At 37.2% G+C, this 42667-nt stretch carries 53 protein-coding genes and 2 pseudogenes (1 of these 55 running past the window's edge); 46 read left to right on the top strand and 9 right to left on the bottom strand.

The features are described 5' to 3' along the window. The 7 genes from RBB48_RS22060 to RBB48_RS22090 all read left to right on the top strand — a co-directional run. Positions 1–2141, top strand: the 3' portion of a protein-coding gene (locus tag RBB48_RS22060; RefSeq protein WP_371878387.1) for a bifunctional 3'-5' exonuclease/DNA polymerase. 286 nt of this gene lie to the left of the window's left edge; only the last 2141 of its 2427 coding nucleotides appear in the window; its start codon lies beyond the left edge, outside the window; the stop codon is at positions 2139–2141. A gap of 3 nt (positions 2142–2144) precedes the next feature. Then, positions 2145–2420: a hypothetical protein gene (locus RBB48_RS22065; RefSeq protein ID WP_306008079.1), complete on the top strand. Its 276-nt coding sequence runs from the start codon at positions 2145–2147 to the stop codon at positions 2418–2420. Continuing rightward, positions 2380–2640: a hypothetical protein gene (locus tag RBB48_RS22070; protein ID WP_277616915.1), complete on the top strand. Its 261-nt coding sequence runs from the start codon at positions 2380–2382 to the stop codon at positions 2638–2640. The genes RBB48_RS22065 and RBB48_RS22070 overlap by 41 nt, the downstream gene beginning before the upstream one ends. Before the next feature lie 25 nt (positions 2641–2665). After that, entirely contained in the window at positions 2666–3031 is a 366-nt protein-coding gene (locus RBB48_RS22075; protein WP_306008080.1) for a hypothetical protein, read from the top strand. Between the two features lie 97 nt (positions 3032–3128). Further along, positions 3129–3503 (top strand): hypothetical protein, encoded by a 375-nt coding sequence (locus RBB48_RS22080; protein WP_306008081.1) that lies wholly within the window; start codon positions 3129–3131, stop codon positions 3501–3503. Between the two features lie 4 nt (positions 3504–3507). Continuing rightward, positions 3508–4047, top strand: coding sequence for a dUTP diphosphatase (locus tag RBB48_RS22085; RefSeq protein WP_306008082.1), 540 nt, complete (start codon positions 3508–3510; stop codon positions 4045–4047). A 14-nt stretch (positions 4048–4061) separates the two neighbouring features. Further along, positions 4062–4838, top strand: coding sequence for a hypothetical protein (locus RBB48_RS22090; RefSeq protein WP_306008083.1), 777 nt, complete (start codon positions 4062–4064; stop codon positions 4836–4838). A 652-nt stretch (positions 4839–5490) separates the two neighbouring features. Here the strand turns inward: RBB48_RS22090 and RBB48_RS22095 are convergent. Continuing rightward, positions 5491–5823, bottom strand: coding sequence for a phosphoglycolate phosphatase (locus RBB48_RS22095; RefSeq protein ID WP_306008084.1), 333 nt, complete (start codon positions 5821–5823; stop codon positions 5491–5493). Positions 5824–6281: 458 nt separating this feature from the next. Between RBB48_RS22095 and RBB48_RS22100 the strand changes: the two genes are divergently transcribed. Further along, complete coding sequence (locus tag RBB48_RS22100; RefSeq protein WP_306008085.1) at positions 6282–6494, top strand: hypothetical protein; 213 nt, start codon at positions 6282–6284, stop codon at positions 6492–6494. 473 nt (positions 6495–6967) lie between these two features. Next, the gene (locus RBB48_RS22105) at positions 6968–7231 is read left to right on the top strand and encodes a hypothetical protein (RefSeq protein ID WP_306008086.1); all 264 of its coding nucleotides are present in this window, start codon (positions 6968–6970) and stop codon (positions 7229–7231) included. A 95-nt stretch (positions 7232–7326) separates the two neighbouring features. Here RBB48_RS22105 and RBB48_RS22110 read toward each other — a convergent pair whose 3' ends face one another. After that, positions 7327–7542 (bottom strand): spore germination protein, encoded by a 216-nt coding sequence (locus RBB48_RS22110; RefSeq protein WP_306008087.1) that lies wholly within the window; start codon positions 7540–7542, stop codon positions 7327–7329. A gap of 144 nt (positions 7543–7686) precedes the next feature. Between RBB48_RS22110 and RBB48_RS22115 the strand changes: the two genes are divergently transcribed. From RBB48_RS22115 to RBB48_RS22130, 4 genes and pseudogenes are all read left to right on the top strand, one after another. Then, positions 7687–8004: a transglycosylase gene (locus RBB48_RS22115; RefSeq protein WP_306008088.1), complete on the top strand. Its 318-nt coding sequence runs from the start codon at positions 7687–7689 to the stop codon at positions 8002–8004. Positions 8005–8020: 16 nt separating this feature from the next. After that, positions 8021–8446 (top strand): annotated as a pseudogene (locus tag RBB48_RS22120) (hypothetical protein); the annotation flags it as partial. A gap of 38 nt (positions 8447–8484) precedes the next feature. Further along, positions 8485–8766 carry an AbrB/MazE/SpoVT family DNA-binding domain-containing protein gene (locus RBB48_RS22125; RefSeq protein WP_306008089.1) on the top strand — a complete coding sequence of 94 codons (282 nt, stop codon included), beginning with the start codon at positions 8485–8487 and terminating at the stop codon, positions 8764–8766. Between the two features lies 1 nt (position 8767). Next, positions 8768–8965 carry a hypothetical protein gene (locus tag RBB48_RS22130; RefSeq protein ID WP_001294615.1) on the top strand — a complete coding sequence of 66 codons (198 nt, stop codon included), beginning with the start codon at positions 8768–8770 and terminating at the stop codon, positions 8963–8965. Positions 8966–9160: 195 nt separating this feature from the next. On the opposite strand, the gene RBB48_RS22135 is transcribed toward RBB48_RS22130, so the two are convergent. Continuing rightward, on the bottom strand, positions 9161–10363 hold the full coding sequence (locus RBB48_RS22135; RefSeq protein ID WP_306008090.1) for a protein kinase family protein: 1203 nt from the start codon (positions 10361–10363) through the stop codon (positions 9161–9163). A 275-nt stretch (positions 10364–10638) separates the two neighbouring features. Between RBB48_RS22135 and RBB48_RS22140 the strand changes: the two genes are divergently transcribed. The 4 genes from RBB48_RS22140 to RBB48_RS22155 all read left to right on the top strand — a co-directional run bounded on the left by RBB48_RS22140 (position 10639) and on the right by RBB48_RS22155 (position 13453). Then, on the top strand, positions 10639–10971 hold the full coding sequence (locus RBB48_RS22140; RefSeq protein WP_306008091.1) for a hypothetical protein: 333 nt from the start codon (positions 10639–10641) through the stop codon (positions 10969–10971). A 112-nt stretch (positions 10972–11083) separates the two neighbouring features. Beyond that, a complete protein-coding gene (locus RBB48_RS22145) occupies positions 11084–11578 on the top strand; it encodes a hypothetical protein (protein ID WP_306008092.1) in 495 nt (164 codons plus the stop codon). A gap of 524 nt (positions 11579–12102) precedes the next feature. Then, complete coding sequence (locus RBB48_RS22150) at positions 12103–12483, top strand: hypothetical protein (RefSeq protein ID WP_306008093.1); 381 nt, start codon at positions 12103–12105, stop codon at positions 12481–12483. Positions 12484–12889: 406 nt separating this feature from the next. Further along, on the top strand, positions 12890–13453 hold the full coding sequence (locus RBB48_RS22155; RefSeq protein WP_306008094.1) for a recombinase family protein: 564 nt from the start codon (positions 12890–12892) through the stop codon (positions 13451–13453). 194 nt (positions 13454–13647) lie between these two features. Here the strand turns inward: RBB48_RS22155 and RBB48_RS22160 are convergent, their stop codons facing one another. Then, entirely contained in the window at positions 13648–14091 is a 444-nt protein-coding gene (locus RBB48_RS22160) for a hypothetical protein (protein WP_306008095.1), read from the bottom strand. After that, positions 14092–14736, bottom strand: coding sequence for a S1 family peptidase (locus RBB48_RS22165; protein ID WP_306008096.1), 645 nt, complete (start codon positions 14734–14736; stop codon positions 14092–14094). A gap of 146 nt (positions 14737–14882) precedes the next feature. Between RBB48_RS22165 and RBB48_RS22170 the strand changes: the two genes are divergently transcribed. The 22 genes from RBB48_RS22170 (at position 14883) to RBB48_RS22275 (ending at position 35817) form a co-directional block, all read left to right on the top strand. After that, positions 14883–15311 carry a phBC6A51 family helix-turn-helix protein gene (locus RBB48_RS22170; RefSeq protein ID WP_001086032.1) on the top strand — a complete coding sequence of 143 codons (429 nt, stop codon included), beginning with the start codon at positions 14883–14885 and terminating at the stop codon, positions 15309–15311. A 16-nt stretch (positions 15312–15327) separates the two neighbouring features. After that, positions 15328–17043 (top strand): phage terminase large subunit, encoded by a 1716-nt coding sequence (gene terL / locus RBB48_RS22175; protein WP_306008097.1) that lies wholly within the window; start codon positions 15328–15330, stop codon positions 17041–17043. Between the two features lie 16 nt (positions 17044–17059). Then, on the top strand, positions 17060–18577 hold the full coding sequence (locus RBB48_RS22180) for a phage portal protein (RefSeq protein ID WP_306008098.1): 1518 nt from the start codon (positions 17060–17062) through the stop codon (positions 18575–18577). 73 nt (positions 18578–18650) lie between these two features. Continuing rightward, entirely contained in the window at positions 18651–19421 is a 771-nt protein-coding gene (locus RBB48_RS22185) for a phage scaffolding protein (RefSeq protein ID WP_306008099.1), read from the top strand. A 60-nt stretch (positions 19422–19481) separates the two neighbouring features. Further along, positions 19482–20606: an SU10 major capsid protein gene (locus RBB48_RS22190; RefSeq protein WP_306008100.1), complete on the top strand. Its 1125-nt coding sequence runs from the start codon at positions 19482–19484 to the stop codon at positions 20604–20606. 49 nt (positions 20607–20655) lie between these two features. Further along, complete coding sequence (locus RBB48_RS22195) at positions 20656–20871, top strand: head fiber protein (protein ID WP_306008101.1); 216 nt, start codon at positions 20656–20658, stop codon at positions 20869–20871. A gap of 28 nt (positions 20872–20899) precedes the next feature. Beyond that, a complete protein-coding gene (locus tag RBB48_RS22200; RefSeq protein WP_371878388.1) occupies positions 20900–21241 on the top strand; it encodes a hypothetical protein in 342 nt (113 codons plus the stop codon). Between the two features lie 4 nt (positions 21242–21245). Then, positions 21246–22052, top strand: a complete 807-nt coding sequence (locus tag RBB48_RS22205; protein ID WP_306008103.1) for a hypothetical protein — start codon at positions 21246–21248, stop codon at positions 22050–22052. A gap of 3 nt (positions 22053–22055) precedes the next feature. Next, positions 22056–22430 carry a hypothetical protein gene (locus tag RBB48_RS22210; RefSeq protein WP_306008104.1) on the top strand — a complete coding sequence of 125 codons (375 nt, stop codon included), beginning with the start codon at positions 22056–22058 and terminating at the stop codon, positions 22428–22430. After that, the gene (locus tag RBB48_RS22215; RefSeq protein ID WP_306008105.1) at positions 22430–22789 is read left to right on the top strand and encodes a hypothetical protein; all 360 of its coding nucleotides are present in this window, start codon (positions 22430–22432) and stop codon (positions 22787–22789) included. The genes RBB48_RS22210 and RBB48_RS22215 overlap by 1 nt, the downstream gene beginning before the upstream one ends. A gap of 2 nt (positions 22790–22791) precedes the next feature. Further along, positions 22792–23199 carry a hypothetical protein gene (locus RBB48_RS22220; RefSeq protein WP_306008106.1) on the top strand — a complete coding sequence of 136 codons (408 nt, stop codon included), beginning with the start codon at positions 22792–22794 and terminating at the stop codon, positions 23197–23199. A 13-nt stretch (positions 23200–23212) separates the two neighbouring features. Further along, positions 23213–23719, top strand: a complete 507-nt coding sequence (locus tag RBB48_RS22225) for a phage major tail protein, TP901-1 family (RefSeq protein WP_306008107.1) — start codon at positions 23213–23215, stop codon at positions 23717–23719. A gap of 21 nt (positions 23720–23740) precedes the next feature. Then, positions 23741–24061 carry a hypothetical protein gene (locus RBB48_RS22230; protein WP_371878389.1) on the top strand — a complete coding sequence of 107 codons (321 nt, stop codon included), beginning with the start codon at positions 23741–23743 and terminating at the stop codon, positions 24059–24061. Next, a complete protein-coding gene (locus RBB48_RS22235) occupies positions 24062–24277 on the top strand; it encodes a hypothetical protein (RefSeq protein WP_306008108.1) in 216 nt (71 codons plus the stop codon). 68 nt (positions 24278–24345) lie between these two features. Next, complete coding sequence (locus RBB48_RS22240) at positions 24346–24723, top strand: tail assembly chaperone (RefSeq protein ID WP_029438287.1); 378 nt, start codon at positions 24346–24348, stop codon at positions 24721–24723. Between the two features lie 89 nt (positions 24724–24812). Beyond that, entirely contained in the window at positions 24813–25067 is a 255-nt protein-coding gene (locus tag RBB48_RS22245; protein ID WP_306008109.1) for a hypothetical protein, read from the top strand. Positions 25068–25103: 36 nt separating this feature from the next. Then, positions 25104–28892: a phage tail tape measure protein gene (locus tag RBB48_RS22250; RefSeq protein WP_371878390.1), complete on the top strand. Its 3789-nt coding sequence runs from the start codon at positions 25104–25106 to the stop codon at positions 28890–28892. Between the two features lie 14 nt (positions 28893–28906). After that, on the top strand, positions 28907–30409 hold the full coding sequence (locus tag RBB48_RS22255; RefSeq protein WP_306008111.1) for a distal tail protein Dit: 1503 nt from the start codon (positions 28907–28909) through the stop codon (positions 30407–30409). Continuing rightward, on the top strand, positions 30406–34479 hold the full coding sequence (locus RBB48_RS22260; RefSeq protein WP_306008112.1) for a phage tail spike protein: 4074 nt from the start codon (positions 30406–30408) through the stop codon (positions 34477–34479). The genes RBB48_RS22255 and RBB48_RS22260 overlap by 4 nt, the downstream gene beginning before the upstream one ends. Positions 34480–34509: 30 nt before the next feature. Then, complete coding sequence (locus RBB48_RS22265) at positions 34510–34803, top strand: hypothetical protein (RefSeq protein ID WP_306008113.1); 294 nt, start codon at positions 34510–34512, stop codon at positions 34801–34803. Positions 34804–34817: 14 nt separating this feature from the next. Continuing rightward, complete coding sequence (locus RBB48_RS22270) at positions 34818–35048, top strand: phage holin (protein WP_306008114.1); 231 nt, start codon at positions 34818–34820, stop codon at positions 35046–35048. Between the two features lie 16 nt (positions 35049–35064). After that, on the top strand, positions 35065–35817 hold the full coding sequence (locus RBB48_RS22275; RefSeq protein ID WP_306008115.1) for an N-acetylmuramoyl-L-alanine amidase: 753 nt from the start codon (positions 35065–35067) through the stop codon (positions 35815–35817). A gap of 42 nt (positions 35818–35859) precedes the next feature. Here RBB48_RS22275 and RBB48_RS22280 read toward each other — a convergent pair whose 3' ends face one another. From RBB48_RS22280 to RBB48_RS22290, 3 genes are all read right to left on the bottom strand, one after another. Further along, a complete protein-coding gene (locus tag RBB48_RS22280) occupies positions 35860–36984 on the bottom strand; it encodes a toll/interleukin-1 receptor domain-containing protein (RefSeq protein WP_306008116.1) in 1125 nt (374 codons plus the stop codon). A gap of 44 nt (positions 36985–37028) precedes the next feature. After that, on the bottom strand, positions 37029–37364 hold the full coding sequence (locus RBB48_RS22285; RefSeq protein WP_306008117.1) for a hypothetical protein: 336 nt from the start codon (positions 37362–37364) through the stop codon (positions 37029–37031). 76 nt (positions 37365–37440) lie between these two features. Continuing rightward, a complete protein-coding gene (locus tag RBB48_RS22290) occupies positions 37441–37680 on the bottom strand; it encodes a helix-turn-helix domain-containing protein (RefSeq protein ID WP_098401799.1) in 240 nt (79 codons plus the stop codon). A 199-nt stretch (positions 37681–37879) separates the two neighbouring features. Here RBB48_RS22290 and RBB48_RS22295 point away from each other — a divergent pair. Next, positions 37880–37984, top strand: a pseudogene (locus tag RBB48_RS22295) (DUF3961 domain-containing protein); the annotation flags it as partial. Between the two features lie 644 nt (positions 37985–38628). On the opposite strand, the gene RBB48_RS22300 reads toward RBB48_RS22295, so the two are convergent. Further along, the gene (locus RBB48_RS22300) at positions 38629–38829 is read right to left on the bottom strand and encodes a helix-turn-helix transcriptional regulator (RefSeq protein WP_223697648.1); all 201 of its coding nucleotides are present in this window, start codon (positions 38827–38829) and stop codon (positions 38629–38631) included. Between the two features lie 196 nt (positions 38830–39025). Between RBB48_RS22300 and RBB48_RS22305 the strand changes: the two genes are divergently transcribed. The 6 genes from RBB48_RS22305 (at position 39026) to RBB48_RS22330 (ending at position 42513) form a co-directional block, all read left to right on the top strand. Then, positions 39026–39292, top strand: coding sequence for a hypothetical protein (locus tag RBB48_RS22305; RefSeq protein WP_306008118.1), 267 nt, complete (start codon positions 39026–39028; stop codon positions 39290–39292). Beyond that, a complete protein-coding gene (locus RBB48_RS22310) occupies positions 39292–39594 on the top strand; it encodes a hypothetical protein (RefSeq protein WP_306008119.1) in 303 nt (100 codons plus the stop codon). Before RBB48_RS22305 ends, RBB48_RS22310 begins: the two co-directional genes overlap by 1 nt. After that, the gene (locus RBB48_RS22315; protein WP_306008120.1) at positions 39591–39773 is read left to right on the top strand and encodes a hypothetical protein; all 183 of its coding nucleotides are present in this window, start codon (positions 39591–39593) and stop codon (positions 39771–39773) included. The genes RBB48_RS22310 and RBB48_RS22315 overlap by 4 nt, the downstream gene beginning before the upstream one ends. Before the next feature lie 115 nt (positions 39774–39888). Then, positions 39889–41073, top strand: a complete 1185-nt coding sequence (locus RBB48_RS22320; RefSeq protein WP_306008121.1) for an FtsK/SpoIIIE domain-containing protein — start codon at positions 39889–39891, stop codon at positions 41071–41073. Further along, positions 41015–41635, top strand: coding sequence for a replication-relaxation family protein (locus RBB48_RS22325; protein ID WP_306008122.1), 621 nt, complete (start codon positions 41015–41017; stop codon positions 41633–41635). The genes RBB48_RS22320 and RBB48_RS22325 overlap by 59 nt, the downstream gene beginning before the upstream one ends. A gap of 221 nt (positions 41636–41856) precedes the next feature. Next, positions 41857–42513 carry a uridine kinase family protein gene (locus RBB48_RS22330; RefSeq protein ID WP_306008123.1) on the top strand — a complete coding sequence of 219 codons (657 nt, stop codon included), beginning with the start codon at positions 41857–41859 and terminating at the stop codon, positions 42511–42513. Positions 42514–42667 lie beyond the last annotated feature (154 nt).

Here is a 42667-nt window from a genome sequence, read left to right on the forward strand (position 1 = left end):
GAGCGCATTATAAAAAGGCGTTTGAAGATATAGAAGAAGCATATGCTGCAGGGGTTATTGATGAAAAAGAAGCGGAAAGCAGAAGAGAGAGTCTAGAAAAAGCATATCTAAAAACTCCATTGGATCCGTGGAAAGGTGAAATTTGTACGGTGTCCTTATCAGCAGCACCACACGAGTCAAGAGTTGTTCCAATCTCACATAAGATTGGCCAAGTATTTGAACCAAGTATGGATAGAGATGAAGCTAGAAAACTTGTACTAGATTTACTTGATGAGTACCTATTTAAAAATGAAAAGGTATTAAAGATTGCAGTTAACTTATCTTTTGAAACGAAATACGCGGCAAAGTACGGTAAGTACATTTTAGGAAAAGTAGCTGATCCATTGATTATGTGGGTGCGATGTTTACAAATTGCAGCACCTCAAAAGATTAATAACCCAAAAAAACCTACAAGCGGATGGGGACTCAAACCAGCTACAAAACACATTTTTGGTGTAACGATGAACGACTTCTCAGCACTTTTAAAGAAACACAAAGTTGATTTCTTTGATGAGATTGATGCGAGTAAGGGGGAAGGATTACTTTATTCAGTTGAAGATGCTGATTATGCACTGCAGCATTACGAATATTGGTCTCAAATTGCATCTCAAATTCCGCGATATGAGGAATGGCTCCATAAGATAGAAATGCCCTTCACACGTGTTATTGGGCTTATGGAGTACTGGGGAATGACTTGGGACCCAAACCTTGCAACGCAAAAGAAACAAGAAGCGGAAATTATGCAGGAACAAGCTGCTGAACGTATTAAGCAAATTGCAAAAGAAACATTCAATGTTGATATAAACACTGGCAAATCAGGTAAGACAAATGAAGTGAAAAGTTTAATGTTTGATTACTTAAAAATACCGGTTGCCAAGTATGGAAAAACAGGTGCGAGTCTTGACCAAGAGGCGCTTATCGATATGGCATTTATGCTCGAGAACAAGCTGAATGACATCGATGAGGAAAAGTACCTCAGCTTTTCATTACCTGAAAATTGGGAAAGTATTGATCCGGAAAAGGATCCTACATTAGATAAACTAGAACGCGGGGCAATTCGTATCGCGAAACGTGAGCCACACCCTTATAAAGAACAAGCACTGGAAGTTATCGATCAGCTGAAGAAAATACAAAAATACACGACACTACTTTCTTCACATATTGTAGGACGGGAAAAGTACCTGAACTTTATGAGTGGACGGATTCATGCAGGGTACAGTCCGTTTACGGAAACAGGACGTTTGAATAGCTTTAATCCAAACGGACAAAACGTACCGAGACCTGATAATGATGAATTTAAGATAAGAAACTTCTTTGTACCAAAACCAGGAAAGGTATTATTCTTTATTGACTTTGCAGGTTTCGAGCTTCGCTTAATGGCATGGAAGTCAGGCGATGAAGTCATGACGGAATTGTTTAATACAGGCGGGGACATGCACCGTAGAACCGCGTCTGTAATGACTGGAAAGCCTGAGGATGAAATTGTAAAGAAAGAACGTACAGATGCAAAGGCGGGCAACTTCGGTATCTCTTATGGCGGAACTGAGCACGCTTTACAGTTCACATTTAAAACAAAATACATGATTCGTAAAACATTAGATGAATGTGCGCAGATTGTGAATGCTGTTAAAACAGCGTACAAACGCATACCTGAGTATCAACGCAAGATTGTTTTAGAAGCACGGGAGCAAGGCTATGTACAAACGATTTATGGATATATGAGATTACTACCTGGCATTAACAGCGCGAATAGAAGGGATCGTGGCTCAGCTGAGAGACAAGCGGCAAATACACCGGTGCAAGGTAGTGCCGCTGACATTATGAAGAAAGTACAAAATGAAATTTATGAATCTATCGGTAAACAAGAAGGCGTACTTTCTCATGGAAGTGCCGATATGATTGCACAAATTCACGATGAAATCATTTTTGAAATAGATGATGATCCGGAAATTGTAGTTGCAGTAGAAAAACAAATTAAACAAGTTATGGAGCAACCTCCAGTACCAGGATTTCCAGTTCCGATTGAGGCAGAAGGAAGTGTAGGTTATCGATGGGGCGAGAAAATGAGTGTTGAGTCCTGGCTTAAACAAAGGGAGGAATAGCATGTGGGAAGAGGAGAGGGACCACGTAAATCATTATTTACAAAGCGTCATGCAACAGCATTACCACGTGTAAAACCAGCAAGAATTGTGGGAAGCATTGCCGGAGAACCGTACAACATGGTTTGGGTAGTAAGTTCATTAAGAAAAGATAAAAAGACTGGTGTTTTAGACCCGGTACCACAGGATCCATACGCAGAATTGTTATTCAAGAGTTGTTTTAAGAAATGGGGGAAAGACGATGAACGAGAAATTAAATCGTCAACAACGCCGAGCGAGTGAACGTGAACGAAAGAAGACAAGGGAACGTCAAAGTTTTCACCGAGGTGAAGTGCAACAAGTATCCCTTTTATCGTATAAAGATGGACGGACATTAGCACTAAGAGCGGTAAAAGAAGTATTAGGGCTGGGTCCCGTACGTTTAGAGCGTGTGCAGAAGCGACTGGAAGAATTAGAAAACGAGAATTTCAATGAACTATTTTTAGAGCATTTAAGAAAATAAAAAGCTGTAGAAAGGAAGTGTAGTTGTGGGTGGGAGACAGCAAGGAAAGGGGTACGAAAATCGGAAAAGTGATCGGAAGATGGAGAGATTAAAACGTGAAATGGTTAAGCAAAAAAGAAAAGTAGCAAAAGGTGAGCCACGAAGGGCGGTAGTGTACTTGAACAATTCGGAGCAACAGTTAAAGGATGTAATGCAAGAAAATCGAGATTTGCAGTTGAAAGTGGATTTATACAAATCTCAGGTGAAAGTGAAAGACAATTACGCAAAACGTGTATTAAAAGAAAATAACGAATTACGGGAACAGATTAAAAATTTACGTAAAAAGTTTTTAGCAGTAGTTGTTTCTTATATGGTGGTAGCGGTCATTGTTAGCTTTGTGATTGCTAGATAAGAAGGGAGCGGTTGAGATGTCTATAGTGAAAGACAACGAGTTCTGGAGAGAAGTTTATTACTACATGGAAGAGCATAATTGCTATAAGGATGAGGCTGTGACGGTGATAAGTCAGCGTCATAAAAAAGATAGAGAGAATCAAGATCCAATTTATAAGGCCTTTTGTCAGCTCGTTAATCAAGGGATGTCAACAGCCAGCGCGGGTTACTTAGTAAATTTAGCAAAAAAGAGAGCTGCAAGTTCCCGAGGAGGGATTTCGGCTCAACTTAAATCACTACTAGCAATGCATAAGTTCACTGGGATGTATCTTACACCTATGAAATCAAACTATCATGTGTGTCCTCAATGCCACAAAGATAGTGGTGAAGTGATAGAGGTAACAAAAAGTCATTCTTTACAGCAACTAGAACGTGTCCGTTGTAAATGTGGATGGAACGGATTTTGGAAAGATTTACAGAAAAGGAGTGTCTAAACATATGAACATCATTCATTTATTCCAGCTTCAAAAAGAGCTTGATAACAAGATTGTAGAAAAACAAGGTTTGCAAAATGTGCCGTTGTTTCAGGAAAAGAAGTTATCATTTCGTGATGAGTTAAGTGAGTTACTTCATGTATGGCGCGGTCATAAGTACTGGAGTGAAAATAACAAACCGATTACGAAAGCTGTACGTAATGAAGGTCAAATGATGGAAGAGGATAAGGAGTACTACAATCCGTTGTTAGAGGAATTTGTAGATGCGCTTCACTTTGCATTATCGATTGGGTTAGAACGTGAATGGAACAAATATATCGATGCTTTTGTAGTACGTACAAACAAAGGTCATTCAAAAACAGAAATTATCGATGTATTTAACGATTTATATGAAAACAAATTGTGGAACGCAGCACACTACATGACGCTGATGAATGACTTGGCGTACTTAGGAGCAGCACTTGGATTTTCGGCTATTGAGATTTATAACGCGTATATCGAAAAAAATAAAATCAATCATGATCGTCAGGCATCCGGGTACTAAAAGGAGGCGGAACGGTGGGGAAAGTTATTCTTTGGACAAAAGAGGAAATAGCGTATCTGGAGGATTCCTGGGGGACATACAGCATTAAAAGTATTGCGAAGAAGTTAGATCGCACTGTAAATGCCATAAAACTAAAAGCAAATCGTATAGGGTTAAGTGATCCACGGTTACATTTCAGTGGGCTTACAGTGCTCCAATTAGCAGATGTATTACAAGTAAGTTATAAAACAATCGAATCGTGGTATGAAAGATTCGCATTTCCTATAAGACTAAAGCTATTTGCAAAAACTCAAAAAATAAAGGTTGTTTACTATAAGGATTTTTGGGGTTGGTTAAAACGGCATAAGCAGGTAGTTGATTTTTCAAAGGTTGAATATGGAATTTTAGGACCTGAACCAGAATGGATGAAAGAGAAACGTGATGCGGATGTGTATAGAAGGAAAAAAGAGAGAGAGCCTTGGACCAAACAAGATGAATTATTACTAAAAAGTATGGTCAAAGCGAATTGCTATACGTATTTGGATATCGCGAAACGTCTCCAGCGAACAGAAAGTGCAATAAAGAAAAAACTGGAGGAGCTTGGGATCTTCGAGAGACCTGTAGAAAGTCAGGCATCTTATACAGAAGATGAAATACGAATTAGTTTAGACCTATTTGAAAAAGGTTACACGGTAGATGCAATTGCAGAAAGGTTTGGGAAAAGTGCATTAACACTTGTTGGATACTTAGAAAGTAAGGGGTATCGGTTTAAGGCGAAAACGGTGATAAAACCGGAGAACGTCGTATTTTAGATTTCAAATAAAAAAGGCTAGGATTTCTCCTAGCAAAAGGGTTATGTCGTACAGAAAGGTACTTGTTCGCAAACCAGGTGTTTGCAAATTCATTATATAACGTTTCTGGTGTGGACAGGCTGAGTCGTAGCAATCTTTAAGTAAATTTTACATGGTATTGAAGATTTTGAGGAAAATCAAATTTAAATTTTGTTTAGAAGCGAGGTGATTAATATGAAACACTGTGATTTTTGCGGGTTTGCAGAAGCTACTACAACTATTGAACTTGAAGATATTAGTTGGGACGTTTGTGAAATGTGTGCAGCGTTAGAAGAAAACTAAACAGAAGCGTTATTTGAATAGAAAATGGCAGGTAATTGACTAAGTTACCTGCCGTGTGCCTAAACAGTCCGGAGGGGTAAAGCTCCGTTTTTAAAGAGTGTAGTCATGGGAAGTTGACTTGAGGATAGTGTGTGTAATGTAAAAAAGATTATTCGTAAAGGGGCATGAAAAAAAGAGTACATATCAAATATGTACTCTTGAAAAAAGGAGAACCCTATGAGTGATAGTACTTCATATGCTTGTCCAGCTAAAAGGTGAAAAGTTTTTAATGAAATAGTTGTTTTAACTTAAAGAGTATCCAATCTTTAGTTAAATACTCCTTGGTTTAGTATTAACTTTCAGATGTGTCTCTAATTGAATAGTTATCACTAAAATTTACAATAGCAGAAATTTTATGTTGTTTATTGTTAATGGCATGCCCATATAGATAAATTTCATTAGTTCTATATTCTTTTGAAGGGTCAATTCTTTCAATTACAATATCAAGATTTTTATCTTTTTTAAAATATCCGACAGTTACTAGTTCAGCAGTTTCTTGTACTTTTGGCCATTCTTCATTATATTCTTTTGGAATGTAATGAGACGACACAAAAATTATAAATAGAATAGGAATAGTAAGAAAAGCTATACTGACAATTCCGTAGCGCAATAAGTTTCTCCCCATCACTTTTCACCTACCAATGTTGTTTTATTTAATGAAGTCAATAGTCTGTATAATAAAACAACATTAACCAATTTACTATCAATTTAGGTGACATTAGCATTACAGATTTGTAAGGTTTATAAGAAAAATGGATCGATGAAAATGTAACAAAATAGTTATTTTATAACCCAAAATAAAAGAATCCGTTTGTTATAAACGGATTCTTCACACAAGGTCTGCAAGAAATTCAAGGTGACTGGACGAGAGTACTCTATGGAATTCCTTGCAATAATAATGTATTCAAAGGAATCAAAAAGGTTAATGGAAATTAAACGAAATTCTTATTTAAATAAAAAAGAGCGCATTTTAAGGCGCTCTATGACCAAGATTTATATTGAAAAAAAGGTGCACATGGTATTGTATGGATGTTTTTTACGGCGGTGCAACTTTTAAACAAAATCGTTATTTGAGAATAAGAGGTGGAATTGTTGGACAAATATCGGAAATTATATGTATCGCTAAAAAATGAAGATGAGCTGATAACGCTATTTAGCAAAGAAAGTTTTAGCGACATTATAGATATGTTGAATGAGGAAAAATTTATAATGCTTTTTGATTTAAGAAACGGATTGTACTTACCTTGTGCGCTAAATACAGATCATATAACTGTTGTTTTCAAAGGAGAAGATTAAAACAAAAACGCTATTTGGTATGTAAACGCAAAAATAAAGAGCACCTGACCAGGGTGCTCCGCCCATTACAATCCATAACAATATATGTGATTTTTACCTAGTGGTGATAAATTCAGATGAAAATTTATTGCACACAACAAAGCAGCCAGCTTAATTAGCTAACCACTTGTTGTACAAAAGAAAATTAGGCCCTACAAGTAAATGATATGTAACTTTAAGTTACAGCTATAGTATGAGCAGAATTAAAAATATTATGTGGGAGTGAAAATAAGCTAAATAAAAACTTCATTTTAAACAACAAAGCAGCTAGCCGAAATAGCTAACTGCTCCGTTGTACAATTTTAGAAGTTTCAATCGATACGGATATATGTTGTAACAAAAAGTTACAACTATAGTATAAACAAATATCAAAATATTATGCAGGTAAGAAAACTAAACAAAAATTTCATTTTGTAGAAAAGTGAGGTGTTGAAATGAAAGGCTCTACAAAGTACCAATTATTAAAAGATGATTTCGATCATGCTGTAAAACAAATTGAACTGAGGAATAAAGAAATTGAACTTCTTAGAGCAGGTCGTGATTCATCTATACACGAATATCGCCAATTGTTTAACGAACGGATGAAACTTAAAGAGGAAATTGAGTTTTTAAAAGATGATGTTCAAGTAAGGGATGAACATATTGAAAGACTCGAGAAGGAATTACAGGAATATAAAAGAGCAGCTAACAAAAGTTAGCCGCCAAGCCCTCGGGTATGAAGGGAAATCAGAAACTGTATATACATTATTAACAGAATACTGGGCTTTATTCAGGGGGAGAGGAATGAGTAATTTTAGTTTGCTACTACTTGATCTTGGTCTGCAACATCAGCATCGAATGTGTTTGTTGCACTAACGCCGCTAAAGTTATTGGTAATAAAAGCATTATTTGATGAACCTGAACCATTATAAGATTTTGTATTTTCTTTTGGAGAGACGTTATAAAAATCACCTAAGTTGAAAGAACCGCTACTGTTTTGTACGACAAGATTTCCAAGAATAGCTGGCATAGCTTTCACCTACTTTTTTAGGAAGTATTTTAATTAGTATATGGTGTATGTGTCTAGAGGTTCATTTGAGTTTGAACATTTAAAGTTATAGCTTATGAAAAACTTAATAAAATAATAATTTTGGACGAAAGAAGAGGGAAAAAAATGAAACCCGTAAAAGCGAAATGTGAAGTATGTGAGCACGTGTTTAGTGTCCAGATGCTCACAGCACGATTATTGAACCGTGTGGACAAGCACTATTTCATTTGTCCCAGTTGTAAAACGGATTTTGTAAGTTATTATTCGAACCGTGAAATGAGACAGCTGCAGAAAGAAATTTCGAAATTATACAACGGTTTCCGTAAATGTTATACAAAGGACCAGGCAAAAGTGATTCAGGCAAAAATCGATAAAAAAGATTTAAAGTTTAAGTGGCTACGAGATAAATTACGAACGGAAATTGAAAATAATTTACCAAATTAAAGGGGGATGAAGTTATATGAATATACCTAAACAACTGATGATTGGTAGCGTTCCGTACGAGGTGGAAGTAGTAAAAGGATGGATTGATGAAAAAGAAAACGGAGAAGTAAGAATTGCTGAAGTAACGTATCACGAACAACATATCAAGATTTCGGATAACGTAACAAAGCATGAAGGGCAAATGAAAAACGTACTTCATGAGGCGATTCACGCAATGCTTTATGAATATGGATTTGATCGTTTAAATAAAGAAGCAAATGTAAATGCATTAACTACAGTCTTTTTCGACTTTATTAAAAATAATATTCGTGGTGGTGTTTCCAGCTTTGTAGGCGCTAGTAATTACATCGAGATTAAGCCGGTACTGAAAACAAATTTAGAATTTTACGACTCTGATGCGGAGCCTGCTAATCTAAGATTAAAAAAAGAAACAGAAATGTATAGACGAAACCAACAATTCTGAAAAGGAGCTGAAGAGAAATGAAATCAACAGGTATCATTCGTAACATTGATTCATTAGGACGTATTGTGGTACCAATGGAATTGCGTCGCACATTAGGCATTCGAGTAAAAGATCCGGTGGAGATTTTCGTAGATGGTGAATCTATTATTCTACAAAAACATAATCTAAATGGTTCTTGCCAAATTACAGGTGAAATTTCTGACGAAAATATCGAATTAGCTGGCGGAAAACTCGTATTGAGTCCTGAAGGGATCGACCAAGTTTTAGCGGAAATTGACGCGTATTTTAAGGGGCGATAAGATGAGCGAACCGAATAAACAATATACAAATATCGAACTGGAAATGATTCTGGATAACTTTGTAAAGGCATTACCGATGCAAATGCGTATGCAGCGTGAAATGTCAAAAGTATATAAAGCACGTTTCGATGCACTTGTTTCGGAAGGTTTTACGGAACAACAAGCACTGGAAATCGTAAAATCACGAGGTATAGAGTGAAAGGTTCGGAAGCGATCTTACGAGCGATACACCAGGTAGGAGGAGAAATCCCGGCTACGCAGTTCGATACGTTGTTGGGACAACTCTCTCAGTTAGGACTACTGGAGCAAGTCACGAAAGATGATAATCATGTTTACTATTATCGGCTTACTGATAGCGCGAAACAGTTTTTAGCGAAGAAGGGCGTAAAAAAAACTATTGTTTACTAAAGTACCGGACAGTAGAAACGAGTTGACTAAAGGATTCACGCATTTCTTGCACACTTTTGTACCGTTCTTCAATATTGCGATTAATTCCTTTAGCGACAAAGTCTTGGAAATGTGTGTTTGGGTAAGTACTTATTTGCATTTTTGCAGTAATAATAAAATAAATCAGCCTGGTTAAAGCGTAGATTTCGTGGTGTTTTTTATAATTTGAAAATCCAACTTCCGCTAGTAGAGGGTCATTGAATACACCTTTTAGTTCAGTATATTGGTTTGTAAGTTGACTGTCTTCTAATTTTACTAAACCAAAATCGGAAACTTTAATGATTTCAGTATCCTCATAAGTTTTAACTAAAATGTTTGTTGGACTAATATCTCTGTGCAAAATATCCTTTCCGTGAAGATATATGAAAGCTTTGAAAATTTGTTGGATTAAACTGTTTCTTTGTGAAAAAGTCATGGAATTGTTATTTTTTAATATGTAGGAATACAATGAGTCATTTGCGTATTCCATTATGTACTGACGATTCTCATCATCAAATTTGTAAACTTCTAAAATATAAGGCGACTTTAATTTACGCATTTCTAAAAATTCAGTTCGAAATCTATCATATTCGGTTTCATTTAAATTTTTACGAGCCTTTTTTACAGCAAAAAACTGGTTGTAAAATGTATCTTTATATTTATGAACTGTTGCGTATGATCCTTCGCCAATTGTTTTTAAAAGGAATGGAATTGATGCGCCGGATCTAGTAACGGATACACCAGTTTGCAGTTCGAATATTGGACCCATTTCTATTATGTTTACTGGCTTGAAATTTGCGGGGATGGTGCTACCATCACTGGATTTAAGAAATTCTTGGCATTCATTAATTGTGCGTTTGTAATAAGTGCATAGATTAAATGCTACTTCGGTAGTAGACAAATCTACTTGAAACTTGTTAATCGCATTGATATATCCAATAAGATTTCTACTTTCTTGGGCAGTATAATGTCCAGTCGGTAACCTGACGTTCAAATGACTGAATAGTTGATTTAATTCGGAATGAAAAAAAGAAAAAATCTCCTTTAACGGGGATGGAACGGTACCGTAAAAGCCTGTATACCGATTGAAGGTATCTTTTCCGTGTAAATAAACTATACTGTTTAACTTGTTATTTAAGAAAACCGAAACATGCTCTGTGATTTTAACCATAATTATTGCTCCTTAAAATGTAAAATAAATACCAGTATTCTAATAATACCAGAAAATTATAAGGGCTAGTCATTATTTGCTTTGAATAATTGGATAATTTGTTTTTAGGCGAGACGTAAGTGAATTATATAGGTTGTATCAAGGAATTAGCCCCACAAGTACCGACTGTCGTTTTAGAAGATGTGATGAACGAGATTAAGGATTGGATTGTGATGATCCGTATATTGAACAACAACTGAGATTCGTGGAATGTGTGGCTGCAAGGAGTAAGGAATATGACATCTGAAGAAATAAGGAATTTAGAAATCGATGGTTTAGAGGTTCCGTTTTACGACGGGTATGTGACGGTACAAGAAGGAGTCGTTACGGGTAAGCTTACCTGGAGTCTCCATGTTGTGGATTATGGGGTAAGTGAATTTTTTGCCACGAACCAGTTACGTGATGTGGATATCGAAACTGAGCAGGGCAATGTATATGCGGGAGAAGGACTGATTATGAAGGTGACTGAAAAACGGTTTCTCTTAGCTGGAAAGTCAGTGCTACGAGGTTATGAGACAACAGCGGCGTGGCACGTGTTTCTGATGCTAGATAAATTCAAAAAAAGATAACATTTGGTGGGCTCTTGTATCATAATTAAGCCTCTTTTAATATAGGTTAAGCACTTTGATAGTGATAATTAATATCATGAAAATTGTAAATAAAATATAGGAGTGGATAATTATGTATAACAATTACTGGAATCCAAATCAAGACATGATGTATCAAAATTCTGTTCCAAATGTAGATCCTAATAATAGCTTTTATCTTAATACAGGTAGAAATAATATGTTTGATTCAAGTAATTTCCACGGTGTAGGTTTTAATAATAATAATCAAATTCAATATCAAACATATCCTACTAATAATGAATTGAAAAGGGAATATAGAATGGACTTAGACGTACCAGTAGGTATGGTACCGCCGGAGAATGATCTTGGAAACGGTTTTTTTCGATTTACATGGGAAAATAGAACCATAGACCGCAAACAAATCTTACCTGTAACCATTCATGCTGGATCATTGAATGTTATAAATGCAGGGTACGGAATACAGGGTTTAGGTGATGCTATGTTAGTTGAGAGTCTTCCTAAAGATAAGAATACTTGGTACATGACTGTGCAAAATTTATCAGATGCTCAAAGAAAAATAGGATTTTATTTAATAGCTAAGCGTTAATCTTTAATCAGATATAATCTATTATCTATAGAATAAAGTGCAATCTGTTTCATTTGAAAAGAAATTCAACATCAATAAAAGAAGAAATCGCTATAGGTATATAGGAGATTGTTACTGAAGGTTATTATATTAAAGACAATTTAATTGCCAACCATAAAAGAAAAAGAATAGACAGTGAGATGAGCGTAGTTAAAGTGCTTGTGGCTTGGTTATAATGTGTGGCACGTGTTTCGAGATTCGGAGATTCACAGCTGTTTACACGAAAACAAAAATATATAAAAGAAAAGTTTTTAGGAGGGGGTCTAATACACTACAGTACTTAAAAAAAGAAAAACAAAATAAAAAAGAACCCCCCCTTAAAAAAATATACCTTATATATATAATATAAATATAAAACTAATAATTATATATTATATATATAGTATTATTTATTAATAGTTATATAGTATGTAATACTATATAACTATTAATGGTTTAAGGTGTTTGTTTTAGGGGTTTGATTTTCTGAGTCAGGAGGTTCGGAGATGACCAGAATTGATGGCTATGTTTCAAAGAAGACAATACAACTATGGCTGGAGAATTACGAATCACTAGCTGTAGGTGATCGGTTCCCTGATGCACCGCCTAGTTTTACTGGACCTGGTGCACTGGATGGGAAAGGCGATGGACGGTTGAATAAGATTGTGCTGGATCAGGCGATTAAACAATTACCGAAGAACATGAAATATATAGTGCTTGCTCGGTATGTGTACAAGATTCCTAGAAGGAACACATTACGGACTATGAATATCACTGCAAAATTGTATTACGCACGTTGTAAACAAGCCGTGGACATATTACACATGACCATTAACGGTGATATGGCAGGTATGGGAATTTTAATAAAAAAGTTGTACGAGGCTTGACAAGGTGGGTTCATAGTAGGTACAATTTATGTTAGGATGGTGAAATTGTGTCCTACTCCAGTACTAAATAATACGCATAGCCATGAGGCCCGTCATTAGGGTATCATGGCTATTTTTATGCCCGTTGGATTTGGCTGACTGTGGCATATATAGTAGGTAGAAACTAAGGTGACTACTGTAGTGGTTATCTAACTGTCGGCAACACGAAAAGTGAAACCGATAGGTGTTTTTATCAGCCGAGCTCGCTGGGAGGAGAATGTCTTTGAAACTCAGGGGGTCATAATCATTCATATCGGTTTCATAACTTAAAGGTTTTGACACCTTGTTATGGGTGTGATAATATCAAGGTATCAAATGGTGTCATAACTTAGTGTCATTAGTTAGAGCCGAAATGGAGCTGATATGAATGAAGTACGGATATGCGAGGGTAAGTACGATTCACCAGGACTTAGAGGCACAGATTCAAACACTGGAGAAGGAAAGCTGCACTATAATTTATTCAGAGAAGTTCACTGGTACTAAAGCTGATCGTCCTAAGTTTAAGGAGTTGCTTTCGATACTGGAGTCAGGTGATACGCTGGTAGTTACTAAGCTAGATCGCTTTGCTCGTTCAACTGTCGATGCAATACAGACAGTAAGAGAGCTGTTTGAAAAAGGTGTAAAGGTACATGTATTGAACATGGGACTGATAGAGGATACACCGACAGGGCGTTTAGTATTCAATGTTATGAGCGCGTTCGCAGAGTTTGAACGTGACATGATTGTTGAGCGAACACAAGAGGGCAAAGCAATTGCCAAACAGCGTGAAGACTTCAGAGAAGGTAGACCAAATAAGTACAGTAAGAAACAAATTGAACACGCACTAGGCTTATTAGCTAATAAGCATTCATATAAGCAAGTAGAAGAAAAGACTGGAATAAGTAAAAGTACTTTAATACGAGCGAAAAAGAAAAAAGAGTCGGAACAGTAATTCCGGCTTTTTCTTTTTTGAAAAAATATATAACCCCCGGGGGAGGGCAAATTTGATTAAGGGCTGGCAGGCACTCGTAACGTTCCGCCAGAATTTTTAAACTCAAGGGGTTAAACAGAATGAGCTTTTGTAAATAAAAACACCTACTGTGTAACTAGTGGGTGTTTTTATTTATAATAATGCTATTCAATAGATTAGTTGGTTTGCATTTCGCACCATGCATTAAGCGAAGCTTTTCCGATCGTCATGAAAATAAGAACAATAGCTGGTGCTATGAAAGAAGCTGCTAGTCCAACCTTTGCACCAATTAAAGCTGATACCATGGAAACAATAGCTGTTTTATTTTGAGGTAATTGAGTTAATTGAGTAAACTCATTTCGCTCAGCGGCATAGTCGGGACTTCCACAAAGTAATTTTTGTACCTCTTTTTTTAGTAAATCGAAAAATTTCTTTTCTGATTTTGGTTGTGCACTGAAGGGAGATGTATAATCAACAGAGGCTTCAAGCCATGCTGATGCCGCTTCTTCATAAGAATTGGAGACAAGTAATTCAGATACTATACTTTTTTGGTAATCTGGTAACGCATCAAGCCATTCTGAATCTTTTTGTTTTTCGAAAAACGAATTTGTAGTAGTCATTTATAACATCCTTTCTATGTATTCTGTAGAAACAGCATGTGTTGTTTGGTGCAATGTTTGAGGGTCAATTCCTCCAAGGTCAATACCGCCTCCAATTGTGGGAACGTAAGCACCAATTAGTATAGCAATAATTGTATTATCTGATTTTCTAATAACAGGTCCTCCAGATTGTCCTGGACGTGCTTGAATGTTCAGGACTAGGTGTTTGGATTTAATTTTTTTAGTGCTAAGTAGAATTTTGGCGCCAACTTCACAAGTTTGTTGGGTCAAGACAATTCTACCCAAGTCAGAGTGTGGGAAACCGAAAACAGTAACCTCTTCGCCCGGTAATATAGCATCAGAATTTCCTACTTTTAGAGGTGAGCGACCTTCAATCCCTTCTTTGAAGGATAGAATACAAACATCTTTTAAAGGGTCTATTTTCTCGATTTTAACTGGAAACACTCTAGACATATCTATTGTGGTATCTTGATAGTTTCCTTGAAAATTATCATTAAGCTTAATAACAAGATCTTTATCACTACCGTTAACAACGTGGGCTGCTGTTACCAGTAGATTTTGTTTATTTATTAGTGTACAAGTACCCAAAGCTTGGTAGGTGTCGTTTATGCGCCTACCTATAGAGAAAACCATGTCTTTTATCATTAAATCACCTTCTTAATATAATTTTAGATAAATTTTACCATAAAGATATAACAATATAAATCAAGAAATTAAATATACGAGTTTCAAGGCAATCGATACTAAATCGGTTGCCTTTTTCTATTTCACGAAGAAAGGGGAGCGAAAGAATGGCTAAGTTAGACGAATTAAAGCAGAAACTCACAGCTAAACAAATTCAAGCGGCGTATTTACTTGTGGAAAACGAGTTGATGGAATCGAACAACGAGGAAAAAAGGACGCAAGATGAAATGGCTAACGAGCTAGGCATAAACCGTACGACACTTTGGGAGTGGCGAACTAAGAATCAGGACTTTATTGCATTCAAGAGCGAAGTAGCAGACAGTTTCCTTGCAGAGAAGCGCGAGCAGGTCTACAGCAAGTTAATGCAGTTAATTTTAGGGCCACAACCAAGTGTAAAAGCTATGCAGTTGTACATGCAGCGATTCGGTTTACTGACTGATAAGAAAGTAATCGAGGGTGATTTAGGGAATGCGACCCGTACAAATGCAGAAATTGAAGAACAACTTCAGAAATTAAAAAAATTAACAGGCGAGTAAAAGGAGGACGGGCTACATGGCATATATAGACGGTAAATGGTTAGCCCGTCAAGAACGCCAGGAACGTATCAATCTTGTAGCAGAAAGAGCAAAGAAATTACAGGAGTTATACGAAACTGGCGAGGCTACAGAATATTACATGGATACACTACTTGCTGACATCGATGAGCTAGAAAAGTTAAAAAGGGTGCACCGTGGGGAACACGACATGCTGTATTTCATGTATGAGTATTTCTCGGAAGAAGGGAATCCAGGTAATCCGGATAACTTAATCCCTGCTGGAGTAACGATGGATGATGCGGCTGAATTTCACGAAACATTATGTGGATTGTTAGATGACATCACAACAGGTAGGGAGAAAAAGAAAAAAGTAGCCTGGAGTGTAGGACGTGGCCATGCGAAAACCGCTTATCTAAGTAACGGTTATTTGTGTCATCAAGTCGTGTATCGATTAAAGCAGTACATTGTTTTGATTTCTGAAACATCGGATGTGGCTGGTGACTTTATATCTTGGGCACGTGATCAGTTAAAGTACAACGAGAAATTACGTGAAGACTTCGGTATTTTGCTTCATGAACAAAAGAGCCGAAATGAAGTAGATAACGATAAAGAATTCGTGACTTTAACGAACACAAAAGTTGAAGCAAAAGGTATCGGGACACAGGTACGTGGTTTACGCCACGGGTCAAAAAGAGTTCAGCTTTACATTTTGGATGATTTGGAGAGTAAAGAAAATACCGCGACAGTTGATTTGATTGCAAAAAACAAACGCTGGTTCAAGGAAGAGTTGCTTCCAGGTTTGAGTCGTCAAGAAGGTGCTTGTATTTACATGGGTACCATCGTTTGTTACGACAGTTTATTGCATCATGTTATTAAAAACCGTCGTGACTTTGTATCAAGATCATTCCCAGCAATTCTGAAATGGTCAGAGCGCGAAGACTTATGGCAAGAATGGCGTGAAATTCGTCAGGTAGATGAAGAGAACGCTTCTGATAAAGCTCGTGAATTTTACGAACAAAACAAAGAAGAAATGCTCCGGGGTACAAAAACATTATGGCCTTCACATTTCCCTTACATCGATTTGATGGAAATTAGGGAAGACGACGGAACAAAAGCGTTTAATCAGGAGTACTTATGTAACCCGACTGACGAGGAAAGGCAGATATTTAAACCTAAATATTTCACGTACTGTACTGAAAGTGATCTAAAAGATAAACAGCTTTTGTATTACGGTGCGGTTGACTTTGCAATGGGGAAAGAAAAAGGTGACTACAGTGTAGTAGTTACACTTGCGAAAAACGTGGAAACAGGTACGTGCTACGTTATAGATATTTTTATGGAGCGTGTGCATCCAAATACATTGTTAGAAAAGGCTGTAGAATACACGCTGGCATATCAATATGAATCAATCGCAGTAGAGGCACAACAAGCGCAGGAGTGGTTTGCTGAGAAGGTTGCTGAAGCGTTGCAAAAGAAAGGGTATCCTTCATCGACTCGCTTAAAACAAATTAAGCAGCGTACACGAAAAGCGCTACGTATTGAGTCATTATTACCTGATATACAGAGTGGTAAATTACGTTTTATGAAACATTTACGTGCTTTATTGGAGCAATTTGAAATGTATCCGATGCATCCGCATGATGATGGTCCGGATGCAGTTCAAATGGCTTTTTCTATTGCATATAAACGTGCAAGACGTAAAGCGGGAACTACAGGAAATTCAAGATATTGAGAAAGGAGGGGCTTGAATGAGAGTACAAGGTGATCGTAATTTTATGAATCCAGTAGAAATTGTAATGCCAGTTCGTACCGCACTCGGCGATTCTGAGTGGACACGCATTATGTCCGAGGTTCGCTTGTATGAGCGTTATGAAGGAGACTTAAACGTATGGTCTGATTATAAAAAACCAGACAATCTCGACTACGAACCTACGAAAATACAACTTGATTATCCTCAAAAAATCGTAAACATGATTGCAGCGTGGCAATTTGAAAAAGAACCGAAAGTCACAGTTCCTCCTGATGTGATAGATGATCCGGCGCTGATGATTCAATCTGGATATGAGCCTAGTGAAGAGCAACAACGCGAAAACAGTAGAGCGAAGGCGAAGGAACGGTTATTAACATGGGTTTGGGATGACAACCGAATGCATGAAAAATTATTAGCAGCAGCGAAAGACAGGGCTATTTCCAAAACTGGTGTGTATGCCCGTCTTCACTACGATAAACGTCGTGGTGAATTTAAGGTTATTTGGCATCCATCGACGGAAGTCATTGCGAAGTATAGCGAATGGGATATAGATCAGCTGGAAGAAGTTCATTTTATTGCGTGGCTTGATGAGGAACAGACGAAAATGTGGAAGTTATCGTATTACTTAATTTGGCGTGAAGAGACTGGTGAGTACGACTGTGAAATTGAAGAGGCTGTATACAACGGTGATTTAGAACAACAAGAAGAACGGGTTAAACGTTCATCTATGGGAATTGATTTTATTCCTGTAGTACCAGTACCGACTGAAAAACTAAGTAAACGTACTACGGGTTATAGTGAACTTGAAAAAACAATAAAGTTGTCTGAGGAAATTGATAAAAAAATGTCTGATTACTCGGATGCGCTCCGCTTTGAAATGTTTGCTATTACGTTGTTAACGAATGTAGATGAGGATCCGAAAAATCCACTACAAGTTGCACCTGGTGCGAAATGGGATTTAGGTGACGGTGCGGAAGATACAGGTGAACCAAGTGCTAAGAAATTGGAAAGTGGATTCCGATTTAAAGAAACCATTGAAGCTTATCTGGATCGATTGCAGAAACGCCTACATGAAAAAGCTGAGGTACCAATGGTGAATACCGCGGATATGAATACAGGCGGTATAAATGACATGGCTGTACAGCTTTTATTCAGTAATATCATTTCCAAAACACAACGATCATGGGTTATATGGCAGTCCCGTCTACAAACCTTAAATGAGTATATTTTACGTTATATGAAAGCTAGGAAGGATGACTCAAAATTCAAATACGATAAAGAAATGTTAGCAAAAGTAGATAACTATTATGCTAGTAAGATTATTTTCGGTTTACCGTTACCGCAAGATCAAAAAGCACTTATCGAACAGTTAGGCGATGAAATTTCAAACGAAATCGAATCAATTAAAGGTGCGATTACGAGAAGTGGTAAAGAAAATGCGGAACAAAAGTTCATGGAGATTATGCAAGAGCGGATGTTGAAAAGACAGTCTCAGGATCCGTATAACGAAAAGTAATACTTGCCTTACGAAATGGCGCTATAAACTTTCGGAAATTATAGCCGACAGGCTCAAAATGGAGGATTTGCAAATGGAATACGTAAAACAAGCTACAGCATTAAAATTTTTTGTAGGACAAGTACAAAAAACACCTAAGTTCCCACTTCGATTAGACCTACAGTTTTTCTCCGATGGTGGCGGTTCTGGGGATGATCCAGACAAAAAGCCTGGGGGTACTGACGATCCGTCAAAAACTTTTACGCAAGAAGAACTAGATGAAATTGTTAAGAAGCGCTTAGAACGTGAACGTAGTAAATCCGCTGAGAAATACGGTGATTACGATAATGTGAAAGCGAAATTAGCAGAATACGAAAAAGCTGAAGAAGAGCGTAAAAAGCAAGAAATGACGGAAATTGAACGTTTGCAGGCTGAAAAAGAAGAAGCTGATAAAAAGGCATTAGAAGCTTCCGAAGCAGCACAAAAAGCGCAAGAAAAAGCAAATACACGTATTCTAAATACGGAAATTAAGAGTATGGCACGTGCTTTAGATGCGAATGATCCAGGTGATGTATTGGCGCTTTTAGATAAGTCGACCATTCAACTTGATGAGAATGGAAATTATCAAGGAGTTGAAGAGGCTGTTAATGCGCTAAAGGAAAGCAAACCTTGGATGTTTAAGAAAGTTGTGGGAGCAGATGCAGCTGGTGGCGCGAACCCGGGAACAAATCCAAGAGCTAATGAAATCCTCGCTTTAGAAAAAGAACTGGAAGAAGCAAAAACAAAAGCGTTAAAAGATTCAAAGTATGCAGGTGAAGTAACACGTATTTATAACAAGTTGTTAGAAGCAAAATCGAAGAAATAATGGATCCTTGACGAAAAGTCAGTGGTTTTTTAATTTAAAAAATTTGAGGGGGCTACAAATATGCCAGTACCAACTACGTACGAATTTCAACAACAAGTAAGACAAATGCAAGCGAATGTGGATTTAATTTTAACGAAAGCACCAGTTCTTTTTGGACTAATTGGGGTAGGAGATGGGTTAACACAAACGAAATTTGAATGGCAAAATGATTACTTAAATTCAGATACGGGTATTGTAAAATCTGCAGCAGCGGTTGGGGCTACAGATCTAGTTTTAGAAAAAGGCGAAGCTCGAAAATTCACTGAAAATGCACTTGTACAAAATGGTTTAGAAGTGCTACGTGTGGTTAGTGTTGATGAAAATGCGGATAAAATTACTGTGCAACGTGGTTACGATAGCACAACAGCAGAAGCAATTACAGCTGGCGGTGAGTTAAAAGTTATTGCAAGACCACGACCAGAGGGTGAAGATGCTTTCCGTAAGAATGAGATTAATGACCGTTTGGTGTCACATAATTTCTCACAAATCTTTTCAAGATATGCATCTGTTTCACGTACACAACAACAAGTGAACACATATGGCGTATCAAATGAATTAGATTACCAAGTAAACCTACGTTTACAAGAAATGATTCGTGAAGCGAACACTTCTTTAATTTATGGCCGTAGAAACGGCGGTTCTCCGACACAACCACGTACTACAGGTGGTTTATTTGCATTTACAGGTATTGAAGGTTCTCATAAGCAAGATTTTAAAGGAAACGAAATTGCGGCTAAACCACTGAATGACGCTGTAGAGCAAGTGTTTACGCGAGGTGGTTCAGCAAACACAATCTTATGTGGACCAAATATCGCACGACAAATTACAAAGCTTGGTGGTGATACAATTCGTACTACACGCCAAGATACTGCAGCAGGTTACCAAATCTTATCATTTGTTTCCGATTTACCTGGTGGAGCAATTTCTAGTGTAGTAGTCGATTTAAATATGCCTAAAGATCGTGCATTACTTCTTGATACGGAAAAAGTTAAGGCGCGCTACTTAACTCCAATTTACGATCAAGATGCTACACCAAATGGTGCAGATTACTTCTCGCGTGTAATTCGTGGGGAATTCGGATTTGAAATCAAGAATGCGAAAGAATCTATCGCTGTCCTTGAAAATATTTCTAAAACAATGGCTTAAAAGGTAGCATTATAGCTACCTTTTTTGCATTTTGAAAGGAGTTTTATATGTGGCTATTTCAGAGAATCAAGCTCAGCGGTTAAATAAATCGATGCCGATTGCTAAAGAAGTTAAGTTAGGGTCTGTTATTAAAGATTTACAAGAAAAAGCAGACAAAAAGGTTGATAAACAAGCGGACAGTACTGCAACTGACGTAACGGGTGTAGTCAGAGATCTTAACGCACTTATTGCAAAGTTAAAAGCTGCAGGAATCATGACACCTTAACAAAATACAGTGACGGAGGTGACGCCAAGTGAAGGTGTCAGAAAGGCTGGAGAGTCGATTATCGAAAGTTCCAAAAGTAACTCCGGAAGACATCGGAAGTTGGCTCGCTGAAGCCGAAGCTGAGTCAGAGTTAACCGAAGAAGTAAACGCAAATGCTGTTTTTTATCTTGCACTATCGTTTGCTTATGAGTCGATTGCAGCGGATGCGGCACGATATTTTTCTTATACGGATGGTGAGGAATCAGTTGATAAATCGATGATCTTTGCAAACTATAAGAAGTTATCAGCGGACGCGCTTAAAAAGTACAGGAAGTATCGACGGGGAAAAGGCACACACCAAACATTTGCTAAAAGAGCAGATGGGAGATGATTACGTGAGTGATTCTCAACAAGAGATGGATACGGCGCTCGATACCGTTTCCGAGGAATTTAAAGAAGAGCACGAAAAACAAGTTTCTGATACTGTAAAGGCCATTATCTTAATACGTTTGTTTTTAGTTGATTTATTGAATGACTATCAAAAGGATGGAATCGTGAAGCGTAGTAGGTTAAATGCGTTATTACGAGACCTTACTTTATACGAAAAAGAATTTCGTAAACAAGCAGAGCGGTCATTCCATACATTGATTGAAAATACGTCGAAATGGACCACATCAAAATTATCAGAAGTAGGTTTGGATGTAAAATCTATAACTACAGTAAACAAACAAATTATTCAAGGTGCTATAAAAAGACCTGGAAAAGACGGATTAATACTTTCTGATCGTGTATGGAATTTATCAGGAGATATGAGAGATCGATTAAGTAGCGTGATTCGTCCGGCGGTATTAAAAGGTGAAAGCATCACAATGATTTCTCAAAAGATTAAAGAAGTACATGATAATGAGAAATGGAAGATTGAGCGCGTAGCTATTTCCGAGAGTACTAGTACGTACCGAGCAGCTACTATACAGAATGGATTAGAAAGTGAAATTGTGGCAGGTTATCAAATTATAGATAATGGCCACCGTCACCGATACCATTCAAAGCACATGTGTTACAAGCTGGCGAGACGTGATGCGTATGGTTTAGGAGCTGGAAAGTACCCGAAAAATATTCCGGAAAGCCTTATGAATCAATTAGTAAGCCCACATCCACAATGTTCTTCTCGACTGACTTACTTAATAAGCGAGGAGGTGTAGCAAATGCTTACTGAGGATGATATTAAAGAAATTCACGAAAATCGTGAAATGATTGAGCAGGGACGTAGGGAACCGGTGATTTTACACATTAAAGGGATTTCTGAAAAGGATCCAATTACAGGTGAAGAGATACAGGGTGAACCACGAAAAGAAACTGTTCAATTAGTTTGGAAGAAATTCACTTCAGTAGAAAAGACGAAGTTTGCTGGTCTCGATGTTAGAAAAGGAGAGGCGCTTGTTACATTTCCTCTTAATATGGATTTGGAGAACATTGAAAAAATTGAACGAAGAGGTGTTTTTTACGTTATCGAACTTATCGATGAAAGAGGGCTCGGTGGTGTAAATCGTAGAGAGGTAATTGTAAAGAGGGTGATTTGATGAAGGTTAAAGTTGTGGTTAAAGGACAAGCTGCTGTGTTAAAAGCGCATAATCCTAATAGGTACAAAAAGCCAATTGAACAAACAGTAGAAAAACATACACGTCTACAGGCTAATCAAGCATCTAATCGTGCTCCGATATTATTTGGTCCTTTATCTGAAAGTATTCCTGCAAGTGTGAAGATGTTAGTAGGGGCAAAAATTATCGGAACATATGGATCTCCTCTTATTTACGCGGCAGTACAAGAATTTACGCACAAAACTAAAAAAGGTTTTATGCGTAAAACAGCTTTTGAAGGTGAGAAACCGTTTGTTGAAGATATAAACAAAACTGTTCAACTTGTAGCGAAGGGGCATTAGTTATGTTAAACGATGTAATGTATTCACTTAAAAAAACACTGGACGTGTTTGCGCCTACTACATGGATTTACGATGGTGTTTCTGTATCAGGAAAAGATAAACCTTTCATTACCATTGAGGATTTGTCAGGAACAATTAGGAGGTATTCAAAGGAGAATTTCTCACGTAATCATCTAATTCAAGTTGGTGTGTATGCAGATAAAGTTTTTGATAGGAACGATTTGCAAGATAGAATAATTAACCGATTCGAAAAGGATTCAATTGACTTGTATGACACAAGCAAAAAGAATCCGGTACGAATTGGTTTTTTTTATGCGGAAGTAAAGAATTTTGAACCACTATCTCAAAAAGACGTTGAGATTTTAACAGCGAAACATTTGAGTTTTATAACTATAACAATCAGAAATTAGAGGGGGAATAATAATGGCAGAAGTCAAAAAAAGCAATGCACCAGAGTTTAAAGGTGCGGAAACACTGTATTTGATTGATATCCCGCAAGCTGATGGAAAAACTACAAAAACAGTTCGATTCTTTAACCAAACATCGGGTTCACGATCAATCGAAGCTGGGGAGATTGAGCTGAAAACAAAAGATAAGAGCGGTTCTGATTACGGTGACGTAACACAGTCAGCAAGTATTGAAGGGATTTGTACTGAAGGTGATGAGGGGCTTGATTATGTAGAAGAAGCTATTCTTAATAAAATTTTGGTAAGAATTCATGAGGTGAACTTACGTAGTGCTACAGCTTCGGAATATAAAGTCAAGTCAGGAACCTACATGTTGAATAGTTTAGAACTTTCTCATGAAAATGAAGAGTACTCAAAGTATTCTATTGGATTGAAATTAAACGGGAAAATTTCTAAAGGAAAGATTAGTACAGTACCAAATGGTGCACCTACTGGTGATGTAGCTACACCAGGGGCTGAATAAGGATGTTTAGGGGGATGAAGGATGGATAATCAAAAAAACGAAATGAAATTAGGAATTGTTGAATTAAGAATGCAAGTTACTGGACTGGAACAAACGATTATAAATCTAGTCCGAAGAGTAACTATGTTAGAAGCAGGATTAGCAACGAAAGCTGATATAACTCATGTTCAAGAAATAGTCGAACAATCTATGGTAATTAAAAAGATTAACGACAGTAAATCGGTAGGGATGGATTGTAAAGTTGGGGTTTCATTAAACGGAAGAGTTGTAGCAGAATCTGTAGTTAAACAGACAACAGATGGTTTCAAAATATCAGCGACCGATATCAAGGGAGTGAGATAAATGAAGCTAACTAAACAAGAACAGGCGGTTGTAATTGGTACATTCATTACAATGTTAGGAACGGATCTAGTAAATGAGCGTATCGATAAACAAAAATTAGAAAATGCAATTCCTATCTTTGATGAGATGCACGATAATACAACGCCAAAGCAAAAGAGAGAAGCAATGATTAGTTTGCTCGATAAAACAATGGATGAATTTACGGGAGATAAATAACAGGAATTCGAATGAGTGCTTATTTAAACGCTTTTTTATTTTTAATAAAAACCTGGAGGGATTTAATAATGGCTGAAAAATCATATACACGTTTTGTAGTTAATGGAGAAGAATTTGAACTGAAATTTTGTCTAGAAGCAATTAGATTACTAGATGAAAATGGGGGACCAATGCAGTTTGTTTCTCAGACAATGCAAGGAGGTATTACAAACTTCGTTGATGTGATCTACTATGCGTTAATTCATACCGCGAAAGGTATTACATATGATGCGGTACAAAAAGAGGTTGAAAAATTATTTAATGATCAAAAGCTAGATCTTGATGAAATTCTAAAGTACAACAAAGCGGTTGTGCTAAATAGTTTTTTCTTCCAGAAGACAGTGAAGAAACTTCTAGCGACGATGACAGCAGAACAACAGAAGTCGTTCGAGAACCTGTACGCATAAATGTTGATGAATTGCAAGGTGAGTGTTTTCGCTTTTTTAATATGACCACCTTGCAATCTTGGCGTATCAGTCTCAAAGAATATCACATTATGTTGAATGGGTATAAGGAGCAATTACTTGATAAGTACGAGTTTGCAAGTGTACAAGCTTTGTTTAATCGAAATGCTCAAAGTGACAAAATCAAGTCTTTAGCGGATATATACACACGTCCAGAAAGTGTTCGTGATATTGAAAAACAAGCAAACGAACGAAAAGAAGTGGTTGAAAAGATTCAAAGAAACGAATCGTTCTTTGATCAAATAGAATCGATGATTAAGAATCAAATAAAAGAAGAGGAAGGGTAGGTGAGGTGAATGAGTCAGAACAAAGTAGAAACTCAGGTGGTTGCGGATATATCAAATTTAATTAGTAACCTTGGACAAGCTACGCAAGCTTGGAACAAATTTTTTCAGCAGATTAGTAGACCACCTCCTATTCCACCAGCTCCACAACCACCGGCACCTCCACCATTACCGCCAGCGCCGCCAGCACCACCGCCCCCTGATTACTCGGGATGGCGTGCTAGATTTCAAGAAGTAAGTAACCAAGCAATTGAAATGGGCCGACGTGTACAGCAAACAGGACAAACAATGCAAAACGCATTTGGGCCTGCGGCTGCAGCGTCGGCTTTTGCTTTAGGGAGTATGATTCAAAAATCACGTGAATTTGAATCGCAAACTCGTAAAGCAGCTGTATTAACGCAAGGTGATTATGGTCAAGTAAAAGGTGCGATTCTAGACATGGCCAAAAGCTCTGTGTATTCTACAGGGCAGGTTGCAGCCGCTTTTGCGGAAATGGGAGCAAAAGGTTTCGATTCTGCACAAGCAACTAAAGCTTTACCTGGTGTGTTGAGTGCGGCTGCAGCGTCAGGTGAAGACCTGGGAATGGTTGCCGATACGATTACGTCAGCTTTAAATTCTTTTGGTATGGAAGCAAGTCAAAGTACACATGTTGCTGACGTGTTAGCAACCGCCGCAAATGCAACCGCTGCTGGTGTAGGAGATATGCAATATGCATTTAAATATGCAGCGGGTCCGGCAGCACAGTTAGGAATCTCAATGGAAGAACTAGCGGCTTCTGTTGGTATTATGTCAAATAGTGGTATTAAAGGGGAGACCGCTGGTACCGCATTACGTGCATCTTTACTACGTTTAGTTAAACCCCCGAAAGCCGCGGCGAATGAGTTAAAACGACTTGGCGTATCTATTACGGATCAACAAGGTAATATGAAACCTCTTTCTCAAATTATTGGTCAATTAAAAACGGGAATGGAAGGTATGACAAGTGCACAAAAAGGTGCGGCTTTAGCAACAATATTCGGGACAGAAGCTGTATCAGGTATGATGGCGCTTGTAGCAGCAGGACCTGAAAAAATTGACGCGTTAACACAGTCATTAGTGAATTCAGATGGAGCTTCTAAAAAAGCTGCAGACTCAATGCTCGAAGGTTGGGCTGGAGCATTAACGAAGATGGAAGCATCTTTAGATGTTGCAGCACGTGCATTTACTGACGCGTTAACTCCTGCATTAATGGTGGTAGCTGGTGTAGTAGAAAAATTGGCAAATGCATTTACAAAATTACCGGCTCCAGTGCAGACGGTAATCGCCTCCGTAGTAGCATTTACTACGGCTTTTTTAGTTGTAGCAACGGTAGCAGGTATTGTTATTAACGCGATTGGTGGCGCGATTATCACCTTTGGACAACTTATGCTATGGATGTCGGGAACATCAAAAGCAGCAGTAATGCTTCGGTCGGCTTTTACAGCATTAAGAGCAGGATTCGCGTTAATGTTAGGACCGGTTGGTGCAGTTATTGCAATTCTTACTTTATTGGGGGTAGCATTAGTTCAACTTTATAAACATAACGAGACTTTCCGAAATGCCGTGAATAATGCATGGGAATCAATAAAAAGTGGAACCGTAGCAGCTGTTGAGGATATGAAGTCGGCACTAGATTCTTTAGGAACTTACCTTGGTACGGTACCTGCAAAATTTTCGGCGATGGGTAGCGCTATAGGTACAGCCTTTGACGTAGCAATTGCTGTTATACAGTCAAAATTTATGTCAATTGGTCAAAGTATTAGTGGAGCTTTTTCTTCCGTGGTTTCAGGCTTAAGCTCGGCTTTTTCTGGGATAGGTTCCGCTATTTCACCAGTGATTGAATTTATAAAAATGTCATTTTCTTCTATCGGAAACACGATAGCGACTTTGACACCGTTGATTGTACGATTAGGGTTAACATTTTTAGGGGTTTCGGGACCTGTCGGTTGGGTAATAGCGATTGTAGCATCGTTAGGGGCTACAATTTTTAAATTAATAAATACAAACGATCAAGTAAAATCAGCATTTATGTCAGCGTGGCAATCTATACAACAGATTTTTTCTACTGTGATTTCTGCTATTTTACCGGTTGTACAGTCAATGGCACAGGGAATTATGCAGGCATTTGCACCTCTAGCACCAGAGTTTCAAAAAACAGGTCAAGTTATAGCTGAAAGCTTTGCCACATTAGGTCCTGCGTTTGCTGAACTAGGTGCAGCCTTTGGTGAACTTGGTGCTACAATTGCAAGTCTTTTTGGTGAAATTTTACAAACTGTAGTACCGTTAGCCTCTGAATTGTTTACTGGGTTTGGTCAAGTCATACAACAAGTCATGCCTATGGTTACTGAGCTTATTCGTATGTTTGCTGATACAACTATAGAAATTATGCCGTTAATCAGTGAAGGGATTCAATTTTTATCTCAAATGTTTACAGAGTTTGCGACTACTGTCTTACCGATATTCCTTCAAGCTTTCCAAACTGCATTCCCTATTATCTTACAGGTAATTCAGGCGGCGTTTAGCATAGCAGGAATGCTGATTCAAGGATTTGGAGAGGTTCTATCAATCATAGCAACATCAGTGATTCCAGTGATTCTTCAGGCAATACAAGCGGTCTTCCCGGTAATAGCTGGGATTATTGCTGCAGCGATTTCCATTGCGATTCCGATAATTCAATTATTAGGTCAGGTAATTTCAATCCTAGCCACTACGGTTATTCCTTTAATTTTACAAATTGTCCAGGCAGTTTTCCCGGTAATAGTTTCGATAATTAAAGCAGCGATTCCCGTAGCCACTGCGATTCTTGAAGGATTAGCCACGATTATAAAAGGTGTAGTGATCCCGGCGATTCAATTTGTTTTGTCGATTGTCCAGGCAGTTTTTCCCGCTATTATGGGCATAATCACCTCTGCGATTGGGGTAATCACCAACATAATAAAGCTTTTCACTTCGGTTTTAAAAGGAGATTGGAGTGGAGCGTGGAACGCGGTGAAGGGCATTACGTCGAGTGTGATGTTATTGATTGGAAATATAATCCAAGGAGCGATAAATTTAATTTCTGCGGTCGTGACTGGTGGACTGAATTTAGTGAAATCTGTTTTTTCTAGTGTTCTATCAGTGATAGGTTCTCTAGTAAGTTCGATTTTTTCAGGCATAGGTTCGGTCATTTCTTCAACGATGTCTGCAGCAGGTAGCATTATTTCTTCAATGTGGAATGCAGCAAAATCAGCGACATCTAGTATCCTAAACTCGCTCTATAACACAGTGACTCAAATTTTCAACAATGTGAAGTCATTCTTAAGTGGAATTGATCTAGGAAGCATAGGACGTAATATGATGCAAGGGCTTTTAAATGGTATAAGCTCAATGGCTGGAGCAATTTGGAATAAAATTACTGATATCGGAAATGGAATCAAAGATAAAATTTCAGGTCTATTGTCGATTCACTCGCCAAGTCGTTGGTTCAGGGATTTCATTGGTGTCAATATGATGAAAGGCTGGATTAATGGTATAGATGCTATGAAGGGTGCTGTGCAAAGAACTACAGAACAAATGACTGAGTGGATGAAACCCGAAGCTATGCAAGTAGAGACGGTATATGGAATGCCAAGAGGGCTTGGTGTATATCAAACAGCAAAGGCGCAAAAAGGTTCTGTAAATACGGATACTGGAACTGTTTCGGATTCTACAGCTAGAAGTAGACAACCAGCGTATATTAATATACAACTTGGTAAACAAGAGTTCAATAGATTTGTTGACGATATTACTGGCGAACAAGAAGCGGTTAAAAACCGTAGAGGAGTATTTTAAAGGAGGGCGGTAGATTGTTAATTTTTAACGGAATAAATTTAGAAGAGTATTTTGATGAAACATACCAAAAAGGATTCTTTATGGTTAACGATATAAGAGGACGAGGAATTTTAAGCGATGAAATTAACCAGTTAAAGGTACCTCACCGTCCTGGTTCATATTATTTAAGTAAACGGACTCCCGAGAGAGTATTAGAAATAGACTTCTCTCTTAAGGGAGTCTCTCTTTTTGAATTAAGGAAACGTATCGATGAATTAAACGATTTATTAAATACCGACGTACCTGTAGAAATATCGTTTACAGACGAGCCAGGCTTAGTCTACTACGGAATTAAAGAATCCGTCGAAGAAAAACTTGAAAAATCTAATATTCATCAAGCTACTATTACAATAATATGCCCGATGCCTTATAAATCGGGAAAAGTACAAACTTATCCATTTGTACAAGAGTGGTCTACTGAAATTACTTCTTATTTCACGAATAAAGGAAGTGTAGAAGCTCTACCGATAATTGAAATGACGGTGAAAAAACCAAGTACTTTTTTAGATGTATGGTTTGGAGAGTATCCGCATAATCGTGATTATTTCAGAATAGGCTACCCTCTGACTGTGGAAGAAACCACGGTACAAGAACGAGAAAGAGTCATGTGGGATGAAATGGCTACTCCTATAGGTTGGACACCTGTTACTGGACAATTCGATGATATGAAAGGGACAGGTAGTTTTAAATCGCGGGGTGGTTATGCACTATATTGCGAAGATTACGGAAAAGAGGTAGGATTCTACGGTGCTATAGCCAAGAAAAACATTCCGGGCGGCCCATTACAAGATTTTGAAATGGAGGCATGGATGACTTTAAAGTCCAAAAATATTGGTGAAATGGGACGTGTTGAAGTTCTTCTTCTAGATGAGGCTAGTAATGTGGTAGCCCGCATCAATATGAATGATCTATATGCAACTGCTGAAATTACAAGGGCACATATGAAAATTGGAAATAGCGGAACACCCAATAGTTTTCGAAAATTAGTTGATACAAGTGGATATTATTCGACTACATTTAACCAATTCCGTGGGCGTTTGCGTATCGCTAGGCGGGGTAAGGTGTGGTCTGTATATGTGGCTAAGTTTATAGATGGTACAGAAAAAGATGGCGCTTCGCTTGTAGAACGTTGGATTGATGAAACGGGAAATCCAATGACAGAACGTAAAATTGCACAAGTTATGATTGCGATTTGCAAGTGGGATAATCACCAGCCTGTTAACGAAATACAAATTGATGATTTAAAGATTTGGAAAGTAAACAAAGTGCCATCTAATACAAAACCATATATTTTCGATACTGGAGATCGAATTGTTATCGATACCGAGAAAAGCCTTATCACAATCAACGGAGAGAACGCAATCAATATCAAAGAATTTTTCAGTAACTTCCCTATCATAATACGTGGTGAAAATCGTATCGATATAATGCCGCCTGATGTTAATGCAACAATCAGTTACAGGGAGAGATATAGATGAGAACACCAAGCGGGATTTTGCATGTTGTGGATTTTAAAACAGATCAAATTATTGCAGCCATCCAACCACATGACTATTGGGACGATAAGCGTCATTGGGAAATTAAAAATAATATAGATACATTAGAATTTAAAACATTCGATGGGACATCGCATGCAATTGCTTTGCAACAGCAAAATTTAATCGTTAAAGAAGTTCGTGATGGGCGACTAGTGCCCTATGTAATTAACAATGAGGTTGAAAGAGATTCTAATGTTAAGTCGATTACAGTGAACGCTTCCGGAGCTTGGGTACAAATAGCGAAAGATGGCTATATAATGCCGCAACGGATAGAAAGTAAAACTGTTAACGAATTTATTGATATGGCTCTTGTTGGTATGAAATGGAAGCGTGGTATAACTGAATACGCTGGGTTTCACACAATGACAATCGACGAAATCATAGATCCTCTCACATTCTTAAAGAAAATCGCTTCTTTATTTGATTTAGAAATTCAGTATCGTGTAGAAGTAGTAGGCTCTCAAATTACTGGTTGGTACGTTGACATGATAAAGAAACGTGGTAGGGAAACCGGTAAGGAAGTTGTTTTGGGTAAAGATTTAGTTGGTGTAAGGCGTATCGAACATTCAAGGGATATTTGTACAGCTCTAGTAGGTTTCGTAAAAGGTGAAGGCGATACCATTATTACAGTAGAAAAAATTAACAACGGTCTCCCTTATATTACAGATAGCGATGCATTCCAGCGCTGGAATGAGCATGGGAAACATAAATTTGGTTTTTATACACCAGAAACAGAAGATCAAAATATGTCTCCAGAGCGTCTTATGACACTTATGAAAACTGAATTTAAAAAACGTGTTGATACTTCCGTTTCTTATGTAGTTGAAGCACAATCAATCGGCCGTGTGTTTGGAATGTCCCATGAATTAATCAATGAGGGCGATACGATTCGAATTAAAGATACTGGATTTACACCAAAGTTGTATTTAGAAGCTCGTGTTATTGCTGGCGATGAATCTTTTACTGATCCTACACAAGATAAGTATATGTTTGGGGATTATAGAGAGATTACAGATCAAAACGAAGAATTACGAAAGATTTATAACCGTATCCGCAGTTCATTAGGCAATAAACAAGAAATGATTGATCAGCTAGATAAATTGGTTCAAGATGCTAATGAAACCGCTAGTAATGCAAAGAAAGAATCAGAAGCAGCGAAAGCACTTGCTGAAAAAGTACAAGAGAATATTAAAAATAATACCGTTGAAATTATAGAATCCAAGAATCCACCAACAATAAGTCTTAAACCTTTTAAAACGCTTTGGCGTGATATTAGTAACGGAAAGCCCGGTATTTTAAAAATATGGACAGGTACAGCGTGGGAATCGGTTGTTCCCGATGTTGAATCTGTAAAAAAAGAAACGTTAGATCAGGTTAATAAAGATATTGAAATCACAAAAACAGAGTTAAAACAAAAGGTTCAAGAAGCACAGAATCAAGCTACAGGACAATTCAATCAAGTACAGGAAGGTTTACAAGGTGTCAGCCGTACAATTTCTAACATTGAGAACAAACAAGGTGAAATCGATAAGAAAGTAACTAAGTTCGAACAGGATTCTAACGGATTTAAAACCTCTATTGAATCGTTAATGAAAAAAGATACTGAAATTAGTAGTAAATTAAATACAGTTGAATCAACTGTGGAAGGTACAAAAAAGACGATATCTGATGTACAGCAAACAACAAGTGAGCTAACTAAAACAACAACGGAAATTAAAGAAGAAGCCGGACGTACAAAAGAACGAATGGAACAAATTAATAGTAAAGTTGACGGTTTAGAAGTCGGTGTCACTAACTTAATTGATGGAACGGAATTCATTAACGCTAATGGCTGGAGTCGTTGGGGTAATTATGGTGCTGTTAATGTTACAAATGAGAGTACTTTAACTTCGTTGCCAACTCCTTATTCACTGCGAATGGAAACGGTAGTCGATGGTAAACAACAAGTTGTGCCCAATGGAACACAAGTTGGTATGCGGTCGCATGATCGTAAATTCAAAGTTAAAGCGGGCCAATCTTACACCGTATCGTTTAATGTCGCAACAAGTGAATTGGGGTGGTTACTAGACTATGTATATGTTATGTACACAACAGAAGGAGGAAATCAACGAATCCCAACTATTAATACATTAGATTTTCCGGTTGTGGCTAAGATTAATGAAAGACAGAATAATAACTACTACAAAGTTAGCTTTACATTTAAAGCTAGTCGGGACGACGACCAGGCTTATCTACTAATTGGTGGTAATACAAAACGTGCCTTAGATGGCGCTAACGGTTACGCATGGATTAGAGTTAACGCCCTTAAAGTAGAAAAAGGTACCATAGCTACTGACTGGAACACTTCAAACGCTGATAAAGTATCGTTAAATGAATTCACCAAGAAAACAACCGAGATTGAGAAAAGTGTGGATGGAGTAAAAACTACTGTAACAAATGTCCAAAATAGCCAATCCGGATTTGAAAAACGTATGAGTAATGCGGAGCAAACAGCAAGCGGGTTGTCTACCACGGTTAGTAATTTAAACAATGTAGTATCAGATCAAGGTAAAAAACTTACTGAAGCAAATACAAAAATTGAACAACAAGCAACAGCAATTAATGCAAAAGTCGAGCTAAAACAAGTAGAGGACTATGTTGCTGGATTTAAGATTCCTGATTTAAAACAAACAGTGAATCAAAATAAACAAGATTTATTGGATGAATTAGCTAACAAGCTTGCAACTGAGCAATTTAACCAGAAGATGACTATGATTGATAACCGTTTTACTATTAATGAACAGGGTATCAATGCAGCAGCAAAAAAGACAGAAGTATATACAAAGACGCAAGCAGATGGACAATTTGCTACAGATTCTTATGTAAGAGATATGGAAACTCGTCTTCAGCTAACAGAAAAGGGCGTTAGCATATCTGTAAAAGAAAATGATGTAATCGCAGCCATTAACATGAGTAAAGAAAACATTAAGTTAAATGCTGCACGAATAGATTTAGTTGGTAAAGTTAATGCTGAGTGGATTAAAGCGGGAATGCTAAGTGGTTGCCAAATTCGAACATCAAATACAGATAACTACGTAAGCTTAGATGACCAATTTATACGTCTCTATGAAAAAGGGGTTGCTAGAGCGTTTCTGGGGCATTACAGAAGAACAGATGGTTCAGTACAACCAACTTTTATTTTAGGATCAGATGAAAAGATTAGCGCTCCAGCAGGCGCTTTATTTATGTCTCAAGCAGGTGCTGGATGGTCTGGGGCTTATGCGAGCATTGGTATTGGCGATGGCATAGAAAATAATGAAATCAAAAAATCTGTGTATTGGGAATTACAAAGAAACGGACTAAGTGTTCTAAACGCTAATGATTACCATGTTTTTTATGCTGGGAATGGAAGTTGGTATTTCAGAAGAGGAAAAACTGGATTATATCAAACTTCGTTAGTCGTTGAAGATAATGGTACAGAGTCTGATTTAAGATTACCTAATGTAACTATACGTAATAGCCGTGCAGCAGGATATACAGGTATCATCCAAGTTAAGTCACCTGTTACTCAGAATGGATGGGGATCTGTTCAAGGTAATTTCATGAGCCCTTCACTACGAGAATATAAATCTAATATTCGTGATGTATCATTTTCCGCCTTAGAAAAAATCAGGAATGTACGAGTGAGACAATTTAACTATAAGAATGCGGTAAACGAGCTTTACAAAATGAGAGCAGAGAAAGATCCTAATGATCCGCCATTGACAACAGAAGATATTAAAACATACTACGGGGCAATTGTAGATGAATCTGATGAAGCGTTTATTGATGAAAGTGGTAAAGGAATTCACTTGTATTCATACGCATCCATTGCAATTAAAGCTTTACAGGAAGTTGATACAACAGTACAGGAACAGGAAGTAGAAATAGCAAATCTAAAATCACAAGTAGCTAGTCAAGAAGATCGGATAGCACGATTAGAAGAATTATCACTACAACAATCAATTGACAAGAAACCAGAGCAGCCATAAGCTGGTCTTTTTTATTTTGTCCAAAAAGGGGTGGAAGCGTTGGATCAAAGGGAGTATGAACGAATTGCAAAACTAGAAGTACAGCTACAATCCATGAATGCTGCAGTAATGCGAATAGAAGAAAAGTTAGACTATAATCAAAAAAATTATATGCAACGTACCGAAATAGACGAAATGTTTAAGTTTCGTGATCGAGAAATTCGTGATTTAAAACAAGCGCAAGAAAAGCTGGAAAGTAACAAAAAAGCAAATATATCGATGTGGATTTCAGGACTGTCATTGGCAGTCCTTTTATTATTTAACATTTTAAATTTTCTTAAATGAAAGGAGGTGGTTACATGAAAAATTTAGATAATGCGTCAATTACACGTTACATCATCTTGGTTATTGCCGTAATTAATAGTGTTTTGAACTTAGTCGGTTACCAGACAATCAGCAATGAATTAGCAAATAACATCGTAGCTGTAATTACTGGTGGTTATGCATTGTATATGGCTTGGAAAAACAACTATTTATCTAGTAAAGGTTTGCAGCAAAAAGATGTAATAGAAAAAAACAACTTACATTAAAAGGAGAGGTTAAATGATGGCTAAATATAGTTTACATGGTGGTCACAACAGTATTGTACAGGGCGCAAATTATGGGAATCGAAAAGAACATATTATGGATCGTCAGGTTAAGGATGCAGTTGCAGCTAAGTTAAGAGCTTTAGGACATACGGTTTATGACGATACGGATGAAACAGGTTCTACTCAAGCGCAAAATTTAAGTAACATCGTTCGTAACTGTAATTCTCATGATGTAGATCTTGTTGTTTCGTTCCATTTGAATGCATATAACGGAACGGCTAATGGTGTGGAAGTTTGTTATTATGACCAACAAGCTTTAGCAGCAAAAGTATCAGCGCAGCTTTCGAAAGATATTGGATGGTTCAATCGTGGTGCTAAGGTACGAAAAGAACTTTACGTATTAGCAAACACTAAAGCGCCAGCTATTCTAATCGAACTTGGATTTATTGATAATGATGCAGATATGGCGAGGTGGCATGTGGATAATATCGCTAGCTCAATTGTATATGCTCTAACTGGACAAACTTCCGGTGGTAGCGGGAACGTAACAACTCCACCGTCTAAACAAAATGTTATTCAATCAGGTGCATTCTCACCGTATGAAACTCCTGATGTTATGAGAGCTTTAACATCAGTAAAAATGACAGCTAAATTCATCTTACAATCAGATGGATTAACATATTTTATCTCTGAACCTACTTCAGCCGTGCAACTTAAAGGAATGACGGATTACCTTGATCGTAGAGGTTGGTGGTATGAAGTTAAATGAAAATTAAAACCCGTCTCCACATAGGAGGCGGGTTTTTTCTTTTTATACAATAGCGAAATTGATTTTAGTTTTTTCATTTACAATACGTCTAACACGGAAAGTAGATGATGAATCATATGGGAATATCTTAGTAATAACTTTGTTCTCTTTACTCATTAACTGCATATCATTAAGAGTTTCGTCTTCTTCAATTACTATTTCGAGTTTTTCCCCATTTTCATCAGTTAACTCAATTTCGATATACCTGAACTCAATAACCTGTGTTGTAACATTAATAAATCGTAAAGATAACTCTACCGCGTCTGTACCTTGATTTTTGACTCTTTCTAATTCTATACTAACATTTCGAGTTGATGCTTCTTGATCTGCAAGTGTAGAAACTGTAGAGAGATACTTAGCTTTATCTTCTTGCCAAATTTTATAATCTGTATCTTCTAACTCTAATGTTTGAATAATGCTGTCTCTAAATTTATCTAATCCAACTGGATCATTCATTTTAAATGAAATTTTAGTGGGGTCAATCGCTCCAACTATTTGCTTGAAATCAAAATTAGGAGTAAGAACCGTAGTGTATTCTTTTGATGTAACCCACGCTGCACCCATTTCGTTTAGACAAGGTGCGCTTTGATAATAATTATCTGAAAGAACAAATAATACCATAATGTTATTACTTTTTAATTCATTTTTAAGAAATTCGTAGATGCTCTTACCATGCGGAATATCATAACCAGGTAAAGAGCTACAGAAAATACTTTTTGAGCTCTTCTTGACACCAATATCATTAAGCAGGTCTACTAATTCTTTTACATACTTTATATCTCTTGAAGCATGACTAATAAAAATTTTCTCTATTTTATCTGAACGATTCGGTTCCTGATTTGTATCGGATAAGGAAAAGTCATAGTCTTTTAGGGATTGGAGCATTCCAATCAGGTACTCATATCGTTCGACTCCATCTCCGTGAGCTTTATTGGCCTCTAAAGCGAATTCCTTTTTGAAGTTTTCGTCATGAACATTTTCATTTACAAACCTTTTACATCTTTGAATCCATGATACATAATCAGGACCTGCAATGTAGTCATAGTATTCATTTGAAACAAAACACTTTTTTGCCACATCAGATCCTTCGCTAATTAAATCTAATCGTTGTTGATGTATATCCTTCATTATGTTCTCCCTTATAGATAATATTTAATTTATTAATTAACTTGTTAGGTTACAGCTTTCCACTCTACTAAAGTACGTTTCTTGCAACTTCCACAATCAAAATAACCGGTACCCTTAGAGATCCTTCTTTTGTGACCACAGTTAGGGCATTGTACTTCTTGTTTTTCAAATGATGCGTATATAAATGCTAACGAAAAAAGAAACAATGGGATAGCAAAAAATAATCCAACAATTGTGATGCCTAAAATAACCGAAAATATAATACCGAAGATTCCAAAAACTAATGACGTTTTACGACCGAATTTTTCTTTTAAGGAACTCTTTTTTTGATTCACTTCAATGATGTGAGTATTTCCATCAGCTGTTGTTTTTGTCTCCATATTTCTCCTCCTTTAATACTTTAAGTTGAGTAAGTCAGAGTATTGCGAAAAATATACATAAACAAAAACAGTACATTTATTTTATGTACTGTACAACATCTTCAATTTGGTATGTTTTATCGATACCTTTTTCTGAAGCTAATTCATTTAAAGCGTCTAGGATTGACTTTAATGTATCAAAACGTACAAGACCAACCTCACCATTCACTAGATTACTAATAGTGGCTGGGCGTACCTTGGATTCCACGGATAACTTGTTTTTCGTAATCCCGATTTCCTCCATCGTTTCTCCTAAAGTGAATACCATAGAACTCATGGTAATACCTCCGTTCATTCCGATCATTTATTACTTTACATTTTACACAATTTACATATTAAAGTAAAACTTTTTTCGAAAGACTATTGACGTATGACTCCTAGAGTTATATATTGTTACTAACAAAGTTTTACTTCTAGAGTCATACTTTTATATAAGTGAGAAGGGTGGAGCGGTATAAATGCCAAAAATTAGCTAGTACTTCGGTTTAGAAACGAAATCTGACTGTATTTGGTTTTATGGTTTCTACACTGTAGCTTCTGTTCTTTTACTTATCAACATGCTTATAGCTCACGTGCTATAAGCTCTTTCTTTAACTAAATACCGGACAACCTCCAGCCTCGTGAATATCCTTATTCGAAAAAATAGATATACACGAGGTCTAGTTTCCTATTGTCTTTTTTAGGTAACTAAGGAAGGAGATCCACACGAGGAATGACCTAACACTCGTTAAACTTGAACAGGTTAGCTAAGCCAACGTCAGAAAGTTAAGCGTCCTAACATATAACGTTTCCTTGTTTGCGTAGTTAGGAGTCTAGGCGAGTACGGCCATTAACGGTACGGCGGTTGCTTGGCGTGTTACGGCACGGGTAGCAGCTGATAATGAAAGAATTATAGGTTACGAGTAATAAAGGATACGCCAGTAGTGCATTTCCTTTCCTGATTCTTTCTGCAGATAGGACAAGCTTTATCTGTAAAAAGTCAGCTGTGTAAGAAATTACAGCGTTTAAACAGGGTGTTACTATACGGATTCCTTAACCCGATAGACCATGATTGACAGAACGTCTCCTTTACGACGCTTTTTATTTTTGAAGCGTTGTAAGGTAGTCATTCTCTGCCCTAGCCGTTGTCCTGTACCCTCATCCCATGATTGTTTGCCAAACGCTAAAGTCAAGTATAAAAAGAAAAATAGAGATAAAAAACTTATTTAGGCTGGAGGGGGAGGAATTACTCCTCGATGGTCCAGATCTCTTCGATTGGTTTACCGAGTTCTTGAGCTATTCGGTATGCTGTATCAAAGCGTGGAGTTGTACGATTCTTAACAAGTGAGCTTAAAGTGGAATCATCAATCCCAATACGTTTAGCAAAGTCTCCTTGTTTAATATCTAATTCAGCAAAAATGACTTTTAACCGGCATTTAAACTTCATAAATAATCACCTCAAAACAATAGTTTCTACAATGGAGGACTAACTCCTTTGAAAATAGTACAGGCATTTAGGCAAAAAAGTTTGTTTGGACACGCAAAAATTAGTATCTAAGTCATATACCTATACCAATACCACATCAAGACCAAGAGGAATACCAAGTGGAACTAAGGACATCTAGAGGGAAAGGTGAGGAACAATGAGACCTGGATATAAGTATTTAAATCGCATGCCACTGTATCCGTCACAAACTTTGTTTAACATGCACGCAGAGGCTGATGATCATGATGAAGTGCAATGTGTGTACGATCACATTGTAAATCACAACATGCTACAACATCCAAACTACATCGATATTGTTGACTTATTGGGAGAAGAAGAGCCTTATGGCCCGTATAACGAGATAGGGATTCAAAAAAGGATTGACGCGTACCTAACTGATTGTAAACAGTGGAGGGATGAGTAATGAGGTGGCAATATGATTACTTAAACGACACGCCGTATTTGTATCCTTCTAAAGAGCTGAGAAGCATGTATAAAGAATCCAGAGGGGAAGGTGAAGCGAATTCAATCGTAAAGCATATGGAAAGACATGAAGTGTTTGACAATAAAGAATATTGTGGTTATTACAGTTTATCTAATGAAATCATGGAGGATCTATACGGGGATGAGGAAGAGATCCTTGAGTGGGAGGAAGTTATTGATCAGTACCAGCCAATTCTAAAAGCGAAAGGATTACAACTAAAAAGAAAGAGGGATTCGTTATGACACTTGCAGGAGAGGCTGTAGTAATTTGGACGGCGACTGGCTTGTCTGTAGTGGCGATGAAGGCAGCTGAGAAAATGGGGATGAGTGTTCCACATTGGCTTCCACGTATGATGATGTATACAACTCTTACCGGCTCGGTTCTGTATCTTCTACGTTATGTGCTAATGGTGTTTCTTTGAAGGAAGGGAACCTGGAATCATAGGACAATTTGCTATATAAGAAAAATAACTCGTACGTAAGTCTTCCCGTAAAGAGCAACTATATCCTATAAGGATATATAAGGAGTGAACCCCTATGCTTGAGTTGTTATTAATACCTGCAGTTTCGCTGGGATACGCTTTGGTAAATGATAGATTAAAAGGTAAAGAGGATGATAGAAAGAAGATACAAGTTTTCTTTGAAGTAAGTGGAATTGCAATCAGGAAGGATGAAAAACTACATTATCCAGTCTTTCTTGAACGAAAAGAAGATGATCGAAGTACGACTTATGTATATAGGCTGCCGTTAGGGATGCCTTCAAAGTTAATACAAAAAGTTGAGGATGTTGTTTCAGAAGGGTTAAACAAACCTGTACGTATCAAATATGATAATTACAAATTAATGATTCGTGTTTTTCATAAGGATATACCAGAGAAGTGGGGATGGACAGAAGGATTGGTGGAAAGAGGTAGATGGCGTGTACCAATGGGGCAAAGTCTTGAAAGATTGATTTATCATGACTTCGATAAAACTCCTCATATGGTATTAGGTGGTCTTACACGGATGGGGAAAACCGTGTTTTTGAAAGTACTACTTACTACTTTGATTGAGGCGAATCCGGAGCATGCTCATGTGTATTTAATTGATTTAAAGGAAAAAGGACTGGAATTTAGCGAGTTTAGTAATTTGAAACAAGTGTTAGAAGTTGCTGATTCTGTAGAGAAAGCACACCATGTACTAAATAAAATTATGAAAAAAATTGAAGAGCGTGGAAAATTCATGAAGGATAATGGCTACAAAAATATAGTTGAAACAAAAGAAAGGGATCGATATTTCATTATTGTTGATGAAGGTGCTGTACTTGCCCCGGCAAAAGGGTTACCGCGTGATATTAACAAGATTCGGGAAGAATGCCAATATATGCTTAGTTATATAGCAACTGTATCGGGTGGCTTGGGTTTTCGTTTGATTTTGGCTACACAGTATCCTACAGTTACTTCAATACCATCAGTCGTAAAGCAAATGTCTGACGCTAAGTTAGGGTTCAGATTACCGACATACAAGGCGTCTGAGGTTGTCCTTGATGAATCAGGATTAGAAACATTACCGTCGTTACCTGGTAGAGCTATTTATAAAACAGATCGATTAACAGAACTGCAGGTACCTTTTATTAGTGATAAGCAGATGTGGGCACATCTAAAACAATACGAGGTGAAGAAAGATGAACATCCAGACACATATCAAAATCAACCGTCAGATGACGATTCTGACCTCGATTAGAAAGTTGAAATTCGCAACCCGCAGGCATTTAATGGCGGTGCACGATATGGGTGGTATACGTAACGCAAATCGTATTTTGAAGGACCTCAGTCCATACGTAAATAACACAGTGTACCAAAAAGAGTACGTGTATTACTTAAATAAAAAGGGCCGTGAACTGTTCGACGATACAGAAAAGATTGTACCAAATAGTCGATTAGCTCACAGCCTTATGCGTAATGAAGCGTGGCTCTACCTGTTTTGTCCCGACGACTGGCAGATAGAAACCCCTATACGTTATAAAGTAAATGATAAAAAGAAGACAATTATTCCTGATGTAAAGTTCAGGGATGAGGACGATACATTAAATGCTGTAGAGATAGATCGTACACAAACAATGAATGTAAACGCTGAAAAGATGAGTCGTTACAGGGAATTTTCGTTATACTACAAAAATAAATATAACGGAAAAGTACCGCTTGTTCATTTCTTTACGGTGACAGAATACAGACAAACAAAGCTGGAGCAACTTGCAGCTAAACATGACATATATGCAAAAGTTTATGTGATTCCAGGGGTCTAAAGATTAGGAGGTAATTAATTAAATAAGCCTATTGTTCACATATAATAAAGATGTTTAAAAAATGATGAAGTTATTTAAAAGATAATATAGTTGTTTAAAAATTGAGATGGTATTATGGATAATCATACCATCTTTTTATTTCATGTATAATAAGATGGTTGGATATTTTGATATTCAGCTAATTGAAATAAGGAAAGTATATCAGTAAAAGGAGGAGAAAGATGGATAAGTTATTACAAGAAATAATAAATTGGGTTAGTATGACAGATGAACAGATTGTTATTGGCGTTTCAGGACATGGTGCTGCGGGAAAAACAACCTTTGCCAATATGCTTGTAGGTCTACTAAATCCAAATGAAGTGAATTATATTAATACAGATCCATACATTGTTAGTTCGGACATACGAAAGCATGCGATTATTCACTATACATACCAAAACGAAAATCATCATTATAAAATGACGGCTTGTCATCCATCAGCGCATCATTTGTCTGCTTTAGAAAGAGATGTTCAGATGGTAAGAGCTGGCTTAGATTTTTATACGATAGATACGCATTATATGAAAAGCGAGTTGATTTCTTCCAAAAACAAAGTGACGATTGTAGAAGGAATGAGTGCCGCATTTATTAATCCCGATTTATTTGATTTAAAAATTTACTTCTATACAGATGATGACACGGAATTAATGAGAAGGTCTAGCCGCGATATTGCTGAAAGGGGAGCCGACATCAATTATTTAAGGCGGTCTCATGAAGAACGTCGGATTCAGTACAAAGTGTTTATGCATCCATACAGTCAACGTTTTGATATTATTATCAAAAATTCTGATGAAGCAATATATCTAGAAAAAAATACATTTGAGTTTCATGGAGTTTAAATGCAAATACCCTATTTGTTATGTTAATTATGAGGGTTCATATTTAGCGGCAAGATTAAATAACTTTTTTATTACTTTACAACTATAGCTAAAAACCTTAGAACCCTATAGTAATAATACTTATATATTACTACTAATAATATACTCTATATAT

The sequence above is a fragment of the Bacillus sp. MMSF_3353 genome (genome assembly GCF_030733445.1).
Taxonomy (GTDB): Bacteria; Bacillota; Bacilli; order Bacillales; family Bacillaceae_G; genus Bacillus_A; species Bacillus_A wiedmannii.

What these genes read in the sequence shown, in the direction of transcription:
- RBB48_RS22070 (WP_277616915.1), top strand. Translation starts at nt 2,380, where the DNA reads ATGAACGAGAAATTAAATCGTCAACAACGCCGAGCGAGTGAACGTGAA.
- RBB48_RS22085 (WP_306008082.1), top strand. Translation starts at nt 3,508, where the DNA reads ATGAACATCATTCATTTATTCCAGCTTCAAAAAGAGCTTGATAACAAG.
- RBB48_RS22095 (WP_306008084.1), bottom strand. Translation starts at nt 5,823, where the DNA reads ATGGGGAGAAACTTATTGCGCTACGGAATTGTCAGTATAGCTTTTCTT.
- RBB48_RS22105 (WP_306008086.1), top strand. Translation starts at nt 6,968, where the DNA reads ATGAAAGGCTCTACAAAGTACCAATTATTAAAAGATGATTTCGATCAT.
- RBB48_RS22110 (WP_306008087.1), bottom strand. Translation starts at nt 7,542, where the DNA reads ATGCCAGCTATTCTTGGAAATCTTGTCGTACAAAACAGTAGCGGTTCT.
- RBB48_RS22115 (WP_306008088.1), top strand. Translation starts at nt 7,687, where the DNA reads ATGAAACCCGTAAAAGCGAAATGTGAAGTATGTGAGCACGTGTTTAGT.
- RBB48_RS22125 (WP_306008089.1), top strand. Translation starts at nt 8,485, where the DNA reads ATGAAATCAACAGGTATCATTCGTAACATTGATTCATTAGGACGTATT.
- RBB48_RS22130 (WP_001294615.1), top strand. Translation starts at nt 8,768, where the DNA reads ATGAGCGAACCGAATAAACAATATACAAATATCGAACTGGAAATGATT.
- RBB48_RS22135 (WP_306008090.1), bottom strand. Translation starts at nt 10,363, where the DNA reads ATGGTTAAAATCACAGAGCATGTTTCGGTTTTCTTAAATAACAAGTTA.
- RBB48_RS22140 (WP_306008091.1), top strand. Translation starts at nt 10,639, where the DNA reads ATGACATCTGAAGAAATAAGGAATTTAGAAATCGATGGTTTAGAGGTT.
- RBB48_RS22145 (WP_306008092.1), top strand. Translation starts at nt 11,084, where the DNA reads ATGTATAACAATTACTGGAATCCAAATCAAGACATGATGTATCAAAAT.
- RBB48_RS22150 (WP_306008093.1), top strand. Translation starts at nt 12,103, where the DNA reads ATGACCAGAATTGATGGCTATGTTTCAAAGAAGACAATACAACTATGG.
- RBB48_RS22155 (WP_306008094.1), top strand. Translation starts at nt 12,890, where the DNA reads ATGAAGTACGGATATGCGAGGGTAAGTACGATTCACCAGGACTTAGAG.
- RBB48_RS22160 (WP_306008095.1), bottom strand. Translation starts at nt 14,091, where the DNA reads ATGACTACTACAAATTCGTTTTTCGAAAAACAAAAAGATTCAGAATGG.
- RBB48_RS22165 (WP_306008096.1), bottom strand. Translation starts at nt 14,736, where the DNA reads ATGATAAAAGACATGGTTTTCTCTATAGGTAGGCGCATAAACGACACC.
- RBB48_RS22170 (WP_001086032.1), top strand. Translation starts at nt 14,883, where the DNA reads ATGGCTAAGTTAGACGAATTAAAGCAGAAACTCACAGCTAAACAAATT.
- terL (WP_306008097.1), top strand. Translation starts at nt 15,328, where the DNA reads ATGGCATATATAGACGGTAAATGGTTAGCCCGTCAAGAACGCCAGGAA.
- RBB48_RS22180 (WP_306008098.1), top strand. Translation starts at nt 17,060, where the DNA reads ATGAGAGTACAAGGTGATCGTAATTTTATGAATCCAGTAGAAATTGTA.
- RBB48_RS22185 (WP_306008099.1), top strand. Translation starts at nt 18,651, where the DNA reads ATGGAATACGTAAAACAAGCTACAGCATTAAAATTTTTTGTAGGACAA.
- RBB48_RS22190 (WP_306008100.1), top strand. Translation starts at nt 19,482, where the DNA reads ATGCCAGTACCAACTACGTACGAATTTCAACAACAAGTAAGACAAATG.
- RBB48_RS22210 (WP_306008104.1), top strand. Translation starts at nt 22,056, where the DNA reads ATGCTTACTGAGGATGATATTAAAGAAATTCACGAAAATCGTGAAATG.
- RBB48_RS22215 (WP_306008105.1), top strand. Translation starts at nt 22,430, where the DNA reads ATGAAGGTTAAAGTTGTGGTTAAAGGACAAGCTGCTGTGTTAAAAGCG.
- RBB48_RS22220 (WP_306008106.1), top strand. Translation starts at nt 22,792, where the DNA reads ATGTTAAACGATGTAATGTATTCACTTAAAAAAACACTGGACGTGTTT.
- RBB48_RS22225 (WP_306008107.1), top strand. Translation starts at nt 23,213, where the DNA reads ATGGCAGAAGTCAAAAAAAGCAATGCACCAGAGTTTAAAGGTGCGGAA.
- RBB48_RS22230 (WP_371878389.1), top strand. Translation starts at nt 23,741, where the DNA reads ATGGATAATCAAAAAAACGAAATGAAATTAGGAATTGTTGAATTAAGA.
- RBB48_RS22235 (WP_306008108.1), top strand. Translation starts at nt 24,062, where the DNA reads ATGAAGCTAACTAAACAAGAACAGGCGGTTGTAATTGGTACATTCATT.
- RBB48_RS22240 (WP_029438287.1), top strand. Translation starts at nt 24,346, where the DNA reads ATGGCTGAAAAATCATATACACGTTTTGTAGTTAATGGAGAAGAATTT.
- RBB48_RS22245 (WP_306008109.1), top strand. Translation starts at nt 24,813, where the DNA reads ATGTTGAATGGGTATAAGGAGCAATTACTTGATAAGTACGAGTTTGCA.
- RBB48_RS22260 (WP_306008112.1), top strand. Translation starts at nt 30,406, where the DNA reads ATGAGAACACCAAGCGGGATTTTGCATGTTGTGGATTTTAAAACAGAT.
- RBB48_RS22270 (WP_306008114.1), top strand. Translation starts at nt 34,818, where the DNA reads ATGAAAAATTTAGATAATGCGTCAATTACACGTTACATCATCTTGGTT.
- RBB48_RS22275 (WP_306008115.1), top strand. Translation starts at nt 35,065, where the DNA reads ATGGCTAAATATAGTTTACATGGTGGTCACAACAGTATTGTACAGGGC.
- RBB48_RS22280 (WP_306008116.1), bottom strand. Translation starts at nt 36,984, where the DNA reads ATGAAGGATATACATCAACAACGATTAGATTTAATTAGCGAAGGATCT.
- RBB48_RS22285 (WP_306008117.1), bottom strand. Translation starts at nt 37,364, where the DNA reads ATGGAGACAAAAACAACAGCTGATGGAAATACTCACATCATTGAAGTG.
- RBB48_RS22290 (WP_098401799.1), bottom strand. Translation starts at nt 37,680, where the DNA reads ATGAGTTCTATGGTATTCACTTTAGGAGAAACGATGGAGGAAATCGGG.
- RBB48_RS22300 (WP_223697648.1), bottom strand. Translation starts at nt 38,829, where the DNA reads ATGAAGTTTAAATGCCGGTTAAAAGTCATTTTTGCTGAATTAGATATT.
- RBB48_RS22305 (WP_306008118.1), top strand. Translation starts at nt 39,026, where the DNA reads ATGAGACCTGGATATAAGTATTTAAATCGCATGCCACTGTATCCGTCA.
- RBB48_RS22310 (WP_306008119.1), top strand. Translation starts at nt 39,292, where the DNA reads ATGAGGTGGCAATATGATTACTTAAACGACACGCCGTATTTGTATCCT.
- RBB48_RS22315 (WP_306008120.1), top strand. Translation starts at nt 39,591, where the DNA reads ATGACACTTGCAGGAGAGGCTGTAGTAATTTGGACGGCGACTGGCTTG.
- RBB48_RS22320 (WP_306008121.1), top strand. Translation starts at nt 39,889, where the DNA reads ATGCTTGAGTTGTTATTAATACCTGCAGTTTCGCTGGGATACGCTTTG.
- RBB48_RS22325 (WP_306008122.1), top strand. Translation starts at nt 41,015, where the DNA reads ATGAACATCCAGACACATATCAAAATCAACCGTCAGATGACGATTCTG.
- RBB48_RS22330 (WP_306008123.1), top strand. Translation starts at nt 41,857, where the DNA reads ATGGATAAGTTATTACAAGAAATAATAAATTGGGTTAGTATGACAGAT.